The organism is Erwinia sp. Eh17-17 (genome assembly GCF_039675725.1).
In the GTDB taxonomy this organism is placed as follows: Bacteria; Pseudomonadota; Gammaproteobacteria; order Enterobacterales; family Enterobacteriaceae; genus Erwinia.
This window is the reverse complement of the sequence record NZ_JBDFQT010000008.1, coordinates 57,672-113,739: the sequence shown is the minus strand read 5'-3', so window position 1 is coordinate 113,739 and position 56,068 is coordinate 57,672. Positions and strand designations below refer to the sequence as shown.

The following is a 56,068-nucleotide window of genomic DNA, read 5'->3' as shown; positions in this document are numbered from 1 at the left end:
ACCTCAGCAGCCTGCTGGAGGTAGGGCTGGACCTGACCTGCGACACGCGGGATTTGACGCAGCTGTACCGGCGTATGACGGACAAAGGCATTGAATGTCAGCTGTGTACGCCGGAACAGGCCAGCGGCGCGCGCGTGCTGGTGGTCTCCTGTATCACCGGGATGGGCACGGCAGAGAAGATCCGTAAGGTGTTACAGGAGAGTTTTGGCGAGCTGATGGGGCAGGATTCACGACTGTTAATGCTCGACTACGCTGACGTGCGCAGTCCGGAACGTCTGCGCCAGTCGCTGCAGCCCGGCGAACGGCTGGTCGGCATTGTCGGCACTTTCCAGCCGGGGTTGCCCGATATTCCGTTTATTTCGCTGGAAGAGCTGTTCTCGGAGCAGGGGCCGGAGCTGATTCTGGGCCTGTTTGACCCAGACCTGCACCGCGCGGAACGGCGCCAGGAGGTGGAACGCTGCGCGCTGCGCTTTGTCAGCGCGCTGACGCTGGAGAGCATAATCGACCAGATTTCGGTGCTTAACCCCCGCCGCATCCTGCAGGAGATGGAGCTGATTTTACAACAGCTGTGTCAGCAGCTGGATATCAGTCCGGGGCGGCAGGTGACACTTCGCTTCCTGATCCACTGCTGCTGTATGGTCGAGCGTATCGTCATTAGCCGTAAACCGTTACAGATGGTGCTGGAAAATGGCAGCGATCGCGATGCCGTGGCCCTGTCTGTCATCAAAACGCAGTTTTCAGCCATTGAAGCGGCGTATGCCATTCAGCTTTCCGACGCCGAGTACCACTATATTTACCAGCTGTTGTTTAGCTGATTCCTGCTCCAGCGGGCCGTGCGCCCGCTGCCCGTCATCCCTTATCTCTCGTGACACATTTCCTGGCACAGCCGTTGCAATCAGTGATTTCACCACACTTTTAAGCGGATGAATGACGTGACGGAAAACAACGCAGCGATGCCTGAAATATTAATCCTGACCCACGGTGGCTGGGGTGCGGAGCTGTGCAACAGCCTGCGCATGGTGGTCGGCGAGATCGCCGGAGTTCATACGCTGGCGTTAATGCCAGTGGATACCTTCAGCGACTTCTATCACTCGGTACAGCAGGTGGTAACGAAGATGCCTGCGGGATCGCTGATCCTTACCGATTTTATTGGCGGCACCACCTCGAATGTCGCTGCCCGCCTTAGTCTCGACCATCCGGTGGCCGTCATCTGCGGGCTGAATGCCTCGCTGTTGCTGCAGGCGCTGGATCTGCGTGAGCAGGGGGCGCTTTCCGCACAGGTAAGCGAACTGGTCGCAGCGGGACGGGAAAGCTGCCGCGACGTGGTGGCACATATTCAACAACAACGTTAAGCATCGTTCAGGGAGAACCAACATGGCAACAATTACCTTATGCCGTATCGACAGCCGCCTGATTCATGGCCAGGTGGTGACCAAATGGGTCGGCCAGTCGCAGTCCAACCGTATCGCGGTGGTCAGTGACGAGCTGGAAGCCGACCCGTTTATGAAAAATATCTACCTGATGGCTGCGCCGCCGGGCGTTAAGGTGGACTGCTACAGCAACCGCAGCTTCGCCGCCGCATGGCAGGAAAATCAACTGGGCGAGGGTAACGTACTGGTGCTGTTCCCGTCGCTGGCGGCAGTGCAGGAGTCGATTCAGCAAGGGTTCGAGGTGGCGGCGATCCAGGTCGGCGGTCTCGGCGGTGGGCCGAAGCGTAAAGCGGTGTTCCAGAATATCACGCTGGATGATGCCGACGTGGCGATCCTCGGCGATCTGCAGGCGAAAGGCGTCACCGTGGTGTTCCAGACGATCCCGGAAGATAAGCCGCAGTCGCTGGAAGATGTCCTGAAAAAATACTGAGTCCCTCACTGAAAGGAGCATGCTATGGATACGCTATGGATCGCGGTCTGTATGGGGTTGTACTACTGGTTTGCCCGCCTGCGGCTCGGCTATTCCTTTTCCGGAATGCTGGTGCAGCCGATTGTGATTGCGGTATTTGTCGGACTGATCCTCGGCAACATGCAGACGGCGATGATTATCGGCGCCGGGATGCAGCTGGTTTATCTCGGCGTCACCTCGACGCCTGGCGGTAACGTACCGTCAGATCCGGCGCTGGCTGCCTGCATTTCTATTCCGATTGCGGTGCAGGCCGGTATGGAGGCGAACCTTGCCATTGCGCTGGCGATCCCGTTTGGCGTTATCGGAGTCTTCCTCGACCAACTGCGGCGTACGCTGAATGCCGCCTGGGTCCACATGGCAGATGCCCATGCGGAAGAGGCCAATATGGCCGGCATTATGCGCTGTGCGTTTCTCTGGCCGGCCTTACTCGGTCTGGCGATCCGCTTTCCGGTGGTGTTTGCCGCTAACTATTTCGGCCAGAACGTGGTGGAAAAATTTCTCGCGCTGATGCCGCACTGGCTGACGCATTCCTTTGAAATCATGGGCGGCATTTTACCGGCGCTCGGCTTTGCCATCACCATTATGGTGATTGGTAAAAAGAGCCTGCTGCCGTGGTTTATCGGCGGGTTCTACGCGGTGCTGTATCTCAAGGTCGATATTATGGCGATGGCTATTTTCGGCACCTGCGCGGCGTTTCTGGTTAAAGGCCTGGGCAAAACGGAAGGAGCCTCATCATGAGCAGTGTCACTATCCCGGAAGAGCTGGTCGAGCGGGCGCGTGAAAGTAAGGCGCTGACCCGGCGTGACATAACCAGAGCCTGGTTCATTTACTGGCTTGGGGCGGAAGTTTCCAACTCCTATGAGCGTCTGCAAAGTTTAATTTTCTGCGCCTCGATGACGCCGATTATCAAAAAACTGTATCCGGAAAAAGAGGAGCGGGTGGAGGCGTTAAAACGCCATCTCAACTTCTTTAACAGCGAACAGACGTTTGGTGCGGTGATCCAGGGCATAACCATCGCAATGGAGGAGCAAAAGACGTGCGGTGAGCCGATTTCTGATGCCTCTATTACCGGGATAAAAACCGGGCTGATGGGGCCGCTGGCGGGGATTGGCGATTCGGTTATCTGGGCGGCGGTCATGCCGCTGTTGATTGCCATTTTCATCCCGTTTGCCGCGAATGGCAGCGCGTTCGGCGGGATTATGCCGCTGGTGCTGTACACCGCGATCACCCTCGCGGTGAGCTACGGGCTGGCGCACAAAGGCTATACCCTTGGCCGCGAGTCGATCATTGGCCTGCTGCAGGGCGGGAGGATCAAAGAGCTTATCTACGGTGCCAACGTGCTGGGGCTGGTCATGATGGGCGCACTGTCAGCGAGCTATGTGAAGATCACCACGCCGTTTAAGATCGTTGCTCTCGAAGGATCGGAGGTGGTATTTCAGCAGATTCTGGACTCGATTGCGCCTGGCCTGCTGCCGCTGGCTGCGGTGTTTGCCATCTACTTTTATCTGGTAAAAAAAGGGCCACGCTATACCACGATCCTGCTGTCGGTCGTCGCGATCAGCCTGATCGGATCGCTGACCGGTTTGCTATAAGGAGCACATCATGACAGGGAATATCTATCAAAGTCTGGGACTAAAACGGGTGATTAATGCCTGTGGGAAAATGACTATCCTCGGCGTCTCCAGCGTGCCCGCCAGCGTCATGGCGGCGGTGGCGCAGGCCGCGGGCAGTTTCGTGGAGATCGACGCGCTGGTCGACTGTGTCGGTGAGCGGGTGTCGCAGTATACCGGCGCTCAGGACAGCTACGTGACCTCGTGCGCGACGGCAGGGATTGCCATTGCGGTGGCGGCTGCCGTCAGCCGGGGAGAACCCGACCGCGTGGCACAGCTGCCGGACAGCAGCGGCATGGCGAACCAGATTGTGATGCTGCGCGGGCATAACGTGGATTACGGCGCCCCGGTAACGAGTGCGATCCGTCTCGGCGGCGGACGCGTCGTTGAGGTGGGGCAGAGTAATCTGGCGTATCGCTGGCAGCTGGAGAAAGCGATTAACGAACAGACCGCTGGGCTGTTTTTCGTCAAGTCGCATCATGCGGTACAGAAGGGCATGCTGATGCTGGATACCTTTGTCGCGGTGGCGCGCAGTCACCGGCTGCCGCTGATTGTGGATGCGGCGGCGGAAGAAGACCTGCGCTGTTACGTGGCCGCCGGGGCCGACATGGTAATTTACAGCGGGGCGAAAGCGTTTAATGCCCCGACCTCCGGCTTTGTCAGCGGTGGTAAACACTGGATTGCCTGGTGCAAAGCGCAGCACAACGGTATTGCCCGCGCGATGAAAATTGGCAAGGAAAATATGGTCGGGCTGGTGAAAGCCCTGGAGCTGTACCAGCAGGAACAACCTGCCAGCGCAGAGGCGCTGCGGCCAGCGGTCGCGGCGATTAACGCACTGTCAGGGTTTACGGCAGATATCGAACAGGATGAGGCCGGACGTGCCATCTGGCGTATCCGAATTGCGACCGATGCTGCCAGGCTGGGGCTGAGCGCCCGTGAGGTGGTTGATCTGCTGCATGAGGGGGAGATGGCTATTTATCCGCGCTGCTATCAGCTGCATCAGGGAGTTTTCAGTCTTGACCCGCGCACGCTGGCGGCTGAGGAGCTGAATATCATTATCGACAGGCTGGCAGAGATTGCAGAAAAACAGGGAGGGGCTTATGCAACATATTGAATTTTATCGCGGTCGTGTGGCCATCAACATTTTAGCCTGCGACCTGGAAAACGCGCGTGAAATTTATGACGCGGCGGAAGGTCATGCGGTTATTGGCGTGCTGTCGTCGCAGTTTGCTGATGTGGAGCAGGGCGTGCAGGAGGTGGCTCGCTGGACCCGCGCCATCCCGGCGATTTCCGTCGGGCTCGGGGCGGGGGATCCGACGCAGTCTGTTAAAGCCGGACTGATTGCCGCGGCGACCCGGAGCGCGCACGTCAATCAGACCTTTACCGGTGCCGGTTTTGCCGCCGGAGCGCTGGCGCAGGCGGGTAGCCACCATACCTGTATTAATGCGCTGGTCAGCCCATCGGGGCAGCCGGGCAGGGTGATGGTTTCTACCGGAGAGCGCAGTGCAAAACAGCAGCCGGTCATGGCTGACTGCGACAGTGCTGTGGCGATGATGCTGGATATGGGGGCGCATGCCGCCAAGTTCTTCCCAATGGGCGGCGAGAAGTCGCTGGCGGAACTCAGGGCGCTGGCAGAGAGCGCGGTGCGCCGGGGAATGACAATGATCGAACCGACCGGCGGTATCGATCTGGAGAACTTCAGCATTATTCTGGAAACCTGCCTGCGTGCCGGAGTGGCAAAGGTGATGCCGCATATCTACAGTTCGATTATTGATAAACAGAGTGGCAGAACGCGGCCGGAAGATGTTGCCAGTCTGATGCAGCAGGTGAAAGCGCTGATGTCATAAAGGAAGACAGGCCGGTCTTGCTCCGGCCTGTAAAAGGATTAGTCTTCGTCGAAGCCGGCGTTGAACAGATCAATCACCGCAGCCAGCGCTTCCTCTTCCTGAGGGCCGCTGGCTTCCACTTCAATGTGCCCGCCCTTGGCGGAGTCAAGCATCAGCAGAGCGATCACGCTGCTGGCTTCTGCTTCCGTGCCGCTTTCATTGCGCAACAGCACTTCCGCATCAAAACTCTGCACCAGTTCAAACAGCTTCATCGCCGGGCGCGCGTGCATGCCCAGCTTGTTTTTGATCTCAACAGTTTGCTTCACGGTCATGATTTGCGTTTTTCCAGCGTGCGGTGACGGGACTGTACGTTTTTACCGCGTGAGCGGAAGTAATCTGCCAGCTGTTCAGCAATATATACAGAACGGTGTTTGCCGCCAGTGCAGCCTATGGCCACGGTCAGATAGCTACGGTTGTTGGTTTCCAGCATCGGTAGCCACAGCTCAAGGTAGCTGCGTGTCTGATAGATAAAGTTATGCACTTCGGTATGACGGTCGAGGAAAGCGGCAACCGGGCGGTCAAGACCGGTCATCGGGCGCAGCTTCGGGTCCCAGTGCGGGTTAGGCAGAAAACGCACGTCAAAAACGTAGTCCGCATCAATCGGGATACCGTGTTTGAAGCCAAAAGACTCGAACACCATGGTCAGCTCACGCTCACGCTTGCCCAGCAGGCGGGTACGCAGCATTTCTGCCAGCTCGTGTACTGACATTTCCGATGTATCGATAATCAGGTCGGCGCGGGAACGCAGCGGTTCCAGCAGGTCGCTCTCTTCATCAATCGCGCTTTCCAGCGACAGATTCTTACTGGAGAGCGGATGCAGACGGCGGGTATCGCTGTAGCGGCGAATCAGCGTATTGCGGTCGGCATCAAGGAACAGCAGCTGCGGCGAAAAGCAGTCAGGCAGGCTGTTCAGTGCGGTTTCAAAGACTTCCGGAGATTCCGGCATGTTACGCACGTCAATGCTTACCGCGGCGGACATATTACGTTCCGCCAGCGAGTTCGCCAGGTCTGGCAGCAGGACGACGGGTAAGTTGTCCACGCAGTAAAAGCCCATGTCCTCCAGCGCCCGCAGGGCAACTGACTTACCTGAGCCTGAACGTCCGCTGACGATCATCAGCACCATTTCACAATTCCCCTCATTTAGCCCGCTTGACTAGCTCTCTTCGTGATCTTCCGTGATGATCTGGTAAAGATCCTCATCGCTTTGTGCTGAACGCAGGCGTCGCAGGACGGTTTTGTCCGCCAGGCGCTTGGCCACCAGAGAGAGCGTATGCAGATGTGTTTTACATTGATCGGCGGGTACCAGCAGGGCAAACAGCAGGTCCACAGGCTGATTATCAATCGCATCGAATGCAATGGGCTGGTCAAGGCGAATAAAGACGCCCACGGCACGCAGAGTATCTTCCTCCAGCTTGCCGTGCGGGATGGCAATGCCATTACCAATACCGGTACTGCCCATTCTTTCACGCGTCAGGATCGCTTCAAAAATGGTCTGATGCGGAAGATTAAGCTGTTTAGCCGCCAGTTCGCTGATGATTTCCAGCGCCCGTTTTTTACTCTGGCAATGTACGCCATTACGAGTGCAGGAGACGCTCAGCACGGAGCCCAGTTCCAGTTTTAGATCATTGTTCATCATAGTTTCACTTAACTTTTCACTTCCGCAGGCAGGTTGTTCTTCACCGACGTTCAGATCAAGAGATTAACATGCCGTATTGATTAACGGCTCGTATTCCCTGAAGAATACGAGCCGATACCGCTTTCAGCGTCCTCACCACCGTGAGGCCCGAAATAAACAATCAATGCATCGTGAGATTTAGTGTTGTTTTAGCTTGTCTTTATGTTTATTTAACTGGCGTGCGAGCTTGTCTATCAACCCGTCAATCGCCGCGTACATGTCTTTATCTTCCGAGGTGGCATGCAGCTCCCCACCGTTCACATGCAGCGTTGCATCTGCAATCTGTGTCACTTTCTCCACTTTCAACACAATATAGACCTGATTAATCCGATCAAAATAATGTTCCAGTTTGGCAAACTTTTCAGTCAAAAAATCACGCAGTGGCTCGGTGATTTCAACGTGTTGTCCAGTGATATTGAGCTGCATAGTGTCTTCCTTCTCTGTTCGTTCAGACCAGCTGTTTGCGCTGATTTGATGGCGGGATGGATAAAGACTCTCGGTATTTTGCCACAGTGCGCCGGGCGACCATAATTCCCTGTTCGGAAAGCAGGGTCGTCAGCTTGCTGTCGCTGAGTGGTTTGACGGGATTCTCCGTCGAGATTAACTTTTTCACCAGCGCACGGATCGCCGTGGAGGAGGCTTCGCCTCCGCCCTCAGTATTGACGTGACTGGAGAAAAAATACTTCAGTTCAAAAATGCCCCGTGGACTGTGCAGATACTTCTGGGTGGTCACACGAGAAATTGTCGATTCATGCATTTCTACCGCACTGGCAATATCGGCCAGCACCATCGGGCGCATGTGCTCTTCACCCTGCTCGAAAAAGGCCTGCTGCTGTTCGACAATACAGCGCGTCACTTTTAACAATGTGTCATTGCGGCTTTCCAGACTTTTAATCAGCCATTTCGCTTCCTGCAGATTACTGCGGATAAATTGCGAATCACTATCGCTGCGCGAGCTGGAGCCCAGCGAGGCGTAATGCTGGTTGATCTTCAGGCGTGGCACGCTGTCGGCGTTTAGCTCCACCGTCCAGCGATTGCTGACTTTACGCACCAGCACATCCGGGATGACATACTCAGGTTCCTGAGTATTGATCGACTGCCCCGGACGGGGGTCGAGCGTCTGGATGACCTGCATCGCACCTTTCAGCACCTCTTCTTTGAGGCGGGTGACGCGCATCAGGCTGCGGAAGTCATGGTTGGCCAGCAGGTCGAGGTGCTCACTGACGATCAGACGGGCTTCTTTCAGCAGCGGTAGATCGGCCGAAAATTGTGACAGCTGAACCAGCAGACAGTCGCGTAAATCACGCGCACACACGCCCACCGGGTCAAAACGCTGTACACGTTTCAGCACCGCTTCCACTTCGTCGAGGGTCAGGTCATCGTTACCCATACTCTCAAGCACTTCTTCCAGCGAAACCGTCAGATAACCGGTGTCGTCGACGGCATCCACAATCGACGTCGCGATGGCGCGGTCAGTATCGGTAAACGGCGTCAGCTCGACCTGCCACATCAGATAATCCTGTAGCGTCTGGGTGGTTTCACCCTGATAGACCGGCATTTCGTCGTCGTGGTAATCGGTACCCGTCCCTGATGGCGTGCCTGCGGTATAAATTTCGTCCCACGTGGCATCCAGCGGTAACTCTTCGGGCATATCCTTTTGTTCCAGCGCTTCTCTGGTATCCAGCGCTTCGGTTTCCTGATATTCGCGGGTATCAATTTCTTCGTGAATGTCGGTCTGTTCCAGCAACGGGTTACTTTCCAGCGCCAACTGAATTTCCTGCTGTAGCTCAAGCGTAGAGAGTTGCAGCAGGCGAATGGCCTGCTGCAACTGTGGCGTCATGGCAAGCTGTTGACTCAGCCTGAGTTGTAAACCTTGCTTCATGTTCAGAGTATTAATTCCCCAGAAATCTTACCGAATGCAAACACCTTATCAGAGTCTGAACTCTTCGCCCAAATAGACACGCTTAACTTGTTCATCGGCCAGGATCGCTTCCGGGGTGCCGTGGGCGATCAAATGCCCCTGGCTGACGATATAGGCACGCTCACAGACTGCCAGCGTTTCACGGACGTTATGGTCGGTAATCAGAACACCCAGGCCGCTGTCGCGCAGGTGCTCGATGATTTTTTTAATATCAATAACAGAAATCGGGTCAACACCGGCAAACGGCTCATCCAGCAGAATAAACTTAGGATTGGCCGCCAGCGCACGGGCGATCTCCACGCGACGGCGTTCACCGCCCGAAAGCGACTGACCGAGGTTTTCACGCAGGTGTTCGATATGGAACTCTTCCAGCAGTTCATTCGCCCGGTCTTCACGCTGCTCGCTGGTCAGATCGTCACGGATCTGCAATACCGCCATCAGGTTGTCATAGACACTCAGGCGGCGGAAGATCGACGCTTCCTGAGGCAGATAGCCGATGCCACGGCGCGCGCGCGCGTGCAGAGGCAAAATACTGATGTCTTCATCGTCGATCACAATGCGGCCAGCATCACGCGGCACAATTCCGACTACCATGTAAAACGTGGTGGTTTTACCGGCACCGTTTGGGCCAAGCAGGCCCACAATCTCACCAGACTTCACCTGAAGGCTGACATCTTCAACCACGCGGCGGCCTTTGTAAGCCTTCGCGAGGTTTTCCGCAATTAAGGTTGCCATGTTCGTTAGTTACTCTTTTTCTGACCGTTTGACGGTGTGCCTTTGTCCTGCAACTGTGACGGTACCAGTACGGTGGTGACACGTTTGCCCGTGCTGCCAAAGGCCTGCATTTTCTGCTCTTTCACCAGATAGGTAATACGATCGCCTTTCACATTGCTGTCGAGCTGTTCCAGATAGGCATTGCCGGTTAATTCAACCAGGTCCTTTTCCAGCTCATAGTGCATTTTCTGGGCGTGGCCCTGCACCGGTTTGCCGCTGTCCTGCATCTGATAGAAGGTCGCCGGGTTGCCGTAAGCATCCACAATGGTTTTCTTGCTGTCGCCGCCTGGACGGGTCACGACCACTTTGTCTGCGGTGATTTTGATCGTTCCCTGCGTCACGATCACTTTGCCGGTGAAGGTAGCCACGTTGCCCTGCATATCCAGCGCCTGGTTTTCCGAATCCACGTTCACCGGCTGGTCTGAATCGCCGGTCAGTGCGAAAGCCGGAACGCTTGCGGCGAGCAGGAGGGTCGCAGTCAGTAACTTAAGGCTTTTGTTCATTTTGAATTTCATAAGATGTTTTGACCTTTTCAATCAACTCAGCAGTTTTCTTCCGTAAATTCCCACGCATCTTCATACCTGTAGAGTTAAAGCTGCGGCCATAAAGTGTTACCTGATCGTCAGAGGTGACGTCCTGCGTTGTCAGGTTGATTTGAGCGTTATCCGTTTTGATACGCTCAAGCTGTGAGTCTTTTGTCAGGCTGTTAACTTCGACATGGCCGTACAGATACAGCATACGGTCGTTCGTCAGTTTTGCCTTATCACTCCGTACAGACCAGGTTGGCACCTTGTTCTCGTCGTAAGTGATCATCACCGGGTTATCGAACCAGCTCACCGCATCAGCGGAAAAGTAGGTCACTTTGTCAGAGACCAGCTTATAGCTCAGTGCCCCTTCGGGGTTATAAACGACGGTATGTGAGTTATCGCTCATATACGTCGGTTCGTTATTATCGGTCTTCTTTGCGGCGTCGTCGTCGTCCGACGCCGTCAGATTCCAGCCAATCAGTACAATGGCAATCAGTGCCAGAATCAGTGTTATCCAGCGTCTTGTTTTACTCATACAGACTGCCCTTTGGCCTCATCAAACTTACCCTGTGCGATCAATATGAGATCGCAAATTTCCCTTACAGCACCCCGACCACCGGCAATCCGCGTCACGTAGTCCGCGCGGGGCAGTAAAACCGGGTGCGCATCGGCCACTGTCACGCTCAGACCCACTTCGGCCATGACCGGCCAGTCGATCAGGTCATCGCCAATGTAGGCGACCTGCTCTGCACGCAGTGACAGTGTATCCAGAAGTTCGCGGAAGGCCAAAAGCTTATCGGTCTGCCCCTGGTAAAGATGAGTAATCCCTAACGTGGCGCAGCGATCTTCCAGCAATTTGGCTTTGCGGCCGGTAATAATGGCCACCTCAATATCGCTGGTCAGCAGACAGCGGATGCCGTAGCCATCGCGCACATTGAAGGCCTTCAGCTCTTCGCCGCTGTTACCCTGGTAGATCACGCCGTCCGACATGACGCCGTCAACATCGCAGATCAGCAGTTTTATGTTCTGCGCCTGCGTCATGACCTGCAGACTGACTGCACCGTAACAGGTCTCTACGGTGGCTGGTGGATGACTCATTATTATTCGATTCCTTAGGTTAAACCACGCCAGCCCGCAGCATGTCATGCATGTGCACCACGCCCAGCAGTGTGTCGCCATCGGCTACCATGACACAGGTAATATTTTTACTCTGCATCAGATTCAGCGCATCTACCGCCAGGGTGTTGGGCCGCACGCGGATCCCGCCCGGCGTCATCACGCTGTCGATGCCGGCATGCTGGATATCAATACCCATATCGAAGACGCGGCGTAAATCACCATCGGTGAAAATGCCTTCGATTTTCATCAAATCGTTGCAAATCACCGTCATCCCCATGTTTTTACGCGTTATTTCCAGCAACGCATCGCGCAGGGAGGCATCGCGACTCACGTGCGGCATCTCGCTACCCGAGTGCATGATATCATCAACGCGCAGCAGCAGCTTACGCCCCAGCGCGCCGCCAGGGTGCGAGAGAGCAAAGTCTTCCGGTGTGAAACCGCGCGCCTTTAACAGTGCCACGGCCAGCGCATCTCCCATCACCAGGGTTGCCGTGGTGCTGGTGGTCGGAGCCAGCCCCAGTGGGCAGGCTTCCTGCGGCACTTTAACACACAGATGAACATCCGCCGCGCGCCCCATTGCACTTTCCGGGCGGCCGGTCATGCAGATCAACGTCACCCGCAGGCGTTTCAGCACCGGGATCAGCGCCAGAACTTCGGACGATTCACCGGAGTTGGATATCGCAATCACTACATCACTGGGGCTGACCATCCCGAGATCGCCGTGGCTGGCTTCGGCAGGATGAACAAAAAATGCCGGACTGCCGGTGCTGGCAAAGGTGGCGGCTATCTTCTTACCGATGTGCCCGGATTTGCCCATTCCCATCACCACGACTTTACCCATGCAGTGGTAAATCAGTTCGCAGGCGCGAGCGAAGTCCTCATTGATATACTGGTCGAGCTGCTCCAGCCCTTCGCGTTCAATTCGTAATACTTCTTTCCCGGCCTGTTGAAAGTCAAAGCCGGGACAGGCAGTGTTAGACGCCATCATTATCCAGTCCTTTTACCAGAAGGTCACTGAGGGGAAGCCGTACAGCATTCCGACCCAGACGATAAATCCGCACAACAGCAGCGTGCCAGCCAGCCGTCCAATACGGCGACTGCGCTGCAAACAGATCAGTGTAAACACGGCACTGACACCGAGCATGACCCAGTAATCACGGGCAAAGATAGCGGTGTCGAGTGTGCCGGGATGAATCAGTGCCGGAAGCCCCAGCACAATAGCGGTATTATAAATGTTTGAGCCAATCAGGTTGCCGATAGCGATATCATCTTCACCTTTTAGCGCCCCGGCAATCACGGTCGCCAGCTCAGGCAGGCTGGTGCCCACTGAAATGATGGTCAGGCCAATAACCAGTTCACTGACACCGAAATAGTCAGCGATGACCGTCGCGTTATCGATCACCATTCGCGTGGACATCGGGAGGACAATCAGCGCCACCGCCAGCCACAGAAACGCGACGGTATTACCCACATCATCGCGAGGCAGTTCCGCCAGTTGTTCACGGGTCAGGGAGTCATTGTTATCGCGTTCAGCGCGGCGAGCTATCTTTATAATGAACCACAGATAAAGTGCGGCAATGGCGATCAGCGCCAGTCCGTCATTTCGGCTCAGTTCGTTATCGAACAGCGTTACCCCACACAGCAGCGTGACCAGCAGCATCAGCGGCAGTTCACGACGGATCAGGTTAGAATGCACGGTAAGCGGATGGAGTAACGCCGCGCCTCCCAATATCAGTAAAATATTGGTAATATTCGACCCCATTGCTGTACCCACTGCAATGTCCATCTGTCCGTGTGAGGCGGCAGAAAAGGAGACAATCAGTTCGGGTAGTGAGGTGCCGATACCGACGACCGTCATCCCGATGATCAGTGGCGGGATCCCTATAGCACGACACAAAATGGCGGCGCTAAACACCAGACGATCGGCTCCATAAACCAGTAAGACTAAACCGATAATCAGTAGTGCTGTAGCAACGAGCATGCAGTGTCCTTTTAGTGAGGTATTATCGTCAGTGACGGGTAGTGGCAACGAGTCGGGTCAGGTATTTTGATGGCTGTGATTTTGACGGTCTCAGGGCAAAAAGTAAAACTTATGCCAACTTTAGCTACGTAACAGAGGTAAGTTTCTGTAAAAGTGTCCAGCCCGAAGGGTATTGCGCTACCATCGGGAGTAAATTAATCGCCTTAAAATAGAGATCGAGGTAACTATGAGCCAGACGGAGATGAATCTGGTGGATGTCCAGGGAGTGAGTTTTTCCCGTGGCAACCGGCTGATTTTCGATAACATCTCGCTTACGGTGCCCAAAGGAAAAGTTACCGCAATCATGGGGCCATCCGGCATTGGTAAAACCACGCTGCTGCGTTTGATCGGGGGCCAGATTCCTCCCGACAGCGGTCAAATCTGGTTTAACGGTGAGAATATCCCCACGCTTTCGCGCTCAGGCCTTTATGAAGCGCGAAAAAAAATGAGTATGCTTTTTCAGTCAGGGGCGTTGTTTACCGATTTGACGGTATTTGACAACGTGGCATGGCCGCTGAGGGAACACTCCAGATTACCGCTGCCGTTGCTGAACAGTACGGTCATGATGAAACTGGAAGCGGTAGGCCTGCGTGGTGCTGCGAACCTGATGCCTTCTGAACTCTCAGGAGGAATGGCGCGGCGTGCTGCACTGGCGCGTGCTATCGCGCTGGAACCTGATTTGATTATGTTTGACGAGCCTTTTGTTGGGCAGGATCCCATCACGATGGGGGTGCTGGTAAAATTAATCGATGAACTCAATCATGCTTTAGGCGTCACCTGTATCGTGGTATCTCACGATGTGCCGGAAGTGCTGAGCATTGCCGACTATGCGTATATCATTGCCGATCAGAAAGTTATCGCGCAGGGTACGGCCTCAGAACTTCATGAAAATAACGATGCCCGCGTACGTCAGTTTATCGATGGCATTGCTGACGGGCCGGTGCCATTCCGCTTCCCTGCTGGGGATTATTTGCAAGATTTAGTCGGCTCAGGGAGGGTGAAAGACTGATGTTTCTAAGCGCACTGGCATCACTAGGGCGAAAAGGGATTAACACCTGCGCCTCCTTTGGCCGTGCAGGGTTAATGTTATTCCATGCACTATTTGGCATTCCCCGCTTCCGCAAGCATGCGCCGCTACTGATAAAACAGTTATACAGTGTCGGTGTATTGTCGTTATTAATTGTGCTGGTGTCCGGGTTGTTTATCGGCATGGTGCTTGGTCTGCAGGGTTTTCTGGTGCTGAAAACCTACAGCGCCGAAACCAGCCTGGGGATGATGGTGGCGATATCGCTGCTGCGTGAACTCGGGCCGGTAGTCACCGCGCTGCTGTTTGCCGGACGGGCCGGTTCGGCGCTGACCGCAGAAATTGGCTTGATGAAAGCCACTGAACAGCTTTCCAGCATGGAAATGATGGCGGTTGACCCTCTGCGGCGCATCATCTCTCCGCGCTTCTGGGCAGGGGTGATCAGTATGCCTCTGCTTACGCTGATTTTTGTGGCGGTAGGTGTGCTGGGCGGCAGTCTGGTTGGTGTGAGCTGGAAGGGCATCGATGCCGGATTCTTCTGGTCAGCGATGCAGAACGCGGTCGATCTGCGCACCGATATTGTCAACTGCGTGATCAAGAGCGCCGTTTTTGCGGTGACCGTCACCTGGATTGCGCTGTTTAACGGCTATGACGCCATTCCGACCTCTGAAGGGATTAGTCGGGCAACGACGCGTACCGTAGTACATGCTTCACTGGCAGTGCTCGGTCTGGATTTTGTGCTTACGGCACTGATGTTTGGGAACTGATTCGATGCAAACGAAAAAAAGCGAAATTTGGGTAGGTGCCTTCTTACTGCTGGCGCTGTGCGCGATTATTTTTCTCTGTCTGCGCGTGGCCGACCTGAAGTCACTCGGCAATGAGCCGACCTGGAAACTGTATGCTACTTTCGACAATATCGGTGGCCTGAAATCAGGCTCCCCGGTGAAAGTCGGTGGGGTAGCGATCGGTCGCGTGACGGATATCAGTCTGGACCCGAAAACCTACTCACCTAAGGTCACGATGGATATTGAAGATAAATACAACAATATTCCTGACACCAGTTCACTGGCGGTAAGGACTTCCGGCCTGTTGGGCGAACAGTTCCTGGCGCTGAACATCGGCTTTGATGACCCGGAAATGGGGACCGCTACACTCAAAGATGGCGGCACTATCCAGGACACCAAGTCTGCGATGGTGCTGGAAGACCTGATTGGACAGTTCTTGTATAAAAGTGGCAGTGGCGACGACAAAGATAAAAATACATCTGCGTCGGATGACCAGCCGGCTTCAGAGCCTGCACCCGCCGTGACTCATTCAGAAGAGGGTAAGTAATGTTTAAACGTTTACTGATGGTAGCCATGTTGATGATCGCACCAGTGGCAGCTAATGCCGCAGCGGATCAGACCGATCCTTATAAGTTAATGGGTGAAGCCGCGGAGAAAACCTTTACTCGCCTGAAAACTGAACAGCCAAAAATTAAGCAGGATCCTAATTATCTGCGCCAGATCGTGCGTGAAGAACTGCTGCCGTATGTGCAGATCAAATACGCTGGCGCACTGGTGCTCGGCCGCTACTACAAAGAAGCGACGCCGGCGCAGCGTGAGGCCTATTTCAAAGCCTTCGGTGATTATCTGACGCAGGCCTATGGCCAGGCGCTGGCCATGTACAACGGCCAGACCTACCAGATTGCACCGGCGCAGCCGCTGGGAGATGCCAACATTATTGCTATTCGCGTCACCATCGTTGACCCGAATGGCCGCCCGCCGGTTCGCCTGGATTTCCAGTGGCGTAAAAACAGCGTCAGTAACCACTGGCAGGCGTATGACATGATCGCGGAAGGCGTCAGTATGATCACCACTAAACAGAATGAGTGGAGCGATATCCTGCGTAAGAAAGGGATTGATGGCCTGACCGAGCAGCTGAAGTCCTACGCTAACCAGCCGATTACACTGGATAAGAAGTCGTAATGAGTGGTCAGCTGCGTTGGGAGGTTGAGACGGATAATTTGCGTCTCTTCGGTGAGCTGCAGCGCGAAACCCTGCTGCCGCTCTGGCAGCAGCGTGATGCGGTGATGCAGCGGGTTGAAACCATCGATGTGTCCGGGCTGGATCGCGTGGATTCGGGCGGGCTGGCATTGCTGGTCCATCTGCGTCAGATTGCGATAGCGCGGGGGCGTGTCCCCCGGTTTACCGGCATTACCGACAAACTCAGTTCGCTGATTACGCTGTACAATCTGCAGAAAATTATAGCAGGGAGCGACTGATTCACTGCGGCGGGCATCGCAGGTGCCGTCGCGATGGAACATCATGAGTTTGCTCATTTTTCCCTCAGGAATCGGTTCGCCGGTTCCTTTCTCATTTAACGTCCTTAGTGTTATCCATTCTCATTTACTCTTTTTCTGACGCCGCAGGCATTTTTTGCTTGTTTAAGAGTGGGGCAGATTCCACTAAGATGTGTGCCTGTTTATTATCAAGTGAATTTAAAAGCATCATGGAAAATAGTGAAATTCAGTCCGTGTTGATGGACGCCTTACCCCTGCAGGAAGTCCACGTTACTGGTGATGGCAGCCATTTCCAGGTTATCGCCGTGGGTGAGCTGTTCGGTGAACTGAGCCGCGTTAAAAAGCAACAGACGGTCTATGCACCCCTGATGGCTTACATCGCCGATAACCGCATTCATGCGGTCTCCATTAAGACCTACACTCCTGAAGAGTGGGCACGCGACCGTAAACTAAACGGTTTCTAAGCTGCACAGCGTCTGCCACGCGTCGCGTGGTGACAGCTGAGCAGCAGATTTTTTGACTGACAACAGAGAGCAGTTGCAATGGATAAATTTCGTGTACAGGGTCCGACCCGACTGAGTGGTGAAGTCACAATTTCCGGCGCTAAAAATGCCGCATTGCCGATCCTGTTCGCTGCTTTGCTGGCTGAAGAGCCGGTAGAGATTCAGAATGTCCCGAAACTGAAGGACATCGATACCACCATGAAACTGCTCAGTCAGTTAGGTGTTAAGGCTGAACGCAACGGTTCTGTGCATCTCGATGCCAGTGACGTCAATATCTACTGTGCGCCGTATGACCTGGTGAAAACCATGCGTGCTTCCATCTGGGCGCTTGGCCCGCTGGTGGCGCGCTTCGGTCAGGGTCAGGTATCTCTCCCTGGCGGCTGTGCTATCGGCGCCCGCCCGGTTGACCTGCATATCACCGGCCTGGAACAGCTTGGCGCAACGATTAAGCTGGAAGAGGGCTACGTTAAGGCTTCTGTTGATGGTCGCCTGAAAGGTGCGCATATCGTGATGGATAAAGTCAGCGTTGGCGCGACCGTGACCATCATGAGTGCAGCGACGCTGGCTACCGGAACGACGATTATTGAGAATGCCGCGCGTGAGCCAGAAATTGTGGATACCGCGAACTTCCTCAATACCCTTGGGGCAAAAATCACCGGAGCAGGTAGCGATCGTATTATCATCGAGGGCGTTGAACGTCTGGGCGGTGGTGTTTATCGCGTACTGCCAGACCGTATCGAAACCGGTACATTCCTGGTGGCGGCGGCGATTTCAGGCGGCAAGGTTGTCTGCCGTGCGGCTCAGCCAGACACGCTGGATGCGGTACTGGCCAAACTGCGCGAAGCCGGGGCCGATATTGAAATCGGTAGCGACTGGATTAGCCTGGATATGCACGGCAAGCGGCCAAAAGCCGTCAACCTGCGTACCGCGCCTCACCCTGGCTTCCCGACCGATATGCAGGCACAGTTCAGCCTGCTGAACCTGGTCGCGGAAGGTACGGGCGTGATCACCGAAACCATTTTCGAAAACCGCTTCATGCATGTGCCTGAGCTGGTTCGTATGGGTGCACACGGTGAAATTGAGAGCAACACGCTGATTTGTCATGGCGTGGAGAAACTCTCCGGAGCACAGGTGATGGCGACCGATCTGCGTGCGTCAGCCAGCCTGGTGCTGGCAGGATGCATTGCGGAAGGTACGACAGTGGTTGACCGTATCTACCACATCGATCGCGGCTATGAGCATATTGAAGACAAGCTGATTGCCCTTGGGGCAAACATCCAGCGTGTGAGCGGCGAAGAGTAATTCTCCTGCGAGCAACTCAGGGTCGGTAGTCAATACCGGCCCTTTTTTTATCCCCTAATCAGCTTTTTACGATCGATGAGTTGATGTGTTCTGGGGTCGTAATAGCGACTGGGCCAGATTTCCGCCGGATGAACATTCAGGGCATCGGCGATCAGCCATTCCCCTTTAGGCCACGGGCGACAGAGCGTATTGGCGAGCGTTGATGAGCTTAAACCTGCCTTGCGGGACTCGGCCGCCAGGGTGGTGCCTTGTTTACGTAATGCGGCGATGATATCAGCGGGATGCCAGTCTTGCGGGGTGTGTTTCATCTGTTTGTCCTCCATGGACACTTCTGGAAAACAGGGGCGGGATAAGTTCTTCAGTGCCAGCCTGTTGTCGTTATTATCCTGATAAAGCAACTTGTTATAATTCGCTATAACAGGATATTTATAGCAAATAGTTTCTATAAAATTCCAGTTAATTTCGAAGGTAATGCCTGTTTTGCGCAATGCTACGCAAAATAGCAGGTACCGTTCTGAGACTGCCTCAGGAGGAAGAGAGCGGGAGGGAAGGTTTGCGGGGAAGAACACGGGTGTGAGAAAGAAGAAAGCACGGGTCACCGTGCTTTCCTGATGATTTCTGAGATTAAAATTCGCGTTGCACGGACATATGAGCCAGCGCTTCCAGCGCGCTACGCCACGGTGATTCGGGCAAGACTTTCAGTGCGGCGATCGCTTTATCGGCTTCTTTCTCCGCGGCATCACGGGTCCATTCCAGCGAACCACAGGCGCGCATGGTTTCCAGAACAGGTTCCAGTAAATGACGACCGTTACCCTCTTCAATGGCTGAACGGATCATGGCCGACTGTTCAGGGGTACCGTTACGCATGGCGTGCAGCAGCGGCAGCGTCGGTTTGCCTTCACTCAGATCGTCACCAACGTTTTTACCCAGCGTTTTACCATCGGCGCTGTAATCCAGCAGATCGTCGATCAGCTGGAATGCGGTGCCAATGTAGCGACCATAATCCTGCAGCGCCTGCTCCTGCGCGGTCGTTGCCCCCGCAAGGATCGCCGAGGATTGTGCCGCCGCCTCGAACAACCGCGCGGTTTTGCTGTAAATCACCCGCATGTAGCTCTCTTCGGTGATATCAGGGTCGTTACAGTTCATCAACTGTAAAACTTCCCCTTCAGCAATCACGTTGACCGCTTCCGACATCAGCGCCAGTACCCTCAGCGAACCCAGACTGGTCATCATCTGGAAAGCACGGGTGTAGATGAAGTCACCGACCAGCACGCTGGCCGCATTGCCAAACGCCGCGTTGGCGGTCGCCTTGCCGCGGCGCATGTCTGACTCATCCACGACATCGTCGTGTAGCAGTGTCGCAGTGTGGATAAATTCGATCAGTGCTGCGACGGTAATATGCTGCTTACCGGCGTAATCATTGACGGCGCGTGCAGCAAGCACCGCGATCATTGGGCGGATACGTTTCCCTCCGCCGCTGATAATGTAGTAGCCCAGCTGGTTGATAAGGGATACATCCGAGTTCAGCTGGTCGAGTATTGTCGCATTGACGTCCGCCATATCTTGCGCGGTGAGTTCGTTTATCTGTTCTAAGTTCATCAGTCTTTTCAGCTATCGCTCAGTTCGCTGCTATGATAAGCGCCTTAACCCGTGCCTGTGGCATGAAATGTATGACAGATTGTACTTGAAAAACGCGGCGGTGAAACGTCCCCATTCGTGTTGCGTTTTTTTTCTGCAATACAGCGTAACAGGCACTTGTCTTTACCCGGGAAGTTGCGTAGAATTCGCGCCCTATTGTGAATATTTATAGCGCAGCCTGAAATCAAAGAAGGCAAGCGCGAGAGCGGAGTTTATATGTACGCGGTTTTCCAAAGTGGTGGTAAACAACACCGAGTAAGCGAAGGTCAGACCGTTCGCCTGGAAAAGCTGGACATCGCAACCGGCGAAGTTATTGAATTCGACCAGGTTCTGATGATTGCCAATGGCGAAGACGTTAAAATCGGCGCGCCTTTAGTTTCAGGTGGCGTGATCAAAGCGGAAATCGTTGCTCACGGTCGTGGCGACAAAATCAAGATTGTTAAGTTCCGTCGTCGTAAGCATTACCGTAAGCAGCAGGGTCACCGTCAGTGGTTCACTGATGTGAAGATCACTGGCATCAGCGCATAACAGGAGATCTGACAAATGGCACATAAGAAAGCTGGTGGCTCGACTCGTAACGGTCGTGACTCCAATGCAAAACGTCTGGGCGTAAAACGTTTCGGCGGCGAATCTGTACTGGCTGGTAGCATCATCGTTCGTCAGCGTGGCACTAAATTCCACGCGGGCACCAACGTAGGCTGCGGTCGTGACCACACTCTGTTTGCTACTGCAAACGGCAAGGTCCAGTTCGAAGTTAAAGGCCCGAACAACCGTAAATACATCAGCATCGTTGCTGAGTAATTAGGTTTTCGTGCCGCGGAACGGCTTTCAGGCCGTTCACAGCTGCGAAAATAAAAGCCCCGCACTAGACTGCGGGGCTTTTTACATTCTGTCAGGGTACGCCGATGTTAGCGATCAAACAGCAGGCAGGAATGGGTATTGCGCTTGCGCTGGTGACTGCCATGAGCTGGGGGTCGTTGCCTATTGCCATGAAAGTGGTGCTACAGGTGATGGATCCGTTCACCGTGGTGTTCTATCGCTTTTCCCTTGCTGCCTTTGGTCTGGGCGCGATCCTTGCGCTGAAACGTCAGCTACCGCCGCGTGATTTCTTTCGTCATCCGCGCTGGCTGGTGTGGGTTGTGGTCGCCACCGCCGGGCTGGTCGGGAACTTTGTACTGTTTGGTTCTTCGTTGCAGTATCTCAGCCCCACGGCATCCCAGGTGATTGCTCAGCTGGCCCCCGCTGGCATGATGCTGGCCAGTGTCTTTATCCTTAAAGAGAAGATGCGCGGCAGCCAGATTATCGGTGTGCTGACGTTACTGTGCGGCCTGGTGATGTTCTTCAATACCAGCCTGATAGAAATTTTTACCCGTCTGACCGATTATACCTGGGGTGTGATTCTGGGCGTCAGTGCGGCGCTGGTGTGGGTAGTATACGGTGTGACGCAAAAAATTTTACTGCGTCGACTGGGCTCGCAGCAGATCCTGTTTTTGCTGTACACTTTATGTGCAGTGACGTTATTGCCTTTGGCTCATCTTGAACTGATATGGCAATTAGATAGCTGGCAACTGGGCTGTCTGATTTTTTGTGTGCTCAATACCCTGGTGGGTTATGGCGCACTGGCGGAAGCCTACGCACGCTGGCAGGCGGCGCAGGTCAGTGCAATTGTGACGCTGACGCCACTCTTTACCCTGCTGTTTTCAGAATTTTTATCGCTTGGCTGGCCCGACTTTTTTGCCATTCCGCAGCTCAATACCTTAGGGTTTGTCGGAGCAATCGTCGTGGTGTCAGGCGCCATGTTTTCCGCAATTGGTCATCGCTTATGGCCACGGCGGAGCAATCCCGTTCCGGTGCCATCTGCATCGGGCCACGGGCGTATGAGTGACGGAGAAGTAAAATGAAGTTTGTTGATGAAGCGACGATCCTGGTAGTGGCTGGCGACGGCGGTAATGGCTGCGTGAGCTTCCGTCGTGAGAAATATATTCCACGCGGTGGCCCGGACGGCGGCGACGGCGGCGACGGCGGCGATGTGTATATGCAGGCTGACGAAAACCTCAATACTCTGATCGACTATCGCTTTGAAAAATCCTTCCGCGCAGAACGTGGGCAGAACGGCCAGAGCCGTGACTGTACCGGTAAACGCGGTGTCGATATCGTGGTTAAGGTTCCGGTCGGGACGCGTATTATCGACCAGGGCACCGGTGAAACCCTCGGCGATATGACGCATCATCAGCAGAAAATGATGGTCGCTAAAGGCGGCTGGCACGGTCTGGGTAACACCCGTTTCAAGTCATCCGTAAACCGTACCCCACGTCAGAAAACCATGGGCACGCCGGGCGAGAAGCGCGATCTGCAGCTGGAGCTGATGCTGCTGGCCGACGTCGGCATGCTCGGCCTGCCAAATGCGGGTAAATCGACCTTTATTCGCGCCGTTTCCGCCGCCAAGCCTAAAGTGGCTGATTATCCGTTTACTACCCTGGTTCCCAGCCTCGGTGTGGTACGTATGGATAGCGAGCAGAGCTTCGTGGTGGCCGATATTCCGGGACTGATCGAAGGCGCTTCCGATGGCGCAGGTCTGGGTATTCGCTTCCTGAAACACCTTGAGCGCTGCCGTGTGCTGCTGCACACCATTGATCTGGCACCGATTGATGAAAGCGATCCGGTTGAAAATGCCCGTATCATCCTCGGCGAGCTGGAAAAATACAGTGATAAGCTGTTCCAGAAGCCACGCTGGCTGGTGTTCAACAAAGTTGACCTGCTTGACCAGGAAGAGGCGGAATCACGGGCGAAAGCCATTGCTGACGCGCTGGGCTGGACAGAGAAGTATTATCTGATCTCTGCCGCTAACCGTTCGGGCGTCAATGCGCTGTGCTGGGACCTGATGTCCTTCATCATTGCCAACCCGAAAGAAGCCGAACTGGAAGCGAAGCAGCCAGAGAAAGTGGAATTCATGTGGGATGATTACCATCGCCAGCAGCTGGAAGAGACCCAGCCTGAAGTCGAAGAAGAAGATGACGACTGGGATGATGACTGGGATGAAGACGACGAAGAAGGCGTTGAAACCGTCTATCAGCGTTAATCTCCACCAGATAAAACGGGACGCCACTGGCGTCCCGTTTTCTATTCTGCATCGCAAACTTAACCGATAATAGCGGTCGTGAGCCGGGTAATACAGCACAGCTGGCCCTGCGCATTGACGATCTCAATCTGCCACACCTGGTTCATGCTGCCGCTGTGCAGCGCGCGACAAATCCCGCGCACCGTCCCGTTGTACACCGCACGCAGATGGCTGGCGCTGACTTCAGTGCCCACCACATTCTGACCCGGCTGAGAACAGAGCCAGCCTGCCATTGACCCCAGAGACTCCGCCAGTGCGACCGATGCACCGCCGTGCAGCAGGCCAAAAGGCTGCCGGGTACGGTCATCCATCGGCATGGTGGCTTCCAGCAGATCCGCTTCCAGTCGGGTAAAGACCATGCCCAGGCCGGCAATCAGCGTGCCTTCAGCCATCTGATTCAGCTCAGCCAGACTACTTTGTCGTTTCCACATATCAGGCTCCCAGGGTTGCTCCGCCGTCGACCACAATATCCTGCAACACAATATGGCTGGCACTGTCCGAGGCAAGGAACAGCACCGCATTGGCGATCTCCTGCGGTTGCGCAATTTTTTGCAGTGGAATGCCCAGTTTGTACTGATCCGGGTAACCGGCAATCATCTGCTGCTCATCCTCCGGCCTGTGCCACAGGCTGCGCTGCATTGCCGTGTCGGTGGAGCCAGGAGAAACGATATTGCAACGCACGCCAAAGGGAGCCATTTCCAGCCCCACGGTGAGGCACAGGCTGCGCAGTGCGGCTTTGGATGCCCCGTAAGCCGACATACCCATACGCGGCGCGTGGGCGGCATTAGAGGCGATAGTGACGATCGCGCCGGTGCGCTGGCGACGGAACAGGGGCAGCGTCTGCTGGAACAGGTTGAAAGCTCCTCCGGCGTTAACCGCCATGCAGGCCTGCCAGTCTTCAACGGCCAGTTCGTCGGTCGTCCCGGTACGTAAAATCCCGGCAGCATTGACCAGCACGTCCAGGCGCGGCGTATCAGACAGTCTCTGCTGGCAGACGTGTTTTACCTGGGCGGCGTCGGAAATATCGACAGTGACACACTGGAACGGGTAATCCGCTGGTGAAAACTGTTTATCGAAACCGGTGACGTTCGCGCCCGCAGCGACAAACGCCAGTGCGGTATGGTAGCCAATTCCCTGGCCTGCGCCAGTGATCCAGACCTGCTTACCACTGAAGTCAAAGCGACACGACATCAGGCAGGCTCCCGTGACAGCAGATCCCACCAGGCATCAATGCTGGGGTTTTTGGCCAGCGCGATGAAATCGATATCGCTGTGTACCTGGCGCCAGCGGGCGGCCAGCGCCATCATGCGCACCGAGTCCAGACCGTAGTCGACCAGGTTTTCACTGTTATCAAGGTCGTCGCTGTCATCATCCAGCAGCGGCAATACCACGGCGCGGAGCTGCGCTTTGCTCTGCGGCAGCGGTAACAGCATTTCCGTCATCACCACGCGGCCGCTGCGGCCAGCGGTGTAGGTCAGTGACATCATGTGCTCTTCACGGCTGAAGTCAGCCAGCGCGTCGGCAACCATAAATGGCTTGATGTTGCGCATAAAGGCGTCAGTTGCCGTGGTCAGGCAGCCAATGTGGGCGTACACGCCGCAGATGATCAGCTGGTCGCGTCCGGTTTCATTGAGAATCGACTCCAGCGGCGAACGGTGGAACGCGCTGTAGCGCCATTTCACCAGCACCTGGTCGTTTTCGTCCGGAGCCAGGGCGGCGACCACTTTCTGCTGGTCAGGGTGTTTGTTCAGACCCGGTCCCCACATATCGTTCAGCAGGGCACGATCTTCGGCGCTCTGCTCATTCGGCTGCGCGGTATAGAACACCGGGATCCCCTGGGATTTGCAATATGCGCGCAGGCGGGCAATGTTCGCCACCACCTGCTCAATCAGGGGGCTATCTTTGCCCCAGAAATTGAGGAAATAGTCCTGCATATCATGGATCAACAGTGCGGCACGGTCCGGTTCAAATGCCCAGCTGACTTTGTTGGTCGGTAGTTCCGCTGCGGTTGGCAGCGCGTAAGAGTCCAGCTTTGGAATAGCCATTAATATCTCCTGAAATTTATCCGTTCTGCTGAGTGGCCAACTGCTGACGCAGGCGCTTTTTGTCTACTTTCCCCACCGGGGTCAGCGGCAATGCATCGACGTACTCAATGCGATCGGGCAGTTTGAATTCAGCCACGCCCAGCTCGCGCAGATGACGGCGCAGTGCCACCGGCTTCAGCGGGCGGCGCGCCACAATAAACGCACAGCTTTTTTCGCCCATCAGACTGTCTTCCATCGACACCAGAGCGGCGTGGATCACGTCAGCGTGGCGCAGCAGCAGGTTCTCGATCTCTTCTGCTGCGATCTTTTCGCCCCCGCGATTGATCTGGTCTTTCTCCCGCCCCTGCACGGTGATGTAACCATCCCGGGCAATGGAAATCAGATCGCCGGAGCAGTAGAAACCCCGATCGTCAAAACTGGCGGCATTGTGTTCCGGGCTGTTGAAATAGCCGCGGAAGGTATAGGGACCACGGGTCATCAGGCGACCGGTTTCTCCGGCGGGCAGCGGATTACCGGCTTCGTCGGCCACCCAGACTTCGTCATCGTCGGAAATAGGGCGGCCCTGGGTGGTCAGAATGTGCTGCGGGTCATCATCAAGCCGGGTGTAGTTGACCAGGCCTTCAGCCATGCCAAACACCTGCTGCAGCTGGCAGCCAATGTCGGTCTGGATTCGTGCCGCCAGTGATTCACTAAGTCGTGCGCCGCCGACCTGCAGCAGCGTCAGTGAGGCCAGTGCGCGGTTGCTACCCCACTCCTGAATAGCCTGTAACCACAGGCTGACGGCCGGTGGCACCAGGGCCGCGACGTTGACCTGATGCTGCTCGATCAACGGGAAGCAGAGATTCGCACTGGGATCGCTGGCCATCACCACGCATCCTCCGCCATAAAATACGCCGAGTGAGCCCGGTGAGCTCAGGGCGTAGTTATGGGCAGCGGGCAGGGCATTGAGGTAACGCGTGTGCTGGTTGAACTGGCAAATGTCCACGCTGCCACGAATGCTGTAGTAATAATCATTGTGGGTACGCGGGATCAGCTTCGGCGTGCCGGTACTGCCCCCGGAGAGCTGGAAGAAGGCGACTTCATCCGCAGCAGAGGGGCTGGCCGTGAAATCCCCGGCGTCGGCGTCAATCAGCCCTGACAATGAAAGCGCGAGGCTGCTTTCATTGTGCAGTGCCACTACCTTCAGCGCCGGGATCGCCTGCCGCAGCTGACTGAGGTAATCGTCGTTGCCAAACAGACTGTGCTGACGGTCGGCAATCAGCAACGCGGGCTGAATTTGCACAGCGTAAGCGCTCAGTTCGTTGCGCTGGTGGCTGAACAGCGCGTTGACCGGGGCGACGCCAATTTTCAACAGGGCAAAAAAAGTGACATAGAATTCCGCGATGTTGCCCAACTGGACCAGAGCAGTATCGCCTGACTTCAGGCCCTGGCGTTGCAGCGACGCGGCCAGGCGGTCTGACTGCTGCGCCAGATCGCAATAGCGGTAGCGGCGTGCGCCGTCGATCACCGCAATGGCGCTGCTGTCAGCGTGGCGCTGCAAAATATCGGTTAGCGGCAGATCCTGCCAGTAACCTTTAGCACGATACTGTGCGGCCAGATCGTCCGGCCAGCGTGTATAAGGGATGGTCATAGCAGCACTCTTTAGTTAAGGCCAAAAGCACGGAGCATGGTGTTCAGCTTGACGCCGGTTTCCCGCCATTCGGACTCCGGACTGGAGGCCGGGACAATGCCGGCACCGGCAAACAGGCGAACGCGGTTGCCGTTGACTTTGCCGCAGCGGATGGTGACCACCCACTCGCCGTTACCGTGCTCATCACACCAGCCGACGATGCCGCCAAACAGGCCGCGATTGAATGGCTCAAGTTCAGCGATCAGTTTCTGTGCGGAGGCGTGCGGGAAACCGCTCAGCGCCGGGGTCGGATGCAGCAGGCAGGCCAGAGACAGGGCCGTATCGGCCTGGTGGCTGACTTCACCTTCAATGGCGGTGCCCAGATGCCAGAGCGTTGACGTGGTGAGCAGTTCAGGTGTTGAAGGCAGGGTGAGAGAGGCGCTGCGTGGTTGCAGCACATCGCGCATGGCGTCAGTAACCAGCTTATGTTCGTAACGATCTTTGCTGGAGTTCATCAACTGCTGACCGGCGAAACGATCTTTCTCCGCATCGCTTTCACGACGGGCAGAACCCGCCAGCGGATGGGTAAAGTATCGGTGGCCCTGTTTACGCAGCAGCAGCTCCGGGCTGGCACCGAGCAGAGATCCGCCCTCTGGCAGGAGCACGTGGAAGTTATAGCTGCCGGGGTTCTGTGTCATCAGGCGCGTCATCAGATTGGCAATATCCACCTGCTCTGCAGTGACGATCTCCATCAGGCGGGACAGTACCACTTTGTCCAGCCGTTGAGCGCTGGTGGCCTCAACCGCTTTGCTGACCATCTGCATGAAATCATCCTGCTCCGGTAGCGCCGTGCGCCGGACCACCTCCGGCAGTTTGCTCTCTGGCGCACTCATTTGCTGTCGGAAGGCCCTGCCATCAAAGTAGTGGCTGGATTCAGGAATAAACAGGGAAGAGGGCTGGCTGGCATCGAAGGGGATGGCCCCGACGAGTACCGGATTGACGATCCCCTGGCGTTTCGCTTCCAGGAAACGCTGGCGGATCTCCTGCTGAAACTCCCCTTGCAGAGACTCTCCGCCAAAGGCAGGAGTCGTGACGGTAGTAAAGCAGCCCTGTGCTGCCAGGCTCCGCCAGGGCGACATAAAGAAAAAGCCACGGGCTGCCGCCTGTGAGGCAAACTGTAGCGTACTTTCTGACGTTAACGATTCCATCGCGCATCCTCATTTAAATGATAAACGTAGTAAGAATTATTATCATTTGTTTTCAGGAGCAGTAAGCTACGTCGATTATTGTAGAGTGTCAATAAAGGTAAATTAATTTAGTTATCGTAACGAGAACATTACACGATGGTGCTGGTGCGCCGTATTTGCTGCAAATTGTGGCAGAAGAAGGACAAACTATCCCACATAAAAGGTAAGCATTGCTGATTGAATCGGTATGAAATCATGGGGGATTTTTGTCTGGGGGGATTTTAGTCGAGTCGCTCAGGTAGCCAGCAGCTGGCATTGAGACCGCTGCGGTCAGTGCGGTTGGTCAGGGTGAGTTCACCGCGATGAATCTGCACAATGCGCTGAACGATATTCAGCCCCAGCCCGCTGCCGCCATAGCGCTGATCCATACGGCGGAAGGCTTTTATGGCATCACTCACCGCGCCGGCGGCAATACCCGTACCTTCATCACGCACGGTCACCCGACTTCCGGTCTCATCGCTTTCCAGCAGCAGGGTGATCATGCTGTTTTCGGGGCTGTAGCGTGAGGCATTTTCCAGCAGATTTCGCAGCATCAGTCGCAGTAGCACCGCGTCGCCCTGCACGCCCGGCATCGTGCTGTGGCTGACGATAAGCGTCTGCTGGCGCAGCGCAAGCAGTTCGTCCATCTCCTGGCGCAGCGGGTCGATAACCTCCTGCCAGCTCAGGGTCTGATAATGACCGCTGGCCAGGGCCTGGCCAGCGCGGGACAACATCAACAGCTGTTCAATTACGTGCATCAGCCGATCGATACGTTCAACCAGCATCGGTCCCTGCTTCACCCCTTCCTGCTCCAGCAGTTCAAGATGCAGCCGTAATCCGGCAAGCGGTGTACGCAGTTCGTGAGCGGCATCTGCGGTGAATAATCGCTCCTGCTGAAGGGTATGATCCAGGCGCCCCAGCAGTTGATTCAGGGCCCCGGTAACCGCGACGATTTCGTCCATCTCTGAATACAGCGGCAGAGGGGAGAGATTGTCAGCAGAACGGGTGACCAGACTTTTTTGCAGCGCACGCAGCGGGCGAATAATCCAGCTGATAGCCCAGAATGAGAGCATTAACGTAAAGCAGACCATCACCAGCGAAGGCAGGAGCAGCGAGGCAATCGCCTCACGGATTTCATTTTCTACATGTTCAGTACGGGAATGAGCGGAAAGCGTTTCATTGACCAGAAAGCCGATCTGTTCACGGCTTTCGTGCCAGAGCCAGAAAGCACTCATCAGCTGGCAGCTGAGAAGGATCAGCGTCAGCATAATCAGTAAACGCCGACGCATACTGTTCATTCGCGTTCTTCCAGGCGATAGCCCACGCCCCGCACCGTTTTAATGCGATCCTTGCCCAGCTTGCGGCGCAGGTTGTGAATATGAACCTCAAGGGTATTAGAGCCGTTATCATCCTGCCAGCTGTAGAGATCCTGCTGCAACGTTTCGCGGTGGACCGTTTGCCCGATGCGCATCAGCAGGCGCGTTAACAGCGCGAACTCTTTCGGCGTGATCTCAACCGGACGGCCGTCCACCATGACCTGCTGCGAAGAGAGATTTAGCGTGATGTCACCATTTTGCAGCAGATTATCGCTCTTGCCCTGATAGCGCCGGATCAGCGCCCTGACACGCGCTTTCAGTTCTGCCAGCGCAAAGGGTTTGATCAGATAGTCGTCGGCCCCGGCATCCAGTCCGTCAACGCGGTCGGACAGGGCATCGCGCGCCGTGAGGATCAGGACCGGGAGATCAATCTGCTCTTTGCGCCACTGGCGCAGCAGATCCGCACCGTCACGATCTGGCAGGCCCAGATCCAGGACGATCAGGCTATACTGACCGCTGAGCACATGCGCGACTGCCTGGGCAGCACTGGCCGCGCAGTCAACGGCGTAACCTTCACCCGTCAGAGCGAGGGTCAGACCTTGCTGTAGTAGCGTATCGTCTTCAACGATCAGTATTTTCATCGGCTCAGTTATTCTGGTAAACGTCTTTGTACAGACGGCTTTCGAAACGTACCAGCGGAATACGGCGCTGGCGCTGATCTTCCGGCGGAACGGCATAGCCGGACAGGAACTGGACAAAGGCAACGCGCTGGCCGCTGGCGGTGGTCATAAAGCCAGCCAGATTATATACGCCCTGCAAAGAACCGGTTTTCGCCGAAACTTTACCGTCAACGCCCGCCTCATGCAGACCGCCGCGATAGCGCAACGTGCCGTCATAACCGGCCAGTGGCAGCATCGAAATATAATTCAGCTGCGCATCGTTTTGCGCGATGTATTGCAGTACCTGCATCATGGTTGCCGGGGAAATCAGGTCATGACGCGACAGGCCCGAACCGTCAACCTGGATGCTGTTACCCATGTCAATATTCGCTTTCTGACGCAGGATCTGACGCACGGCATCCGACCCCGCCCGCCACGTACCGGGCACGCCAAAGCGTTCGTGTCCGATGGTGCGGAACACCGTATCGGCAATCATGTTATCGGACTTTTTCAGCATAATCTTTAACAGGTCATGCAGCGGGGCCGACTGCGCCTGAGCCAGCACAGTTCCTGGCTGGGTCACCTGCGTCTGGCGCACCAGATGGCCGGTGTAATCAATGCCAGCACTCTGCAGTTCTGCTTTCAGGATCGCCCCGGCATAGCTTGCCCCGTCCTGGATGGCAAAGGCCAGCGGTAACGGTTCAGAACGTTGCGTCAGGCAGCCGGTCAGCGTAAACCGGTTCAGTTCACCGGGCACCACGTCCAGCTCGCAGTACTGCGCATCCGGTGAACCCTTAGCCAGGGTACGGACTTCGCTGAACATATTCACCGGGTACCAGGACGCCACGCGAATAAACGCTTTCTCACCAGGGGTCGGCGAGCTGTACAGCGAGACCGAAAAACAGTTACGGTCAACAATAGCGGCCCCCGGCGGGGCACTGAAACATTGCGTCATGTCATTCCACGGCCAGCCAGGGGCTTTATCGTGGCTGGCAAACACCGATGTATCAATCACCAGATTGCCGTCAATGTGCTCAACGCCCTGTTTTTTCAGTGCGCTGACCATGTTACGGAGATCCTGCCGTGTCAGCGTGGGGTCGCCGCCAAAGCGTGCGACCAGGTCGCCATTTAGCGTATTTCCGCTAAGGTTACCTTTACTTTCCAACTGCGTGTGGAAACGATAATCCGGGCCAAGCTGTAACAGTGCGGCGAGAGCGGTGATCACTTTCATGGTGCTGGCTGGTAGCGCCATCTGTTGACTGTGATAGTCGATCGCTGGCGTTGTGGCGCCAATTTTCTGTACAACCAGCGCCAGATTCGCGCCATCGGGTAAATACTGAGTGTAGTCTTCGACGGGCGCAGCCTGCGCTTGCAGCATAAATGCGCAGGTAATGCCGGTAACAATTCGTGAAAATCGCATAATCTCGCGGTAACTGACAGGTGATGCTGTCATACTACGGTGCATTGCGGTGCAAAGTAAACGATGACCCCCAGGGAACTCTGGGTTAAAATACGTATCAAATTGCGAAATTAACCGGGCCCTGGGGACTCTCTGGGTCTGGCTTCTTTCGTTTCAAATCAGTAGTAAGCGCCGCAGGACGCCTTTTCTGCATGCCACCCGTCAGGATGACGACACATTGAACAGGACAGATTTTAAGAGGTATTGAGATGAACCAGATTCCGATGACGTTAAGGGGCGCGGAAAAACTGCGCGAAGAGCTCGAAGAGCTGAAAACCGTTAAACGCCCTAGAATTATCGCCTCAATTGCGGATGCGCGTGAACACGGCGATTTAAAAGAAAATGCGGAATACCATGCTGCGCGCGAAGAGCAGGGGTTCTGTGAAGGCCGTATTCAGGAAATTGAAGCCAAATTGTCTAACGCTCAGGTGATTGATGTCACCAAGATGGCGGGCAATGCGAACGGCCGGGTCATTTTTGGTGCCACCGTTAGCGTATTAAATGTTGATACTGATGAAGAGTCTACCTACCGTATTGTTGGGGATGACGAAGCGAATTTTAAACAGAACCTGATTTCCGTGAATTCACCGATGGCGCGTGGCCTGGTGGGTAAAGTGGCTGATGATGTTGCCATTATTAAAACCCCAGGCGGCGATGTGGAATATGAGATCTTAAAGGTGGAATACCTTTGATTTCTGTACCCTCAAAAATGCCCCGGTATTGCTGAAGGTTTTGTAAAGATAAGAAAAAGGCCGCATCGCGGCCTTTTATCAGAATCAGGAGCATGGCACTTTCTCCAGTCCTGAGCTTAGTATGGGCAGAGCGGTTAAAAAAGAAAACCGCTCTCTCATCAACGCGGAATGGAGATCTTGCGTTCCTTCGTTGGACGGTACAGCACCAGCGTCTTGCCGATAACCTGCACACTCACTGCACGCGTTTCACGCACGATGGCTTCAACGACCAGGGCTTTCGTCTCACGATCTTCTGTGGCGATTTTCACCTTGATCAGTTCATGGTGTTCCAGTGCTTGTTCGATCTCGGCCAGCACCCCTTCGGTCAAACCATTGTTGCCCAGCATAACAACTGGCTTCAGCGGATGGGCCAGACCTTTCAGGTGCTGTTTTTGTTTGGTACTCAGATTCATCGTATTTTTTACTTACATTGGGATTGAAAACGGGTCATTCTACCGCCATCTCGGGTGTATCACCAAATCGGCAGTGTCGATTTGCGCGGTTTATTTATCGCTTACGTTGAATCATAGTTGGAAATTGTATGACTGGTAAAAAGCGTTCGGCCAGTTCCAGCCGCTGGCTACAGGAACACTTTAGCGATAAATATGTGCTTCAGGCACAGAAAAAAGGGTTGCGCTCGCGCGCCTGGTTTAAACTTGATGAAATACAGCAAGGCGACAAGCTGTTCAAACCTGGTATGACCGTGGTTGACCTCGGCGCGGCGCCAGGCGGCTGGTCGCAGTATGTGGTAACGCAGATTGGGTCAAAAGGTCGCGTCATTGCCTGTGATATCCTGCCGATGGATCCTATCGTCGGTGTCGATTTCCTTCAGGGTGATTTTCGTGATGAACTGGTGCTGAAAGCCCTGCTGGATCGCGTAGGTGATACCAAAGTTCAGGTTGTGATGTCGGATATGGCACCCAATATGACCGGTACGCCTGCGGTGGATATTCCCCGGTCAATGTATTTATGTGAGCTAGCGTTGGAGATGTGCCGTGACGTTCTGGCACCCGGCGGCAGTTTTTTAGTGAAAGTGTTTCAGGGAGATGGCTTTGAAGAATACCTCCGGGAAATTCGCTCCCTGTTTACGAAAGTAAAAATTCGTAAGCCGGACGCTTCGCGCTCTCGATCGCGTGAAGTGTACATTGTAGCGACAGGGCGCAAACCTTAACTGGAATATCTGGAATCGCTGTAGCACCTCAGCGATTCCAAGTGTGAAAGATATGGAGTACCCTACGCTGTCTGTTAACACAGTTGTAATATGAGGTTAATCCCTTGAGTGACATGGCGAAAAACCTGATTCTCTGGTTAGTCATCGCAGTCGTGCTGATGTCTGTATTCCAGAGCTTTGGGCCCAGCGAGTCGAATGGCCGTCGGGTTGATTATTCAACCTTCCTGTCAGAAGTGAACCAGGATCAGGTCCGCGAGGCACGTATTAACGGGCGTGAGATTAACGTAACCAAAAAAGACAGTAATCGATACACGACCTACATTCCCGTCAACGATCCCAAGTTGCTTGATAACCTGTTGACTAAAAATGTGAAAGTAGTGGGTGAACCACCAGAAGAGCCGAGCCTGCTGGCCTCGATCTTCATCTCATGGTTCCCAATGTTGCTACTGATTGGTGTCTGGATCTTCTTTATGCGTCAGATGCAGGGCGGCGGCGGAAAGGGCGCGATGTCCTTCGGCAAGAGCAAGGCCCGCATGTTGACCGAAGACCAAATCAAAACCACCTTTGCTGACGTTGCCGGTTGTGACGAAGCAAAAGAAGAAGTGAGCGAGCTGGTTGAATACCTGCGTGAGCCAAGCCGCTTCCAGAAACTCGGCGGTAAAATTCCGAAAGGCGTACTGATGGTCGGTCCTCCGGGTACCGGTAAGACGTTGCTGGCTAAAGCGATTGCTGGCGAAGCGAAAGTGCCTTTCTTTACCATCTCCGGTTCTGACTTCGTTGAAATGTTTGTTGGTGTGGGTGCGTCCCGCGTTCGTGACATGTTTGAACAGGCCAAAAAAGCCGCGCCGTGCATTATCTTCATCGATGAAATCGATGCGGTAGGCCGTCAGCGTGGTGCCGGTTTAGGCGGTGGTCATGATGAGCGTGAGCAGACCCTGAACCAGATGCTGGTTGAAATGGATGGCTTCGAAGGTAATGAAGGCATCATCGTGATTGCAGCAACTAACCGTCCGGACGTGCTTGACCCGGCGCTGCTGCGTCCAGGTCGTTTTGACCGCCAGGTGGTGGTTGGCCTGCCAGACGTGCGTGGCCGTGAGCAGATTCTGAAAGTGCATATGCGCCGTGTGCCGCTGGCAACCGATGTGGATGCCGCCATCATTGCCCGTGGTACGCCTGGCTTCTCCGGTGCTGACCTTGCTAACCTGGTCAACGAAGCTGCGCTGTTTGCTGCCCGTGGTAACAAACGCGTGGTGTCGATGGTTGAGTTCGAAAAAGCCAAAGACAAAATCATGATGGGTGCAGAACGCCGCTCCATGGTGATGACCGAAGCGCAGAAAGAATCCACCGCGTATCATGAAGCTGGCCATGCGATTATCGGTCGCCTGGTGCCAGAGCACGATCCGGTGCATAAAGTGACGATTATCCCGCGTGGACGCGCACTGGGTGTGACCTTCTTCCTGCCTGAGGGTGACGCCATCAGCGCCAGCCGTCAGAAACTGGAAAGCCAGATCTCTACGCTGTACGGTGGTCGTCTGGCAGAAGAGATTATCTACGGTGTGGAACATGTTTCTACCGGCGCGTCTAACGATATCAAAGTCGCTACGTCGATTGCCCGTAACATGGTTACGCAGTGGGGCTTCTCTGAGAAACTGGGTCCGCTGCTGTATGCAGAAGAAGAGGGCGAGGTATTCCTCGGCCGTTCTGTGGCGAAAGCCAAGCATATGTCTGACGAAACCGCGCGTATCATTGACCAGGAAGTAAAATCTCTGGTTGAAGTGAACTACAAGCGTGCCCGCGTGATCCTCGGAGAAAATCTGGATATCCTTCACTCGATGAAAGATGCCCTGATGAAGTATGAAACTATTGATGCTCCACAGATCGACGACCTGATGGCTCGCCGTGAAGTGCGTCCGCCAGCAGGCTGGACGGATCCGGGTAGCAGCAATAATTCTGACAGCAACGGTACGCCGCAGGCACCGCGTCCGGTTGATGAACCGAATACGCCAAACCCTGGCAACACCATGTCAGAGCAGTTAGGCGACAAGTAATACGTTGCGCTGTAAACTGCAGTAACGATGAACCCCGGCAATGTCCGGGGTTTTTTTATATCTTAATGACCGGAGACCATGTGTTATGAAGCTGTTCGCCAGAGATTCCGTGCTCGACCTTTCGCATCCCCACGTAATGGGGATTCTGAATGTCACCCCTGACTCTTTTTCTGACGGCGGCAAGCATAACGAGTTAATCCAGGCACTGACTCACGCCAATGAGATGATCAACGCCGGAGCAACGATTATTGATGTCGGCGGTGAGTCGACGCGTCCCGGCGCCTCTGACGTCAGCGTTGAGCAGGAGCTGGAGAGGGTTATCCCGGTAATTGAGGCTATCGCGCAGCGTTTTGAGGTGTGGATCTCAGTGGATACCTCGAAGCCGGAAGTGATCCGCGAGTCCGCACGGGTGGGGGCGCATATCATCAATGATATTCGTTCACTGCAGGAGCCGGGTGCGCTGGAAGCGGCGGCTGAAACCGGCCTGCCGGTGTGCCTGATGCACATGCAGGGTGAGCCAAAAACCATGCAGCAGGCACCGCTTTACCAGAACATTCTGCGCGATGTTGATGACTTCTTTGTCACACACATTGCCCGCTGCGAAGCCGCCGGGATCAAAAAATCTCAACTGTTGCTCGACCCCGGTTTCGGTTTCGGTAAGAATCTCTCCCACAATTATCAACTGCTGGCGCATCTGGCGGATTATCACCATTTTGGTCTGCCGCTGTTAGTCGGTATGTCACGCAAGAGCATGGTCGGCCAGTTACTGAATGTCGGCCCCTCGCAGCGTCTGACGGGCAGTCTTGCCTGTGCAGTCATCGCTGCCATGCAGGGGGCCCATATTCTGCGCGTACATGATGTGAAAGAAACCGTAGAGGCGATGCGTGTCGTCGAAGCCACACAGTCTGCAAGGGAAGAAAAATAGTATGAGCGAGCGTAAATATTTTGGTACAGATGGCATCCGCGGCAAGGTGGGGGAATCCCCGATCACGCCTGATTTTGTATTGAAGCTGGGTTTTGCTGCGGGCAAAGTGCTGGCTCGCCATGGTTCCAAGAAGATCATCATCGGCAAAGACACGCGTATCTCCGGCTATATGCTGGAGTCAGCACTGGAAGCTGGCCTGGCTGCGGCAGGGCTGTCTGCGGCATTCACCGGACCGATGCCTACCCCGGCCATCGCTTATCTGACCCGTACCTTCCGTGCAGAGGCGGGCATTGTTATTTCTGCTTCACACAACCCGTTTGATGATAACGGCATCAAGTTCTTCTCGACCGAAGGCACCAAGCTGCCGGATGAAGTAGAAGAGGCGATTGAAGCGGAGATGGAAAAACCGATTACCTGTGTTGAATCTGCTGAACTGGGGCGAGCCAGCCGCATTGTCGATGCTGCGGGCCGTTACATTGAGTTCTGTAAAGGCACCTTCCCAAGCGAACTGAGCCTGAATGGCCTGAAAATCGTGGTCGATTGCGCCAACGGTGCGACCTATCACATTGCACCAAACGTCTTGCGTGAACTGGGTGCCACGGTGATTGCCATCGGCGTCCAGCCGGACGGGATGAACATCAATAAAGAGTGTGGGGCAACCGATCTTCGCCTGTTGCAGGAGCGTGTCCTGGCAGAGAAAGCCGATGTCGGTCTGGCGTACGACGGGGACGGTGACCGCATTATGATGGTTGACCACCTTGGTCACAAAGTCGATGGCGATCAGATTCTGTACCTTATTGCCCGTGAAGGCCTGCGCCAGGGGCAGCTGCGCGGCGGTGTCGTTGGCACTCTGATGAGCAATATGGGCCTTGAGCTGGCGCTGAAACAGCTGGGCATTCCGTTCGCCCGTGCGAAAGTGGGCGACCGCTACGTTCTGGAAAAACTGAAAGAGAAAGGCTGGCGCCTTGGTGCAGAGAACTCTGGCCATGTCATCCTGCTGGATAAAACCACCACCGGTGACGGCATCGTGGCTGGTTTGCAGGTGCTGACGGCAATGGTGCGTAACCACATGAGCCTGCACGACCTGTGCAGCGGGATGAAACTGCTGCCGCAGATCCTGGTTAACGTGCGTTTCAGCGGTGCCAATGACCCGCTGGAAGATGCGACGGTGAAGGCGGTGACGGCAGAAGTGGAAAGCGAGCTGAAAGGCCGTGGCCGCGTGCTGTTGCGTAAATCGGGCACTGAACCGCTGATTCGCGTGATGGTGGAAGGCGAAGATGAAGCGCAGGTCACCGCGCTGGCGCACCGTATTGCCGACGCGGTAAAAGCCGTTTAACCCCGTCACTGATTGATGTACAGGGCGGCCTTTTTTCCGGTCGTCCCGTGCTGAAGGTTTGCACTCTTTCTTCATTGTCCGCACGTAAATACAGCGTTTAGATGATTTTTTCCGCACTCAGTGCCGGCGCACGAAATTGCCCTTGCACGTGCGGTCGCCTTTGGTTAGTATTCACACCCGCTTCATAGGTAGGTTGTTCACTACTTATCAAGACTAACTGGCTTGAAGCTTTTGATGTGCGTTTAACGCACCAGGAACAAGGTTGATTATGTACGAAGCTCTTTTAGTAGTTTTCCTTATTGTCGCAATCGGCCTTGTTGGTCTGATCATGCTTCAGCAAGGTAAAGGCGCTGATATGGGAGCATCATTTGGTGCAGGCGCTTCTGGTACGCTGTTCGGTTCTAACGGTTCTGGTAACTTCATGACCCGTATGACTGCAGTGCTGGCGACCCTGTTCTTCATTATCAGTCTGGTTCTGGGTAACATCAACAGCAACAAAACCCAGAAAGGAAGCGAGTGGGAAAACCTGACTCAGCCGGCACAGTCTCAACAGACTTCGCCTGCTAAACCGGCAGCGCCGGGCAGCGATATCCCGCAGTAAGCAGTACAAGTACCTCAAGCAATACTGGTAGTAACGTTTCGACGCGACAGAAATAAAAAAGTCGCCTCTTTAGTGCCGTGGTGGTGGAATTGGTAGACACGCTACCTTGAGGTGGTAGTGCCCGCATGGGCTTACGGGTTCAAGTCCCGTCCTCGGTACCAAATCTCAGTTTTGCTTGCAAATTATGCAAGTTTTGCGTAGTATTCGGACGCGGGGTGGAGCAGCCTGGTAGCTCGTCGGGCTCATAACCCGAAGGTCGTCGGTTCAAATCCGGCCCCCGCAACCACTTTCCCTTAGAGTTCTTTTTCAAATAAACTGTTTGCATGATGTGCCGCACTTCAGTTGGTTTTGAAAAAAATTCTTTCGGACTGTGCCGAGCCGCCTCAGGCGGTTTACAGGGTCCAGTGACATTAAGCCCCGAATTTTCGGGGTTTTTTGTTATCAGGAAACAGCATCACTGGGCTATAGGCCCTTTTTTTACGTCTTGGGGGTGGGATTGTCCACATTAGAGCAAAAATTAACAGAGCTGATCTCAGCACCGGTAGAAGCGCTAGGCTACGAACTGGTTGGTATTGAGTTTGTACGCGGTCGCACATCCACCTTGCGCATCTATATTGACAGTGAAGATGGCATCAATGTTGATGATTGCGCTGATGTGAGCCACCAGGTCAGTGCGGTATTTGACGTCGAAGACCCGATTACCGTGGCTTACAACCTCGAAGTTTCCTCGCCTGGTCTTGACCGACCGATGTTTACCGCAGAACATTATGTACGTTTTACTGGCGAAGAAGTGAGCCTGGTGCTGCGTATGGCGGTACAGAACCGTCGCAAATGGCAGGGTATCATCAAGTCTGTACAGGGTGAGATGATTACTGTTGCCGTTGAGGGTAACGACGAAGTGTTCGCGCTGAGTAACATCCAGAAGGCGAACCTGGTTCCCCACTTTTAAAAGTCCGGATTGAGGCATACCAGGATGAACAAAGAAATCTTAGCTGTTGTAGAAGCGGTCTCTAATGAGAAGTCCCTCCCACGCGAGAAGATTTTCGAAGCGCTGGAGAGCGCGCTTGCCACAGCCACCAAGAAAAAATACGAACAGGAAATTGACGTTCGCGTCAGTATCGATCGCAAAAGTGGCGATTTCGATACCTTCCGTCGTTGGCTGATTGTGGACGAAGTGACGATGCCGACGCGTGAAATCACGCTGGAAGCGGCCGTTTATGAAGATGAATCACTGGGCCTGGGTGGCTTTGTCGAAGACCAGATTGAATCTGTTACCTTTGACCGCATCACTACCCAGACTGCCAAGCAGGTTATCGTACAGAAAGTTCGTGAAGCTGAACGCGCAATGGTTGTCGATCAGTTCCGCGAGCAGGAAGGCGAAATCATCACTGGCGTGGTGAAGAAAGTTAACCGCGACAATATCTCGCTTGAAGTGCGGCCGAACGATGGTTCAAACACCAACGCAGAAGCTGTGATCATTCGTGAAGATATGCTGCCGCGTGAGAACTTCCGTCCGGGTGACCGCATCCGTGGCGTGCTGTACGCTGTGCGCCCTGAAGCGCGCGGTGCTCAGCTGTTCGTCAGCCGTTCCAAGCCGGAAATGCTGATTGAACTTTTCCGCATTGAAGTGCCGGAAATTGCTGAAGAAGTTCTTGAAATTAAAGCCGCTGCGCGCGATCCAGGCTCCCGAGCTAAAATCGCCGTGAAAACCAACGACAAACGTATCGACCCGGTCGGCGCTTGCGTAGGTATGCGTGGTGCGCGTGTTCAGGCGGTATCCAGTGAGCTGGGTGGCGAGCGTATTGATATCGTGCTGTGGGATGATAATCCTGCGCAGTTCGTGATCAATGCAATGGCCCCGGCGGATGTCGCCTCTATCGTGGTGGATGAAGATAATCACACCATGGATATCGCTGTAGAAGCCGGTAATCTGGCTCAGGCGATCGGCCGTAATGGCCAAAACGTGCGTCTGGCTTCTCAGCTGAGTGGCTGGGATCTGAACGTGATGACGGTCGACGACCTGCAGGCCAAGCACCAGGCTGAAGCTCATGCTGCCATCGACGTCTTTACCAAACATCTCGATATCGACGAAGACTTCGCTACCGTTCTGGTCGAAGAAGGCTTCTCTTCTCTGGAAGAGCTGGCTTATGTGCCGATTAACGAGCTGCTGGAAATCGACGGTCTGGATGAAGAGACAGTAGAAGCGTTGCGCGACCGGGCTAAAAACGCGTTGACCACCCTGGCACTGGCCAAGGAAGAGAGCCTCGGCGACACCCAACCGGCAGAAGATTTACTGAGCCTGGAAGGTCTGGAACGCGAGATGGCCTTCAAGCTGGCAGCTAAAGGCGTATGCACGCTGGAAGATCTTGCCGAGCAGGGTGTTGACGACCTGTCAGATATTGATGGCCTGAACGATGAACGGGCTGGTGAGCTGATTATGGCTGCACGAAATATCTGTTGGTTCGGCGACGACGCGTAATAAACTGTAGCAGGAAGGAACAGCATGACGACAGATGTAACCGTAAAATCGCTGGCCGCAGAGATTCAGACACCGGTAGAACGCCTGGTACAGCAATTTGCTGATGCAGGGATCCAAAAGTCTGAAACTGACTCTGTTACCCAGCACGAAAAAGAGACTTTGTTAACCCATCTGAACCGCGAACATGGCGGTGGATCTGGTAAGCTTACTCTGCAGCGCAAAACGCGCAGCACCTTGAATGTTCCAGGCACCGGGGGCAAAAGTAAGTCGGTGCAAATCGAAGTCCGCAAAAAACGCACTTATGTAAAAGGCGATCCGGCAGATGCTGAACAAGCAGAAGCTGAAGCCCAGGCAGAGCGTGAAGCGGAAGAACTGGCTCGTCGCGAGGCTGAAGAACAAGCCCAGCGCGCAGCTCAAGACAAAGCAAAGCGTGAAGCCGAGGAGCAGGCCAAGCGTGAGGCAGCTGATAAAGCCAAACGTGAAGCAGCGGAAAAAGATAAAGTGAGCAATCAACATACCGACGAAATGACCCGGGCCTCTCAGTCCGAAAAAGCCCGCCGTGAAGCGGAATCGGCAGAACTGAAGCGTAAAGCTGAAGAAGAAGCGCGTCGCAAGATCGAAGAAGACGCGAAGCGCGTAGCCGAAGAAGCCCGTAAAATGGCGGAAGAGAAAGGCGAAGAGTGGACGCAGGTTAAAGAAGTGGAAGACACTTCTGACTACCACGTCACCACTTCAACTCACGCTCGTGCAGCCGAAGACGAAAATGATGCGCAGGTCGAAGGCGACCGTCGCACCCGTACTGCTGCACGTCCTGCTAAAGCCCCTGCTCGTAAGAAAGGCAACAAGCATTCTGAAGCGAAAACTGACCGTGAAGAAGCGCGTGCGCAGGTTCGCGGCGGCAAAGGCGGTAAACGTAAGCAAAGCACTCTGCAACAGGGCTTCAACAAGCCTGTTCAGGCTGTTAACCGTGACGTGATTATCGGTGAGACTGTCACCGTAGCGGAACTGGCTAACAAGATGGCAGTGAAAGGTTCCCAGGTCATCAAAGCGATGATGAAGATGGGCGCCATGGCCACCATCAACCAGGTCATCGACCAGGAAACTGCCCAGATGGTAGCGGAAGAGATGGGTCACAAAGTGACTCTGCGCCGCGAAAACGAGCTGGAAGAAGCGGTGATGAGTGACCGTGATACCGATGCAGTGCACGAGTCTCGTGCGCCGGTCGTGACCATCATGGGCCACGTTGACCACGGTAAAACGTCTCTGCTGGACTACATCCGCTCCACGAAAGTCGCCTCTGGCGAAGCGGGCGGCATTACTCAGCATATCGGTGCTTACCACGTTGAAACTGACAACGGTATGGTGACCTTCCTGGATACCCCAGGCCACGCAGCGTTTACCTCAATGCGTGCCCGTGGTGCTCAGGCAACGGATATCGTTATCCTGGTTGTTGCAGCAGACGATGGCGTGATGCCACAGACTATCGAAGCGATCCAGCATGCGAAAGCGGCCAAAGTGCCGGTTGTCGTTGCGGTGAACAAATGCGATAAGCCTGAAGCGGATCCAGACCGTGTTAAAACTGAACTTACCCAGTACGGAATCATTCCGGAAGAGTGGGGCGGCGAAAACATGTTCGTTAGCGTTTCTGCTAAAGTCGGTACCGGTATTGATGACCTGCTGAATGCTATCCTGCTGCAGGCTGAAGTTCTCGAACTGAGCGCAGTACGTCAGGGTATGGCGAGTGGCGTGGTGATCGAATCCTTCCTTGATAAAGGTCGTGGTCCGGTAGCAACGGTGCTGGTGCGTGAAGGTACGCTGAACAAAGGCGATATCGTACTGTGCGGCTTCGAGTACGGCCGTGTGCGTGCGATGCGTGATGAACTGGGTCGTGAAGTGCTGACCGCAGGTCCTTCTATCCCGGTTGAGATCCTCGGCCTGTCCGGTGTTCCGGCAGCGGGTGATGAAGCGACCGTGGTACGTGACGAGAAGAAAGCGCGTGAAGTTGCGCTGTATCGTCAGGGCAAATTCCGTGAAGTTAAGCTGGCGCGTCAGCAGAAATCTAAACTGGAAAACATGTTTGCGAACATGACTGAAGGCGAAGTTTCTGAACTGAACATCGTGCTGAAAGCTGACGTACAGGGTTCTGTCGAAGCGATCTCCGAATCTCTGATGAAGCTTTCTACTGATGAAGTGAAAGTGAAAATCATCGGCTCTGGTGTTGGTGGTATCACTGAAACCGACGCCACCCTGGCTGCTGCGTCTAACGCTATCCTGGTCGGCTTCAACGTTCGTGCTGACGCCTCTGCGCGCCGCGTGATCGATTCAGAAAGCCTGGATCTGCGTTACTACTCCGTCATCTATAATCTGATTGACGAAGTGAAAGCGGCGATGAGCGGGATGCTGGCACCTGAGTACAAACAGCAGATCATCGGTCTGGCTGCGGTACGTGATGTGTTCAAATCACCGAAATTCGGTGCAATCGCTGGTTGTATGGTGACGGAAGGTAACATCAAACGTCACAACCCAATCCGTGTCCTGCGTGACAACGTGGTTATCTATGAAGGCGAGCTGGAATCTCTGCGCCGCTTCAAAGATGACGTTAACGAAGTCCGTAACGGTATGGAATGTGGTATCGGCGTGAAGAACTACAACGACGTACGCGTTGGCGATATGATCGAAGTCTTCGAAATTATCGAAATCCAGCGTACCATCGACTAAGTCGACGTCCGCAATCAGCAACACTAATTTGGGAGGCTTCTGGCCTCCCAATCTTTTATAGAGAGATAATATTATGGCGAAAGAATTCGGTCGCCCGCAGCGCGTTTCTCAGGAGCTGCAAAAAGAGATCGCGATGATTCTGCAGCGTGAGATTAAAGATCCGCGTCTGGGCATGATGGTGACGGTTTCAGGCGTTGATGTATCACGCGATCTGGCTTATGCCAAAGTGTTCGTGACCTTCCTGAACGACAAAGACGAAGCGGCTATCAAAGGCGGCCTGCGTGCCCTGGGCGACGCTTCAGGCTACATCCGTACCCTGCTCGGCAAAGCGATGCGCCTGCGTATCGTGCCTGAGCTGACCTTCTTCTACGATAACTCGCTGGTCGAAGGGATGCGCATGTCTAACCTGGTGACTAACGTGGTCAGGAACGACGAAGAGCGTCGTGGTCCGGCTGAAGAAAATCAGGAAGAAGGCAAAGCAGAGTAATGAGCCGTCCTCGTCGTCGCGGTCGCGATATCCACGGCGTACTGTTGCTGGACAAGCCAGGCGGTTTGTCTTCCAACGATGCGCTGCAGAAAGTGAAACGGTTGTACAACGCTAACCGTGCCGGCCATACCGGTGCGCTTGACCCTCTGGCGACCGGCATGCTGCCGATTTGCCTGGGGGAAGCGACTAAATTCTCCCAGTATCTGCTGGAATCAGATAAACGTTATCGCGTGATTGCCCGCCTCGGGCAGCGTACCGATACGTCTGATGCCGACGGTGTGATTGTCAGTGAGCGCCCGGTGGCCTTTACGGCGGAAGCCCTGGCGCAGGCGCTGGAAAGTTTCCGTGGCGAAACGCAGCAGATCCCGTCGATGTACTCGGCGCTCAAGTATCAGGGTCGTAAGCTGTATGAATATGCCCGTGAAGGCATTGAAGTCCCGCGCGAGTCGCGCAGTATCAAGGTGTATGAACTGCTGTTTATCCGCCATGAAGGCGATGAACTCGAACTGGAAATCCACGTTTCGAAAGGCACCTACATTCGGACGATTATCGATGACCTCGGTGAAAAACTGGGCTGTGGTGCGCATGTGACTTATCTGCGTCGCTTGCAGGTTGCCACCTATCCGATCGAGAAGATGGTGACGCTGGAACAGCTGAGTGCGCTGACGGAAGAAGCGCACCGCACTGAACAGTCGCCTGCCGACCTGCTTGATGCGTTGCTGATGCCGATGGACAGCCCTGCGGCGGAGTATCCCGTGGTGAATCTGCTGAGTTCCGTAGCCGCTTACTTTAAACAGGGCATGCCGGTTCAGGTGGCAGGAGCCCCTGCCAGCGGTCTGGTGCGCGTGACGGAAGGCGATGAACAGAAGTTTATCGGCATGGCGGAAATCGCCGACGATGGTCGCGTTGCTCCGCGCCGGCTGGTTGTAGAATATTTCGACTAGTTCAGCCAAAACGTTCGCATTGCAGAACGAGCAAAGCCTGCGCATCTGCTGCCCGAAATATGACGGGTAAATTTGCGCTTGTGCATTGCTAAGAGTAGAATGGCGCGGCTTTACACTGGGTTGCTGAATTAGAGATCGGCGCCTGTACATTTATCTTAATTTTTGGAGTTGTCTCATGTCTCTAAGTGTTGAAACTAAAGCACAGATCGTTGCTGATTTCGGTCGTGGCGCTAACGACAGTGGTTCTACTGAAGTTCAGGTTGCACTGCTGACCGCGCAGATTACCCATCTGCAGGGTCACTTCTCTGAGCACAAGAAAGACCACCACAGCCGTCGTGGCCTGCTGCGCATGGTATCTCAGCGTCGTAAGCTGCTGGATTACCTGAAGCGTAAAGACGTTGCACGCTACACCAGCCTGATCGAACGTCTGGGTCTGCGTCGCTAAGTCTTACAGGTTGTCCCGCCACGGTTTCAGAGCTTCTGAAAACGACAGTGGGTAATCGGACAACCTGGTGCGAGTTTCGCTGGAAAGGGGCCTTTATGGCCCCTTTTTTCAAGCAAGCGGCAGCAATTACAGGCAAACTATTGTATTGTTGCTGAGTGTGATCTTCAGTTGCAGAGGTTCGCGCGGCTAATGAGAGGCTTTATCCCATGTGGGATCAGGGTTGTCATTAGTCGCGAGGATGCAAAATGAAGATTAGAAATCCACGGTCGGTATAAAAAACTACTGGCCCTGAAGTTAAGGAACTAATTTTGCTGAACCCGATCGTAAAAAAATTCCAGTATGGTCAGCATACCGTCACTATTGAGACCGGTATGATGGCTCGCCAGGCAACAGCCGCCGTAATGGTAAGCATGGACGACACTGCGGTGTTCGTGACTGTTGTCGGCCGTAAAAACGCTAAACCAGGTCAGGACTTCTTCCCGCTGACCGTCAACTACCAGGAGCGTACCTACGCTGCTGGCCGCATCCCAGGCAGCTTCTTCCGTCGTGAAGGCCGTCCAAGCGAAGGCGAAACACTGACTTCACGTCTGATTGACCGTCCGCTGCGTCCGCTGTTCCCGGAAGGTTTCGTCAACGAAGTGCAGGTTATTGCTACTGTTGTTTCCGTTAACCCACAGGTTAACCCGGACATCGTTGCGCTGATTGGTGCTTCTGCGGCGCTGTCGCTGTCAGGTCTGCCGTTCAACGGCCCAATCGGTGCTGCGCGCGTCGGTTACCTGAACGACCAGTACGTGCTGAACCCTACCACCGATGAGCTGAAAGAGAGCAAACTGGATCTGGTGGTTGCGGGGACGAAAGCTGCAGTGCTGATGGTTGAGTCTGAAGCTGAGCTGTTAAGCGAAGACCAGATGCTGGGTGCGGTGGTCTATGGTCACGAGCAGCAGCAGATCGTTATCGACACCATCAATGAACTGGTGGCCGAAGCGGGTAAACCTCGCTGGGACTGGACGCCAGAAGCGCCTAACGAAGCGTTAAACGCACGTATCGCTGCGCTGGCAGAATCTCGCTTGAGCGACGCTTACCGCATTACCGAGAAACAGGAGCGCTATGCTCAGGTTGATGTGATCAAATCTGAAACCACAGCTGCGCTGCTGGCTGAAGATGAGTCACTCGATGCCGGTGAAATCAGCGACATCCTGCACGCGCTGGAAAAAGACGTTGTGCGTAGCCGCATCCTGCGCGGTGAGCCACGCATCGATGGCCGTGAAAAAGACATGATCCGTGGCCTGGACGTGCGTACTGGCGTGCTGCCGCGTACTCACGGTTCAGCCCTGTTCACCCGTGGTGAAACTCAGGCGCTGGTTACCGCAACACTGGGTACTGCCCGTGATGCGCAGAACCTTGACGAACTGATGGGCGAGCGCACTGACAACTTCCTGTTCCACTACAACTTCCCTCCGTACTCTGTCGGTGAAACCGGCATGGTTGGTTCGCCGAAGCGTCGTGAAATTGGTCACGGTCGTCTGGCGAAGCGCGGTGTGCTGGCAGTGATGCCAAAAGGCGACGCGTTCCCATACACCGTACGTGTGGTGTCTGAAATCACTGAATCCAACGGTTCGTCTTCTATGGCGTCCGTATGTGGTGCCTCTCTGGCGCTGATGGATGCAGGCGTGCCAATCAAAGCTGCCGTAGCCGGTATCGCGATGGGCCTGGTCAAAGACGAAAACAACTTTGTTGTGCTGTCTGACATTCTGGGTGACGAAGATCACCTGGGCGACATGGACTTCAAAGTAGCCGGTAGCCGTGAAGGTATCACCGCGCTGCAGATGGACATCAAAATTGAAGGGATCACCCGCGAAATTATGCATGAAGCGCTGAACCAGGCTAAGGGTGCGCGTCTGCACATCCTGAGCGTGATGGAACAGGCTATCAGCACTCCGCGCGGCGATATCTCGCAGTTTGCTCCACGTATCCACACCATCAAGATCAGCGTTGATAAAATCAAAGACGTGATCGGTAAAGGTGGTTCTGTGATCCGTGCGCTGACCGAAGAAACTGGCACCACCATCGAAATTGAAGATGACGGTACGGTTAAAATCGCAGCGACCGACGGTGAGAAAGCGAAATTTGCTATCCGTCGTATCGAAGAGATCACCGCAGAAATCGAAGTGGGCCGTATCTACAACGGTAAAGTGACCCGCATCGTTGATTTCGGTGCCTTCGTTGCTATCGGCGGTGGTAAAGAAGGTCTGGTTCACATCTCTCAAATCGCTGACAAGCGCGTTGAGAAAGTGACTGACTACCTGTCGATGGGTCAGGAAGTTCCGGTGAAAGTGCTGGAAGTTGACCGTCAGGGTCGCGTACGTCTGAGCATCAAAGAAGCTAACGAACAGGCACAGCCTGAAGTTGCAGCTCCAGAAGCGCCAGCGGCAACACCTGAAGCAGAGTAATCGCATTACCATTGAATTCTCCGCACCCCCGGGTGCGGAGAACTGTTTCATCGCGAGGGCTGGATGGCCTTGTGAACGGCAGGCGGATGAAAGGATGTTCATCCTAATGTTTGTTTTCGGGAGTGGTAAATGAAGCCATTTTTGCGCTGGTGTATTGTTGCGACAGCTCTGACGCTGGCAGGATGCAGCAACACCGATTGGCGTAAGAACGAAGTTCTGGCGGTTCCATTGCAGCCTACGCTGCAACAGGAAGTCATTCTCGCGCGCATGGAACAAATACTTGCCAGTCGGTCTTTGACCGATGATGAACGCGCACAGCTGTTATATGAGCGCGGAGTGTTGTATGATAGTCTCGGTTTGAGAGCACTGGCGCGAAATGATTTTTCACAAGCGCTGTCTATCAGACCTGATATGCCTGAAGTATTCAATTACTTAGGCATATATTTAACGCAGGCAGGCAACTTTGATGCTGCCTATGAAGCGTTTGATTCTGTACTTGAGCTTGATCCAACTTACAATTACGCGCGTTTAAATCGTGGTATCGCCCTGTATTACGGCGGGAGATTTAAACTGGCGCAAGATGATCTGCTGGCGTTTTATCAAGACGATCCTAACGATCCCTTCCGTAGCCTGTGGCTGTATCTTACTGAACGTGAGATCAACGCAGACCAGGCCAAAGTTTCGCTCAAGCAGCGTTACGATAAAGCGGTTAAGGAGCAATGGGGATGGAATATTGTCGAGTTCTACCTGGGCGATATCAGCGAAAAAACGCTGATGGAACGGCTCCAGGCGGACGCAACGGATAACACCTCGCTCGCTGAACATCTCAGTGAAACCAACTTCTATTTAGGTAAGTACTACCTAAGTCTGGGGGAGAAGGACAACGCAGAAGCGTTGTTCAAGCTGACGGTCGCCAACAACGTTCACAACTTTGTTGAGCATCGATATGCATTGTTGGAGCTGGCGCTACTCGGCCAGACACAAGACGATTTATCAGAATCTGACCAGCAATAGCTGACGAACTTCATTGCCCGATTTTTCGAAAAGTCATCATCTTAGCGGATGAGGGCCTTTTTGTTCGTCAAAACCACTAATTTGAGCCGGTTCACACTTTTTGATGAAAATGACTGAAAATTTTCACGACGAGTTATGTAGACTGGCCGCCGCAATCTAAGAGGCACGTGTACTACATGACTGATATCCAAACTACTTTTGCTGACCTCGGCCTGAACGCCGACCTCCTCGAATCACTGACCGGCATGGGCTACGTGAAGCCTTCCCCAATCCAGCTTGAGTGTATTCCTCATCTGCTGGCTGGCCGTGATGTGCTGGGTATGGCGCAAACCGGGAGTGGCAAAACCGCAGCATTCTCGCTGCCGTTATTACACAACATTGACCCAACCGTTAAAGCACCACAGATCCTGGTGCTGGCACCGACCCGCGAACTGGCGGTTCAGGTAGCTGAAGCGATGACCGAATTCGCTAAACATATGCGCGGTCTTAACGTCGTGGCCCTGTACGGCGGCCAGCGTTATGACGTGCAGCTGCGCGCTCTGCGCCAGGGACCACAGGTTGTTGTGGGTACACCTGGTCGTCTGCTTGACCACCTGAAACGCGGCACGTTAGATCTGTCTAACCTGCGCGGCCTGGTGCTGGACGAAGCCGATGAAATGCTGCGTATGGGCTTCATCGAAGACGTTGAAACTATCATGGCTCAGATCCCAGACAATCATCAGACTGCTCTGTTCTCTGCCACCATGCCAGAAGCGATTCGTCGTATCACCAAGCGCTTTATGAAAGACCCGCAGGAAGTGCGTATCCAGTCAAGCATGACCACACGTCCGGACATCAGCCAGAGCTACTGGACTGCTTACGGCCGTAAAACGGATGCTCTGACCCGCTTCCTGGAATCAGAAGACTTTGATGCTGCCATCATCTTCGTGCGTACCAAAAATGCAACGCTGGAAGTGGCTGAAGCGCTGGAGCGCAGCGGTTACAACAGTGCGGCACTGAACGGTGACATGAACCAGGCACTGCGTGAGCAGACCCTGGAGCGCCTGAAAGATGGTCGTCTGGACATCCTGATTGCCACCGACGTTGCGGCCCGTGGCCTGGACGTTGAGCGCATCAGCCTGGTTGTTAACTACGACATCCCGATGGACGCAGAATCCTACGTTCACCGTATCGGCCGTACCGGTCGTGCGGGCCGTGCGGGCCGCGCTCTGCTGTTCGTTGAGAACCGTGAGCGTCGTCTGCTGCGTAACATTGAACGCACTATGAAGCTGACCATTCCAGAAGTAGAGCTGCCAAACGCAGAACTGCTGGGTGAGCGTCGTCTGGCTAAGTTTGCTGCTAAAGTTCAGCAGCAGCTGGAAAGCAGCGATCTGGAGCAGTACCGTGCTCTGCTGGCTAAAATGCAGCCTGAAGAAGAGCTGGACATCGAAACACTGGCCGCAGCACTGCTGAAAATGGCACAGGGTGAACGTCCACTGATCGTACCGGCTGACGCGCCACAGCGTCCACGCAGCCAGTTCCGTGACCGTGATGAGCGTCCAGAGCGCCGTGGTGACCGTCCTGATCGTGGTCCACGTGAACCGCGTGAAGCACGTCCTGAAGGCGACCGTCCACGTCGTGAACGTCGTGACGTTGGCGATATGGAAGTGTACCGCATTGAAGTGGGCCGTGATGACGGTGTTGAAGTTCGTCATATCGTTGGCGCTATCGCGAACGAAGGCGACATCAGCAGCCGCTATATCGGTAACATCAAGCTGTTCGGTACTCACTCTACTATCGAACTGCCAAAAGGCATGCCGGGCGATGTTCTGTCACACTTCACCCGTACGCGTATTCTGAACAAGCCGATGAATATGCAGCTGATTGGTGATGCACAGCCACGCAGCAATGACCGTGGCGGCGAACGTCGTCCGGGCGGCCCTGCACGTGGTGGTTTCGGTGCCGGTGCTGGCCGTGAAGGCGGAGCTCCACGCGGTGGTGCTGAAGGCGGTCGTCGTTTCAGCAACGACCGTGGCGGCGAGCGTCGCTCAGGCGCACCTGCTCGTGGCCCACGCACTGAAGGCGGCGCAGCACCTACCCGTCGTCGTGATGCGTAATCACTGATGCCCAATAAAAAACCAGCCTTCGGGCTGGTTTTTTTATGCCTGCCGTTTACCCGGAGGCGGGGCAGGCATCGCCTGATACGCCAGCCATTATTACAATGACTGATGCGCCTGCATCGCCAGCTCAAAGGAGTAGAGCCGTGCCTGAGTATCAAAGATCTGTCCGTTGACCATCACCTCATCCGCCTGCGTTTCGCGCATCAGCGCTGCCAGCCCCTGACGAACCTTCTCCTTATCGCCTATCACCGACATACTTAATGCCTGCTGCACGCCGTATTGCTCGGACGGTGACCACAGGTTATCCATATTTTCCACCGGAGCCGGAAGCGGACCAGGCTTACCCCGACGCAGATTGATGAACTGCTGCTGCATGGAGGTAAACAGGAAGCGCGCATCGCGCTCGCTGTCGGCGGCAACCACGTTGACGCACACCATCGCGTAGGGTTTGTCGAGACGTGCAGAAGGCTTGAAGTTTTCGCGGTATAAATGCAGCGCCTGCAACAGCATGTCCGGCGCGAAGTGGGAGGCGAAAGCAAACGGCAGACCGAGCTGCGCGGCGAGCTGTGCGCTGTAAAGGCTGGAACCGAGCAGCCAGACCGGTATCTTCAGCCCGGTTCCCGGCACAGGCTGCACGGCGGGCATCTCTTGCCCAGCGTGATCAAACCAGCCGATCAGCTCGGCGACATCGGCAGGGAAGTTATCCACATGCCCCGCCATATGGCGACGCAGGGCCATCATTGTGCGCTGATCGGACCCCGGCGCGCGGCCAAGACCCAGATCGATACGGCCAGGATACAGCGACTCCAGCGTGCCGAACTGCTCCGCGATCACCAGCGGGGAGTGGTTGGGCAGCATCACGCCCCCCGATCCCAGACGCAGAGTCTGCGTATTGGCCGCCAGGTAGCCAATCAGCACCGAGGTCGCCGCGCTGGCAATCCCGGTCATATTGTGGTGTTCCGCCAGCCAGTAGCGATGGAAACCGAGTTTCTCAGACTGCTGCGCCAGCGAGAGTGAATTGTGAAACGCATCGCGCGCCGATGCGCCCAGTGGAATGGGGGCAAGGTCGAGTACCGACAACGGTACATTTTTCTTATCAGGCATAGTTGCTCACTTTGTCTAACGGCCGACACTGCGCCAATGTGAAAATGACAGGCTACGGGATCTGTTGCCCCTGTGATTGTCCGTTCGCAGCACTTTTGCCCAACCGGGGCTCAGCGCAGGCAATAAACCAGACTGGCCGCCGTTAATTAGGCTGCTAGTTAATGAAATTATTACCCAACTACAGACAGATTAAAACTGCATTATCCGGGCAGGGGGGAGTAAAAACCCTGAGGAAAAAGTGGTTAAACAACAAAATTCGCCACTTCAGAGCGAGTATATTGCTGCTAACCTGGACTTTCTTTGCGAAGGATATAGCAATGCCCTGCCTCTGTAACACTCTGAAATTCATGATTTCAGAGGTTTTCCTATGAAAAAAAGCGTCTTTTTTACCCTCCTTATAATCGTCCTGGGCATCGGCCTGGCGGTACTGTTTCGCGCCCATAATCACGACCTGCTGTTGCAGGGCGAAGTCGATGCAACTGAGGTCATTGTCTCTTCGAAAGCGAAAGGACGCGTAATGGATAAGCGGGTGCGGCGGGGCGATGATGTTACGGTCGGGCAGCCGTTGATCGTGCTGGATGCGCCTGAGCTGATTGCCCAGCTGAAAGCCGCAGAAGCGGCGCGTGACCAGGCCCAGGCCACCTTAGATCTCTCCCTGCACGGCACCCGTGAAGAAACTCTGCGTAATCTGCAGGCCATGTTACAGCAGGCGCAGGCGACTTATCGTGATGCGCAGGCGACGTGGCAGCGCGATCTCAGCGTAGCGCAGAAAGGCTATATTTCCGCTGAGCAGCTGGATAACGCCCGTCAGGCTCGCGACAGTGCCTGGCAGCAGGTGCAGGCAGCCAAAGCCAATCTGGACGAGGGGAAGAACGGCGATCGGGTTGAGCAGCGCCAGGCCTACGCGGCGCAACTGCGTCAGGCAGAGCAAAACCTGCTGGAAATCAAAGCCCAGACCGATGAACTGACCGTGTGTGCGCCGGTGGCGGGAGAGGTCGGGCCGATACCGGCAGAGCGTGGGGAGCTGCTGAATGCGGGCAGTCCGCTGCTGACGCTGATCAAGCTGCCCACCGCCTGGTTCACCTTTGATTTGCGTGAGGATATCCTCGCCCATGTGCATAAAGGCGACAGGATAAAAATCCGCGTTCCGGCGCTGGATAACCGTGTTGTTGAGGCCGAAGTGCGTTACATCGCCCCGCTTGGTGATTATGCCACCAAGCGCGCCACGCGGGCCACCGGGGATTTTGACCTGAAAACCTTTGAGGTCCGGCTTTATCCATTAACGCCCGTTGAAGGCTTACGCCAGGGAATGAGTGCTCTATGGTCATGGAAACGGTAGCCGGTGGGCTGCGGGCATTTAGCCACTCCTTCAATCGTGAGATCCGGGTTGCCTGGCGCAAGCCGGTTTTTCACTGGCTCGGCTGGTGTTTTCCGCTGCTGCTGTTCGCCTTAATTGCCAGCGATTTCTCCGAGGGATCGCTGATGAATTTGCCGGTGGCGGCGGTAGATAATGATCACAGCACGCTCTCGCGCACGCTGATCCGCAATCTGAATGCCGGCTCACACGCCGATGTCAGTCAGAGCGATGGCGGTGAGTCCGCCGCGCTGGAACAGCTACGTCAGGCAAAGGCCTATGCGGTTCTGGTGGTCCCACCCTTTTTTGAAGCCGACACGCTGGCGGGCCGTCAGCCGCGCGTCACGCTCTACTATAATGCGCTGTTTTATGGCGCAGGATTTTACGCAACCCAGGATTTCGCCGGACTGGTGAGCACGCTGAATACGCAGTATCAGCCCGTGCTGGCGGCAGCGGCCGGGCGGCCGATGCCTGCGCTGCCCAACGCCTCGCTGGCTTATGACAGTCTGTTTAATGCCAGCGGCAGCTATATTTACTATCAGCAGTTTGGTGCCAGCATCCATATGGCGCAGCTGTTTGCCGTGACCTGCATGATCTACGTACTGGCCCGCAGCCGGCCGCTGATCTTTCAGCGCTATTTTGGCATGGCGCTGCTGGGCAAACTGGCGCCCTACACCCTGTGCTATACCGCGCTGCTGTTAACGGAAATTGCCTTACTGGTGGGGGTATTCAGTGCGCGCGTGGTAGGCAATCCCTTCTACATCCTCTGCGTCTGTTTTTTCTACATCATGGCTGCGCAAAGTCTGGGTATTTTGCTGTTTACCTTCACTGCCAGCGCGATCTCAGCCTATATGATGATCGGCATTTTAGTGGGGCTGGCGTTTACGTTTTCGGGTATGGCAATGCCTGCGCTGTCAATGCCGTGGCCCGCTCAGCTGATCTCGCAGATAGAACCCCTGACGCATGCACTGTATGCCCTGTTTGATTTGTTCCTGCGTGATGTACCGGTTAAGCCCATTGCAAGCGTCTGTCTGATTCTGTTGATTTACCCCGTGGTGACCGCACTGCTGGTGCGCAAGCGCCTCTTTGTGCGCCTGAAAAATCCGGAGGCGTCGCCGTGAAGCTGTGGTGGCAGTCATTCGTTACTACCCTCACCTCGTTGCTGCAAAAGCCGATGTGGATGATGCTGCTGTGCTCGCTGTGTCTGATGAGTACCGTCTACCTGAATCGCAGCGTCTGGGACCTGCCGGTTGCGGTCATCGATATGGACCACAGTCCGGGCAGCAGGATGATGATGCGTCAGCTTGATGCCACGCCAAAGATCACCACACAGGCCTATGAAAACCTGCCGCAGGCCCTGAGCGATCTCGGCCTGAGAAAGCTGTTTGCGGTGATCATTCTGCCGGAAGATATGGAACAGAAAATACTGGCAGGAAAGGAGGTAACCCTGCCGGTGTACGGTGATGCGACCAACCGTCTGGCCAACGGGCAGATCCAGCAGGATGTGATGGCGGCCTGGCAGCAGGTGCTGGCAGGCTACAAAACGCAGCTGATGATGATGCAGGGCTTCAGCAAACAGCAGGCATCTGTGCTCATGACGCCGTTTATCGGTCAGACCATCGATGTTTTCAATCCCGGAATCAGCTTTGCCGCGATTGTCTTTCCGGGTCTGCTGGTGATGCTGTTGCAGCATTCGCTGCTGATTGCTGGAGTGCGGGTCAGTATGAGCCTGCGCAGCAAGGGAACCCTGCCGTTGTCCGTGACGCTGGGGACCTTATCCGCGCTGATACCGATCTGGCTCTTTCTCTCTATCGTGCTGTTTGTTCTCTGGCCCTGGGTACTGGGTTACCGACAGACGGCCAGTATCCCGGAGTTGCTGATGCTGACGCTGCCGTTCCAGCTGGCGGTACTGGGCCTGGCGAAACTGGTGACGGAGTGTCTGCGCGAGGTGGAGCGTATCTATTTCTCCCTGTCGTTTATCACCACGCCGGTTTATTACCTCTCCGGCACGCTGTGGCCAGTACAGTCAATGCCGGACTGGGTGCGCGGCATTTCCATGATGCTGCCGTCGACCTGGGCAACGCGGATGATCGCCGGGGTGAATCAGATGGGGCTGCCGCTGTACGAAGTCAGTGAAGATGTGGTCATGCTGCTCCTTATGGCCGTGTTTTATACCTCGCTGGGGATTGGGGTAAAAAAATTCTGCGAGTATCTCGACCGCCGCCATTAACGGTGCAAGATGGGAGTGGCTTCTCCCGGCAGGATGCGGCAGGACTCTCGTGGGGCGGGGCATGCCTCGCCCGTTACGTACCCGGTCAATTCACCAGCTCTAATCCTGCCACCCTGCGCCAGTAGCCATTACAATCATCGGCAGCGGTGATCTTCAGCGGCTGATGGCCGGTTTCATTAGCCCGGAACTGTTGAATCATCGCCAGTGTCCCTGCATCCTCAGGGGAAAGGCGCACGATATCTACCAGCCCCTGCATGGAGATCAGATCATTGCCCAGGTTGTAACAGCTACCGCTCATGGTCTGAATGCCGTTTAGCACGA

General features: G+C 54.9%; 60 protein-coding genes and 2 tRNA genes (2 of these 62 only partly in view). 38 read left to right on the top strand and 24 right to left on the bottom strand.

The annotated features are described in order from the left end of the window. The 7 genes from ABEH87_RS18260 to ABEH87_RS18230 all read left to right on the top strand — a co-directional run. Positions 1–815 carry the final stretch of a sigma 54-interacting transcriptional regulator gene (locus ABEH87_RS18260; RefSeq protein WP_346578396.1) on the top strand. 1,957 nt of this gene lie to the left of the window's left edge, so 815 of the gene's 2,772 nt are visible here — the last part of the coding sequence; its start codon lies beyond the left edge, outside the window; the stop codon is at positions 813–815. Between the two features lie 138 nt (positions 816–953). Continuing rightward, a complete protein-coding gene (locus tag ABEH87_RS18255; protein WP_346578395.1) occupies positions 954–1,352 on the top strand; it encodes a PTS sugar transporter subunit IIA in 399 nt (132 codons plus the stop codon). Between the two features lie 22 nt (positions 1,353–1,374). After that, positions 1,375–1,860, top strand: a complete 486-nt coding sequence (locus ABEH87_RS18250; protein WP_346578394.1) for a PTS sugar transporter subunit IIB — start codon at positions 1,375–1,377, stop codon at positions 1,858–1,860. Positions 1,861–1,884: 24 nt separating this feature from the next. Beyond that, positions 1,885–2,637 carry a PTS sugar transporter subunit IIC gene (locus tag ABEH87_RS18245; RefSeq protein WP_346578392.1) on the top strand — a complete coding sequence of 251 codons (753 nt, stop codon included), beginning with the start codon at positions 1,885–1,887 and terminating at the stop codon, positions 2,635–2,637. Beyond that, entirely contained in the window at positions 2,631–3,491 is an 861-nt protein-coding gene (locus ABEH87_RS18240) for a PTS system mannose/fructose/sorbose family transporter subunit IID (protein ID WP_346578483.1), read from the top strand. The genes ABEH87_RS18245 and ABEH87_RS18240 overlap by 7 nt, the downstream gene beginning before the upstream one ends. Before the next feature lie 10 nt (positions 3,492–3,501). Further along, a complete protein-coding gene (locus ABEH87_RS18235) occupies positions 3,502–4,623 on the top strand; it encodes a DgaE family pyridoxal phosphate-dependent ammonia lyase (RefSeq protein WP_346578390.1) in 1,122 nt (373 codons plus the stop codon). Next, complete coding sequence (locus ABEH87_RS18230) at positions 4,610–5,356, top strand: KDGP aldolase (RefSeq protein WP_346578388.1); 747 nt, start codon at positions 4,610–4,612, stop codon at positions 5,354–5,356. Before ABEH87_RS18235 ends, ABEH87_RS18230 begins: the two co-directional genes overlap by 14 nt. Before the next feature lie 38 nt (positions 5,357–5,394). On the opposite strand, the gene npr is transcribed toward ABEH87_RS18230, so the two are convergent. From npr to ABEH87_RS18175, 11 genes are all read right to left on the bottom strand, one after another. After that, a complete protein-coding gene (npr, locus tag ABEH87_RS18225; protein WP_154753154.1) occupies positions 5,395–5,667 on the bottom strand; it encodes a PTS phosphocarrier protein NPr in 273 nt (90 codons plus the stop codon). After that, positions 5,664–6,518, bottom strand: coding sequence for an RNase adapter RapZ (gene rapZ / locus ABEH87_RS18220; protein WP_346578386.1), 855 nt, complete (start codon positions 6,516–6,518; stop codon positions 5,664–5,666). The genes npr and rapZ overlap by 4 nt, the downstream gene beginning before the upstream one ends. 30 nt (positions 6,519–6,548) lie before the next feature. Then, positions 6,549–7,031 (bottom strand): PTS IIA-like nitrogen regulatory protein PtsN, encoded by a 483-nt coding sequence (ptsN, locus tag ABEH87_RS18215; RefSeq protein ID WP_346578384.1) that lies wholly within the window; start codon positions 7,029–7,031, stop codon positions 6,549–6,551. Positions 7,032–7,208: 177 nt separating this feature from the next. Then, the gene (gene hpf / locus ABEH87_RS18210; protein WP_346578383.1) at positions 7,209–7,496 is read right to left on the bottom strand and encodes a ribosome hibernation promoting factor; all 288 of its coding nucleotides are present in this window, start codon (positions 7,494–7,496) and stop codon (positions 7,209–7,211) included. A gap of 22 nt (positions 7,497–7,518) precedes the next feature. Beyond that, complete coding sequence (rpoN, locus tag ABEH87_RS18205) at positions 7,519–8,952, bottom strand: RNA polymerase factor sigma-54 (protein WP_346578381.1); 1,434 nt, start codon at positions 8,950–8,952, stop codon at positions 7,519–7,521. A 48-nt stretch (positions 8,953–9,000) separates the two neighbouring features. Then, a complete protein-coding gene (gene lptB / locus ABEH87_RS18200) occupies positions 9,001–9,726 on the bottom strand; it encodes an LPS export ABC transporter ATP-binding protein (RefSeq protein WP_346578379.1) in 726 nt (241 codons plus the stop codon). Between the two features lie 5 nt (positions 9,727–9,731). Continuing rightward, on the bottom strand, positions 9,732–10,280 hold the full coding sequence (lptA, locus tag ABEH87_RS18195) for a lipopolysaccharide ABC transporter substrate-binding protein LptA (protein ID WP_346578377.1): 549 nt from the start codon (positions 10,278–10,280) through the stop codon (positions 9,732–9,734). Beyond that, positions 10,252–10,827 (bottom strand): LPS export ABC transporter periplasmic protein LptC, encoded by a 576-nt coding sequence (gene lptC, locus ABEH87_RS18190; protein ID WP_346578375.1) that lies wholly within the window; start codon positions 10,825–10,827, stop codon positions 10,252–10,254. Before lptC ends, lptA begins: the two co-directional genes overlap by 29 nt. Next, positions 10,824–11,390: a 3-deoxy-manno-octulosonate-8-phosphatase KdsC gene (kdsC, locus tag ABEH87_RS18185; protein ID WP_346578374.1), complete on the bottom strand. Its 567-nt coding sequence runs from the start codon at positions 11,388–11,390 to the stop codon at positions 10,824–10,826. The genes lptC and kdsC overlap by 4 nt, the downstream gene beginning before the upstream one ends. Positions 11,391–11,409: 19 nt before the next feature. Beyond that, the gene (kdsD, locus tag ABEH87_RS18180) at positions 11,410–12,396 is read right to left on the bottom strand and encodes an arabinose-5-phosphate isomerase KdsD (protein ID WP_346578481.1); all 987 of its coding nucleotides are present in this window, start codon (positions 12,394–12,396) and stop codon (positions 11,410–11,412) included. A 15-nt stretch (positions 12,397–12,411) separates the two neighbouring features. Next, positions 12,412–13,392 carry a calcium/sodium antiporter gene (locus ABEH87_RS18175; RefSeq protein WP_346578372.1) on the bottom strand — a complete coding sequence of 327 codons (981 nt, stop codon included), beginning with the start codon at positions 13,390–13,392 and terminating at the stop codon, positions 12,412–12,414. A 226-nt stretch (positions 13,393–13,618) separates the two neighbouring features. Between ABEH87_RS18175 and mlaF the strand changes: the two genes are divergently transcribed. From mlaF to murA, 7 genes are all read left to right on the top strand, one after another. Beyond that, positions 13,619–14,440 (top strand): phospholipid ABC transporter ATP-binding protein MlaF, encoded by an 822-nt coding sequence (gene mlaF, locus ABEH87_RS18170; protein ID WP_346578370.1) that lies wholly within the window; start codon positions 13,619–13,621, stop codon positions 14,438–14,440. Beyond that, complete coding sequence (gene mlaE, locus ABEH87_RS18165) at positions 14,440–15,222, top strand: lipid asymmetry maintenance ABC transporter permease subunit MlaE (protein WP_346578369.1); 783 nt, start codon at positions 14,440–14,442, stop codon at positions 15,220–15,222. Before mlaF ends, mlaE begins: the two co-directional genes overlap by 1 nt. A 4-nt stretch (positions 15,223–15,226) precedes the next feature. Continuing rightward, positions 15,227–15,787 (top strand): outer membrane lipid asymmetry maintenance protein MlaD, encoded by a 561-nt coding sequence (gene mlaD, locus ABEH87_RS18160; protein WP_346578367.1) that lies wholly within the window; start codon positions 15,227–15,229, stop codon positions 15,785–15,787. Further along, positions 15,787–16,422 (top strand): phospholipid-binding protein MlaC, encoded by a 636-nt coding sequence (mlaC, locus tag ABEH87_RS18155; protein WP_346578366.1) that lies wholly within the window; start codon positions 15,787–15,789, stop codon positions 16,420–16,422. The genes mlaD and mlaC overlap by 1 nt, the downstream gene beginning before the upstream one ends. Then, complete coding sequence (gene mlaB, locus ABEH87_RS18150; RefSeq protein ID WP_346578364.1) at positions 16,422–16,718, top strand: lipid asymmetry maintenance protein MlaB; 297 nt, start codon at positions 16,422–16,424, stop codon at positions 16,716–16,718. The genes mlaC and mlaB overlap by 1 nt, the downstream gene beginning before the upstream one ends. A 227-nt stretch (positions 16,719–16,945) precedes the next feature. Further along, entirely contained in the window at positions 16,946–17,200 is a 255-nt protein-coding gene (ibaG, locus tag ABEH87_RS18145) for a BolA family iron metabolism protein IbaG (RefSeq protein WP_346578362.1), read from the top strand. A gap of 78 nt (positions 17,201–17,278) precedes the next feature. After that, a complete protein-coding gene (gene murA, locus ABEH87_RS18140) occupies positions 17,279–18,541 on the top strand; it encodes a UDP-N-acetylglucosamine 1-carboxyvinyltransferase (RefSeq protein WP_346578360.1) in 1,263 nt (420 codons plus the stop codon). 47 nt (positions 18,542–18,588) lie between these two features. Here murA and ABEH87_RS18135 read toward each other — a convergent pair whose 3' ends face one another. After that, positions 18,589–18,849: a helix-turn-helix domain-containing protein gene (locus ABEH87_RS18135; RefSeq protein ID WP_346578479.1), complete on the bottom strand. Its 261-nt coding sequence runs from the start codon at positions 18,847–18,849 to the stop codon at positions 18,589–18,591. A 316-nt stretch (positions 18,850–19,165) separates the two neighbouring features. Then, positions 19,166–20,140: an octaprenyl diphosphate synthase gene (ispB, locus tag ABEH87_RS18130; protein ID WP_346578358.1), complete on the bottom strand. Its 975-nt coding sequence runs from the start codon at positions 20,138–20,140 to the stop codon at positions 19,166–19,168. A gap of 255 nt (positions 20,141–20,395) precedes the next feature. Between ispB and rplU the strand changes: the two genes are divergently transcribed. The 4 genes from rplU (at position 20,396) to cgtA (ending at position 23,258) form a co-directional block, all read left to right on the top strand. Continuing rightward, a complete protein-coding gene (gene rplU / locus ABEH87_RS18125) occupies positions 20,396–20,707 on the top strand; it encodes a 50S ribosomal protein L21 (RefSeq protein WP_154753136.1) in 312 nt (103 codons plus the stop codon). A 15-nt stretch (positions 20,708–20,722) separates the two neighbouring features. Next, positions 20,723–20,980, top strand: a complete 258-nt coding sequence (gene rpmA, locus ABEH87_RS18120; protein WP_013204035.1) for a 50S ribosomal protein L27 — start codon at positions 20,723–20,725, stop codon at positions 20,978–20,980. 113 nt (positions 20,981–21,093) lie between these two features. Then, on the top strand, positions 21,094–22,080 hold the full coding sequence (locus ABEH87_RS18115) for a DMT family transporter (RefSeq protein WP_346578477.1): 987 nt from the start codon (positions 21,094–21,096) through the stop codon (positions 22,078–22,080). Then, positions 22,077–23,258 carry an Obg family GTPase CgtA gene (gene cgtA, locus ABEH87_RS18110; RefSeq protein WP_346578356.1) on the top strand — a complete coding sequence of 394 codons (1,182 nt, stop codon included), beginning with the start codon at positions 22,077–22,079 and terminating at the stop codon, positions 23,256–23,258. Before ABEH87_RS18115 ends, cgtA begins: the two co-directional genes overlap by 4 nt. Before the next feature lie 59 nt (positions 23,259–23,317). Here cgtA and ABEH87_RS18105 read toward each other — a convergent pair whose 3' ends face one another. The 8 genes from ABEH87_RS18105 to dacB all read right to left on the bottom strand — a co-directional run bounded on the left by ABEH87_RS18105 (position 23,318) and on the right by dacB (position 31,572). Beyond that, positions 23,318–23,728, bottom strand: coding sequence for a hotdog fold thioesterase (locus ABEH87_RS18105; protein ID WP_346578354.1), 411 nt, complete (start codon positions 23,726–23,728; stop codon positions 23,318–23,320). Between the two features lies 1 nt (position 23,729). Next, the gene (gene dhbA, locus ABEH87_RS18100) at positions 23,730–24,488 is read right to left on the bottom strand and encodes a 2,3-dihydro-2,3-dihydroxybenzoate dehydrogenase (protein WP_346578352.1); all 759 of its coding nucleotides are present in this window, start codon (positions 24,486–24,488) and stop codon (positions 23,730–23,732) included. After that, positions 24,488–25,342, bottom strand: a complete 855-nt coding sequence (locus ABEH87_RS18095; RefSeq protein WP_346578350.1) for an isochorismatase family protein — start codon at positions 25,340–25,342, stop codon at positions 24,488–24,490. Before ABEH87_RS18095 ends, dhbA begins: the two co-directional genes overlap by 1 nt. Positions 25,343–25,358: 16 nt before the next feature. Continuing rightward, positions 25,359–26,972, bottom strand: coding sequence for a (2,3-dihydroxybenzoyl)adenylate synthase (locus ABEH87_RS18090; protein WP_346578348.1), 1,614 nt, complete (start codon positions 26,970–26,972; stop codon positions 25,359–25,361). 11 nt (positions 26,973–26,983) lie between these two features. Continuing rightward, the gene (locus ABEH87_RS18085) at positions 26,984–28,159 is read right to left on the bottom strand and encodes an isochorismate synthase (RefSeq protein WP_346578346.1); all 1,176 of its coding nucleotides are present in this window, start codon (positions 28,157–28,159) and stop codon (positions 26,984–26,986) included. Between the two features lie 260 nt (positions 28,160–28,419). Next, a complete protein-coding gene (pmrB, locus tag ABEH87_RS18080; RefSeq protein WP_346578344.1) occupies positions 28,420–29,475 on the bottom strand; it encodes a two-component system sensor histidine kinase PmrB in 1,056 nt (351 codons plus the stop codon). Then, positions 29,472–30,134 carry a two-component system response regulator PmrA gene (pmrA, locus tag ABEH87_RS18075; RefSeq protein WP_346578342.1) on the bottom strand — a complete coding sequence of 221 codons (663 nt, stop codon included), beginning with the start codon at positions 30,132–30,134 and terminating at the stop codon, positions 29,472–29,474. The genes pmrB and pmrA overlap by 4 nt, the downstream gene beginning before the upstream one ends. 4 nt (positions 30,135–30,138) lie before the next feature. Next, complete coding sequence (gene dacB / locus ABEH87_RS18070; RefSeq protein ID WP_346578475.1) at positions 30,139–31,572, bottom strand: serine-type D-Ala-D-Ala carboxypeptidase; 1,434 nt, start codon at positions 31,570–31,572, stop codon at positions 30,139–30,141. 248 nt (positions 31,573–31,820) lie between these two features. Between dacB and greA the strand changes: the two genes are divergently transcribed. Then, positions 31,821–32,303 carry a transcription elongation factor GreA gene (gene greA / locus ABEH87_RS18065; RefSeq protein WP_346578340.1) on the top strand — a complete coding sequence of 161 codons (483 nt, stop codon included), beginning with the start codon at positions 31,821–31,823 and terminating at the stop codon, positions 32,301–32,303. A gap of 158 nt (positions 32,304–32,461) precedes the next feature. Here greA and yhbY read toward each other — a convergent pair whose 3' ends face one another. Beyond that, the gene (yhbY, locus tag ABEH87_RS18060) at positions 32,462–32,755 is read right to left on the bottom strand and encodes a ribosome assembly RNA-binding protein YhbY (protein WP_346578338.1); all 294 of its coding nucleotides are present in this window, start codon (positions 32,753–32,755) and stop codon (positions 32,462–32,464) included. 128 nt (positions 32,756–32,883) lie between these two features. On the opposite strand from yhbY, the gene rlmE reads away from it, so the two are divergent. The 16 genes from rlmE to ABEH87_RS17980 all read left to right on the top strand — a co-directional run bounded on the left by rlmE (position 32,884) and on the right by ABEH87_RS17980 (position 51,056). Beyond that, entirely contained in the window at positions 32,884–33,513 is a 630-nt protein-coding gene (gene rlmE, locus ABEH87_RS18055; protein ID WP_346578337.1) for a 23S rRNA (uridine(2552)-2'-O)-methyltransferase RlmE, read from the top strand. Between the two features lie 113 nt (positions 33,514–33,626). Further along, a complete protein-coding gene (gene ftsH, locus ABEH87_RS18050; protein WP_346578335.1) occupies positions 33,627–35,561 on the top strand; it encodes an ATP-dependent zinc metalloprotease FtsH in 1,935 nt (644 codons plus the stop codon). A gap of 85 nt (positions 35,562–35,646) precedes the next feature. After that, complete coding sequence (gene folP / locus ABEH87_RS18045; RefSeq protein ID WP_346578333.1) at positions 35,647–36,486, top strand: dihydropteroate synthase; 840 nt, start codon at positions 35,647–35,649, stop codon at positions 36,484–36,486. Position 36,487: 1 nt separating this feature from the next. Further along, positions 36,488–37,822 carry a phosphoglucosamine mutase gene (gene glmM, locus ABEH87_RS18040; protein ID WP_346578331.1) on the top strand — a complete coding sequence of 445 codons (1,335 nt, stop codon included), beginning with the start codon at positions 36,488–36,490 and terminating at the stop codon, positions 37,820–37,822. Positions 37,823–38,090: 268 nt separating this feature from the next. Further along, positions 38,091–38,423, top strand: coding sequence for a preprotein translocase subunit SecG (gene secG / locus ABEH87_RS18035; protein ID WP_191935032.1), 333 nt, complete (start codon positions 38,091–38,093; stop codon positions 38,421–38,423). Between the two features lie 74 nt (positions 38,424–38,497). Beyond that, positions 38,498–38,584, top strand: a tRNA-Leu gene (locus tag ABEH87_RS18030). Between the two features lie 48 nt (positions 38,585–38,632). Beyond that, a tRNA-Met gene (locus tag ABEH87_RS18025) sits at positions 38,633–38,709 on the top strand. A gap of 210 nt (positions 38,710–38,919) precedes the next feature. Continuing rightward, entirely contained in the window at positions 38,920–39,372 is a 453-nt protein-coding gene (rimP, locus tag ABEH87_RS18020) for a ribosome maturation factor RimP (protein WP_346578329.1), read from the top strand. A 24-nt stretch (positions 39,373–39,396) separates the two neighbouring features. Beyond that, entirely contained in the window at positions 39,397–40,902 is a 1,506-nt protein-coding gene (nusA, locus tag ABEH87_RS18015) for a transcription termination factor NusA (RefSeq protein ID WP_346578327.1), read from the top strand. A gap of 24 nt (positions 40,903–40,926) precedes the next feature. After that, entirely contained in the window at positions 40,927–43,620 is a 2,694-nt protein-coding gene (gene infB, locus ABEH87_RS18010; protein WP_346578326.1) for a translation initiation factor IF-2, read from the top strand. A 73-nt stretch (positions 43,621–43,693) separates the two neighbouring features. Continuing rightward, on the top strand, positions 43,694–44,107 hold the full coding sequence (gene rbfA, locus ABEH87_RS18005; RefSeq protein WP_346578324.1) for a 30S ribosome-binding factor RbfA: 414 nt from the start codon (positions 43,694–43,696) through the stop codon (positions 44,105–44,107). After that, positions 44,107–45,051, top strand: a complete 945-nt coding sequence (gene truB / locus ABEH87_RS18000) for a tRNA pseudouridine(55) synthase TruB (RefSeq protein ID WP_346578323.1) — start codon at positions 44,107–44,109, stop codon at positions 45,049–45,051. The genes rbfA and truB overlap by 1 nt, the downstream gene beginning before the upstream one ends. A 175-nt stretch (positions 45,052–45,226) precedes the next feature. Continuing rightward, positions 45,227–45,496, top strand: a complete 270-nt coding sequence (gene rpsO / locus ABEH87_RS17995) for a 30S ribosomal protein S15 (protein WP_062744451.1) — start codon at positions 45,227–45,229, stop codon at positions 45,494–45,496. Between the two features lie 308 nt (positions 45,497–45,804). After that, a complete protein-coding gene (pnp, locus tag ABEH87_RS17990) occupies positions 45,805–47,946 on the top strand; it encodes a polyribonucleotide nucleotidyltransferase (RefSeq protein WP_346578321.1) in 2,142 nt (713 codons plus the stop codon). 129 nt (positions 47,947–48,075) lie between these two features. After that, entirely contained in the window at positions 48,076–48,960 is an 885-nt protein-coding gene (nlpI, locus tag ABEH87_RS17985) for a lipoprotein NlpI (RefSeq protein ID WP_191935036.1), read from the top strand. A 176-nt stretch (positions 48,961–49,136) separates the two neighbouring features. Then, on the top strand, positions 49,137–51,056 hold the full coding sequence (locus tag ABEH87_RS17980; protein WP_346578319.1) for a DEAD/DEAH family ATP-dependent RNA helicase: 1,920 nt from the start codon (positions 49,137–49,139) through the stop codon (positions 51,054–51,056). Positions 51,057–51,155: 99 nt separating this feature from the next. Here ABEH87_RS17980 and ABEH87_RS17975 read toward each other — a convergent pair whose 3' ends face one another. Beyond that, the gene (locus ABEH87_RS17975; protein ID WP_346578318.1) at positions 51,156–52,163 is read right to left on the bottom strand and encodes a luciferase-like monooxygenase; all 1,008 of its coding nucleotides are present in this window, start codon (positions 52,161–52,163) and stop codon (positions 51,156–51,158) included. Positions 52,164–52,530: 367 nt separating this feature from the next. On the opposite strand from ABEH87_RS17975, the gene ABEH87_RS17970 reads away from it, so the two are divergent. Genes ABEH87_RS17970 through ABEH87_RS17960 form a run of 3 tightly spaced genes read left to right on the top strand, consistent with a single transcriptional unit; the run spans position 52,531 to position 55,747 of the window. After that, positions 52,531–53,502: an efflux RND transporter periplasmic adaptor subunit gene (locus ABEH87_RS17970; RefSeq protein WP_346578317.1), complete on the top strand. Its 972-nt coding sequence runs from the start codon at positions 52,531–52,533 to the stop codon at positions 53,500–53,502. Continuing rightward, positions 53,484–54,638 carry an ABC transporter permease gene (locus ABEH87_RS17965; protein WP_346578315.1) on the top strand — a complete coding sequence of 385 codons (1,155 nt, stop codon included), beginning with the start codon at positions 53,484–53,486 and terminating at the stop codon, positions 54,636–54,638. Before ABEH87_RS17970 ends, ABEH87_RS17965 begins: the two co-directional genes overlap by 19 nt. Continuing rightward, positions 54,635–55,747 carry an ABC transporter permease gene (locus tag ABEH87_RS17960; protein ID WP_346578313.1) on the top strand — a complete coding sequence of 371 codons (1,113 nt, stop codon included), beginning with the start codon at positions 54,635–54,637 and terminating at the stop codon, positions 55,745–55,747. The genes ABEH87_RS17965 and ABEH87_RS17960 overlap by 4 nt, the downstream gene beginning before the upstream one ends. A gap of 85 nt (positions 55,748–55,832) precedes the next feature. Here the strand turns inward: ABEH87_RS17960 and ABEH87_RS17955 are convergent, their stop codons facing one another. Then, positions 55,833–56,068, bottom strand: the final stretch of a protein-coding gene (locus ABEH87_RS17955; protein WP_346578473.1) for a U32 family peptidase. 643 nt of this gene lie beyond the right edge of the window; only the last 236 of its 879 coding nucleotides appear in the window; its start codon lies beyond the right edge, outside the window — the gene reads right to left on this strand; the stop codon is at positions 55,833–55,835.

Coding starts and splice junctions, on each gene's coding strand:
- rlmE (WP_346578337.1), top strand. CDS start 32,884: ATGACTGGTAAAAAGCGTTCGGCCAGTTCCAGCCGCTGGCTACAGGAA.
- mlaE (WP_346578369.1), top strand. CDS start 14,440: ATGTTTCTAAGCGCACTGGCATCACTAGGGCGAAAAGGGATTAACACC.
- dhbA (WP_346578352.1), bottom strand. CDS start 24,488: ATGTCGTGTCGCTTTGACTTCAGTGGTAAGCAGGTCTGGATCACTGGC.
- nlpI (WP_191935036.1), top strand. CDS start 48,076: ATGAAGCCATTTTTGCGCTGGTGTATTGTTGCGACAGCTCTGACGCTG.
- ABEH87_RS18090 (WP_346578348.1), bottom strand. CDS start 26,972: ATGACCATCCCTTATACACGCTGGCCGGACGATCTGGCCGCACAGTAT.
- kdsD (WP_346578481.1), bottom strand. CDS start 12,396: ATGGCGTCTAACACTGCCTGTCCCGGCTTTGACTTTCAACAGGCCGGG.
- ispB (WP_346578358.1), bottom strand. CDS start 20,140: ATGAACTTAGAACAGATAAACGAACTCACCGCGCAAGATATGGCGGAC.
- rapZ (WP_346578386.1), bottom strand. CDS start 6,518: ATGGTGCTGATGATCGTCAGCGGACGTTCAGGCTCAGGTAAGTCAGTT.
- rpmA (WP_013204035.1), top strand. CDS start 20,723: ATGGCACATAAGAAAGCTGGTGGCTCGACTCGTAACGGTCGTGACTCC.
- rpsO (WP_062744451.1), top strand. CDS start 45,227: ATGTCTCTAAGTGTTGAAACTAAAGCACAGATCGTTGCTGATTTCGGT.
- ptsN (WP_346578384.1), bottom strand. CDS start 7,031: ATGATGAACAATGATCTAAAACTGGAACTGGGCTCCGTGCTGAGCGTC.
- ABEH87_RS17965 (WP_346578315.1), top strand. CDS start 53,484: ATGGTCATGGAAACGGTAGCCGGTGGGCTGCGGGCATTTAGCCACTCC.
- mlaF (WP_346578370.1), top strand. CDS start 13,619: ATGAGCCAGACGGAGATGAATCTGGTGGATGTCCAGGGAGTGAGTTTT.
- ABEH87_RS18105 (WP_346578354.1), bottom strand. CDS start 23,728: ATGTGGAAACGACAAAGTAGTCTGGCTGAGCTGAATCAGATGGCTGAA.
- rbfA (WP_346578324.1), top strand. CDS start 43,694: ATGGCGAAAGAATTCGGTCGCCCGCAGCGCGTTTCTCAGGAGCTGCAA.
- ABEH87_RS18135 (WP_346578479.1), bottom strand. CDS start 18,849: ATGAAACACACCCCGCAAGACTGGCATCCCGCTGATATCATCGCCGCA.
- ABEH87_RS18250 (WP_346578394.1), top strand. CDS start 1,375: ATGGCAACAATTACCTTATGCCGTATCGACAGCCGCCTGATTCATGGC.
- rpoN (WP_346578381.1), bottom strand. CDS start 8,952: ATGAAGCAAGGTTTACAACTCAGGCTGAGTCAACAGCTTGCCATGACG.
- ABEH87_RS18095 (WP_346578350.1), bottom strand. CDS start 25,342: ATGGCTATTCCAAAGCTGGACTCTTACGCGCTGCCAACCGCAGCGGAA.
- lptA (WP_346578377.1), bottom strand. CDS start 10,280: ATGAAATTCAAAATGAACAAAAGCCTTAAGTTACTGACTGCGACCCTC.
- secG (WP_191935032.1), top strand. CDS start 38,091: ATGTACGAAGCTCTTTTAGTAGTTTTCCTTATTGTCGCAATCGGCCTT.
- ABEH87_RS18245 (WP_346578392.1), top strand. CDS start 1,885: ATGGATACGCTATGGATCGCGGTCTGTATGGGGTTGTACTACTGGTTT.
- mlaB (WP_346578364.1), top strand. CDS start 16,422: ATGAGTGGTCAGCTGCGTTGGGAGGTTGAGACGGATAATTTGCGTCTC.
- ABEH87_RS18235 (WP_346578390.1), top strand. CDS start 3,502: ATGACAGGGAATATCTATCAAAGTCTGGGACTAAAACGGGTGATTAAT.
- hpf (WP_346578383.1), bottom strand. CDS start 7,496: ATGCAGCTCAATATCACTGGACAACACGTTGAAATCACCGAGCCACTG.
- nusA (WP_346578327.1), top strand. CDS start 39,397: ATGAACAAAGAAATCTTAGCTGTTGTAGAAGCGGTCTCTAATGAGAAG.
- ABEH87_RS18230 (WP_346578388.1), top strand. CDS start 4,610: ATGCAACATATTGAATTTTATCGCGGTCGTGTGGCCATCAACATTTTA.
- pmrB (WP_346578344.1), bottom strand. CDS start 29,475: ATGAACAGTATGCGTCGGCGTTTACTGATTATGCTGACGCTGATCCTT.
- lptC (WP_346578375.1), bottom strand. CDS start 10,827: ATGAGTAAAACAAGACGCTGGATAACACTGATTCTGGCACTGATTGCC.
- ABEH87_RS18175 (WP_346578372.1), bottom strand. CDS start 13,392: ATGCTCGTTGCTACAGCACTACTGATTATCGGTTTAGTCTTACTGGTT.
- npr (WP_154753154.1), bottom strand. CDS start 5,667: ATGACCGTGAAGCAAACTGTTGAGATCAAAAACAAGCTGGGCATGCAC.
- infB (WP_346578326.1), top strand. CDS start 40,927: ATGACGACAGATGTAACCGTAAAATCGCTGGCCGCAGAGATTCAGACA.
- ftsH (WP_346578335.1), top strand. CDS start 33,627: ATGGCGAAAAACCTGATTCTCTGGTTAGTCATCGCAGTCGTGCTGATG.
- ibaG (WP_346578362.1), top strand. CDS start 16,946: ATGGAAAATAGTGAAATTCAGTCCGTGTTGATGGACGCCTTACCCCTG.
- pmrA (WP_346578342.1), bottom strand. CDS start 30,134: ATGAAAATACTGATCGTTGAAGACGATACGCTACTACAGCAAGGTCTG.
- ABEH87_RS17980 (WP_346578319.1), top strand. CDS start 49,137: ATGACTGATATCCAAACTACTTTTGCTGACCTCGGCCTGAACGCCGAC.
- kdsC (WP_346578374.1), bottom strand. CDS start 11,390: ATGAGTCATCCACCAGCCACCGTAGAGACCTGTTACGGTGCAGTCAGT.
- murA (WP_346578360.1), top strand. CDS start 17,279: ATGGATAAATTTCGTGTACAGGGTCCGACCCGACTGAGTGGTGAAGTC.
- rplU (WP_154753136.1), top strand. CDS start 20,396: ATGTACGCGGTTTTCCAAAGTGGTGGTAAACAACACCGAGTAAGCGAA.
- greA (WP_346578340.1), top strand. CDS start 31,821: ATGAACCAGATTCCGATGACGTTAAGGGGCGCGGAAAAACTGCGCGAA.
- ABEH87_RS17970 (WP_346578317.1), top strand. CDS start 52,531: ATGAAAAAAAGCGTCTTTTTTACCCTCCTTATAATCGTCCTGGGCATC.
- mlaC (WP_346578366.1), top strand. CDS start 15,787: ATGTTTAAACGTTTACTGATGGTAGCCATGTTGATGATCGCACCAGTG.
- cgtA (WP_346578356.1), top strand. CDS start 22,077: ATGAAGTTTGTTGATGAAGCGACGATCCTGGTAGTGGCTGGCGACGGC.
- yhbY (WP_346578338.1), bottom strand. CDS start 32,755: ATGAATCTGAGTACCAAACAAAAACAGCACCTGAAAGGTCTGGCCCAT.
- dacB (WP_346578475.1), bottom strand. CDS start 31,572: ATGCGATTTTCACGAATTGTTACCGGCATTACCTGCGCATTTATGCTG.
- glmM (WP_346578331.1), top strand. CDS start 36,488: ATGAGCGAGCGTAAATATTTTGGTACAGATGGCATCCGCGGCAAGGTG.
- mlaD (WP_346578367.1), top strand. CDS start 15,227: ATGCAAACGAAAAAAAGCGAAATTTGGGTAGGTGCCTTCTTACTGCTG.
- truB (WP_346578323.1), top strand. CDS start 44,107: ATGAGCCGTCCTCGTCGTCGCGGTCGCGATATCCACGGCGTACTGTTG.
- ABEH87_RS18255 (WP_346578395.1), top strand. CDS start 954: ATGCCTGAAATATTAATCCTGACCCACGGTGGCTGGGGTGCGGAGCTG.
- ABEH87_RS18085 (WP_346578346.1), bottom strand. CDS start 28,159: ATGGAATCGTTAACGTCAGAAAGTACGCTACAGTTTGCCTCACAGGCG.
- lptB (WP_346578379.1), bottom strand. CDS start 9,726: ATGGCAACCTTAATTGCGGAAAACCTCGCGAAGGCTTACAAAGGCCGC.
- folP (WP_346578333.1), top strand. CDS start 35,647: ATGAAGCTGTTCGCCAGAGATTCCGTGCTCGACCTTTCGCATCCCCAC.
- ABEH87_RS17975 (WP_346578318.1), bottom strand. CDS start 52,163: ATGCCTGATAAGAAAAATGTACCGTTGTCGGTACTCGACCTTGCCCCC.